We start from the raw sequence: 57,671 nt of genomic DNA on the forward strand, positions 1-57,671 counted from the left end.
TCAATCAAACGAAAATTGCCAGCGTCGAGGATCTGATCACGGCGTACACGAAGGCGGGCAATGCGCCACTGCGAGTGCGTGTGGTCCGTGATCAACAGACGATCGATCTGCAGATTGATAACCATCCCTATGTCGTGATCGAATCGGCATCGACGGCCGCGGGGTTCTCGGCACTGCGGTTGCCTAATGCAGCGACGGGAAAAGTAACGGCAAACCAAGCCACGCAAAACGAACCGCTGAAAGTCTTGACCGATGGCCAATTGAACCGCGACTACGGTCCTGTGTTTCAAAACGGGGTCCAAAACGGAGCTTACAAATTGGATCTGGGGGCGGTGCAGTCGGTCTCGGCAATCACCAGTTGGTCGTTCAACCAGAATCAGAAACGCGGCGTCCAGAAGCTAACGTTGTTCGTCAGCAATGCAAACACCGATCCTGGATGGAAGCTCAGCGACCGCTCTCGATTCACCCCACTTGGCAGTATCGACACCCGCAGTGCGGCGACCGAGGAATTTACCGCAGCTTCGCTACGGGCGCAGGATGGCAAGTCGCTCGGCAATTTCCGCTGGATTGTTTGGGAGGTTTCTCCGGTAAGCAAGTCGCGGGAAAACACCGCTTTTCAAGAATTGAATGTCGAAGTGCAACAATAACGTTCCGTTCCTATTTTTCGATACATCGAAGTATTGAAAAAAGCATGAGACGTGGTGGATCGGTGGCTGCCTGTCGACCGATTCCACCGCGGTCATCCAGTAAAAACACGATAGCCTGCGATACACCGCAGGTATAAAATTTGCCACCAGAACTTTCTGGTGGCACCAACGCTTCCTTTCCCTGTCTTCTGGGCTGACGTCTTTCGCCAGCCACCCTTCTTTTCTTTTCAAAGGTAGTGATCATGAATGGTTCGAGAGTAAACCGCGGTTTCACTTTGGTGGAATTGCTAGTCGTCATCGCAATTATCGGAGTGCTTGTCGGCTTACTGTTGCCGGCGGTACAGGCGGCTCGCGAAGCTGCCCGGCGGATGAGCTGCAGCAACAATTTCAAGCAGCTAGGTCTTGGAATGCATAACTATCATTCCGCGTACGACCAACTGCCCACCCATGGCACCGGGACGGTTCTTCCTGCCCCGGGTAAATCGTGGTGGGAACCGACCCCGCTAGCCAACAACATGCAACTGAGCATGCTGGTCGGTGTGCTTCCGTTTGTCGAACAGCAAGCATTATGGGAACAGATTTCCAATCCCAGCCAGGTCGGCGGAACCTGGAACGCGATGGGCCCCACCCCTGAAGAAATCACCTATGTGCCATGGACGATCGACATCCCATCGTACCGCTGTCCAAGCGATCCTGGGGTAGGTCTTCCCGCGTTGGGGCGAACCAACTACGCCGCCTGTATTGGTGACTCGTGCGACGAAACCGCCTATGGCCCTTGGCCCAACACACGCACGATCGGCATGACCCGAACACGGGCGGATACGGCTCAGAAAGCTCACCGCGGCTTCTTCAAACCGTTTGATGTCACGAAGTTCCGTGACTGTTTGGATGGACTGGCCAACACGATCGCAATGGGTGAGATTGCCACTTCGCTCGGTGACAAAGACAACCGGACCGTGCTACCTAACTTCGCCGCAGGTAGCAATAACGCAACGATGACCGTAATTCGTGATAACCCGAAAGCTTGTGTGGGTGTGATCGATCCGGCACGGCCCCGCTTTTGGACCAGCGACAGTCGTTCCACGCGTGCTCGCGGTTACCGCTGGGCCGATGCCAAGACCATCTTCTCGGGCATGACCACAATTTTGCCGCCCAATAGCGAGATCTGCTCGCGTACCAATGGCGACGACTTGAACCTCGTTGGATCGGTATCGAGCTATCATCAAGGCGGCGGCCACGTGTTGATGGGCGACGGCGCAGTGAAATTCATCACCGACTCGATCGAAGCGGGCAACTCGCGTGCAGGCATGGTGTGGGCCTCGGGCACGGGTGCCCAGGCTCCTGGTTCCCAAAGTCCTTACGGGCTGTGGGGTGCACTCGGAACGCGCGGTAGCAAAGAAGTCATCGGCGAATTCTAACTCGCAAAATAGTTTGCTTTTAATCCGTTGTATCGAAGACGTCCGTCAGCTCACTTGACCGGCGGACGTCTTCTCCATCCCCATCAACGAACCTCCTCATTAACCAAACGGTGTTCCAGTGAAACGTTATGCATTGATCCCTTTATTGCTATTCAGTTTTTTCCCCCTGCTGTCGGGCTGCAGTGATCCTAAACCCACCTCGGTAACCGAAGGTTTGCCCCCCTCGGCCATTGAGGAATACAAGGCGAACGAGAAGAAACTGATGGAAGAAACCCAACAGTCGATGAAATAATCATCAACGATTAAATCCACTGCGGATGATTGAAAACTCCGAAGGCACTCGCTGCAAATCCGTTATTTGCCGACGTGCCTTCGGTTTTTCATTTGAGCCGAGACGAATTAAGATCAAGACGAGCACCACAACACGCGCGCCCCCAAAACAGGGAAAGGCCCCCATGATCAGCCGATTGAAGATGATCCATCCTACTGCATTAGTCATCCTATTATTGACGTTCGTTTCAGGCGTCGTTGACCGCGCTGCGGCGAATGAGCCCGCGAGCAAACCGAACATTCTGTTTATTTTCGCCGACGATTGGGGATGGGGCGATCTTGGATGCCATGGTCACCCCTATGTAAAAACGCCCAACATCGATCGGCTCGCTCGCGAGGGCACGGACTTTCATCGTTTTACGGTTGCCAGCGGCGTCTGTTCCCCAAGTCGCACCGCAGTCATGACGGGGCACTTTCCTGCGAGATACAACATCGACGGGCACTTTGCTTGGGTGCCGAGCAATGCCAAACGCAACATGCCCGATTGGTTGGATGTCAACGCGGTCACGATGCCACGACTGCTGAAGTCAGCTGGATATGCGACGGCCCACTTTGGCAAATGGCACCTGTCCAACGACATGATCCCCGACTCGCCGTCGCCGGGCGAATATGGATACGACACCTACGGTGCGTTCAATTGCTCAGGCGAACAAATGCCTGTGCACGAGGACGCCGACAACGCGATCGAATTTATTGAAAACAGCAATCAAGCTGGCAAGCCGTTCTTCATCAATTTGTGGGTACACGAACCGCATACTCCGTTCCACGTGATACCGAAATATCGCTGGCGATTTCGCGACAGCGGACTCGAAGAAACGGACGAGATCTATGCATCCGTGCTGTCGCATGCAGACGATCGAATTGGCGAGGTTCTCGATACGCTGGATCGTCTCGGTTTGACTGAAAACACCCTGGTGATCTTCAGCTCGGACAATGGTCCAGCTCGGGGGAAACCGTCTGCCGCGCTCGACTTGACCTACGACACGGCGACCGGTGCTGGGTTTGGGATCGCCGCATCCAAAGGCATCACCGCGGGCCGCAAAGGCTACAAAGCGTCCTTGTTCGAAGGGGGCATCAACGTCCCGTTCATCGCACGATGGCCCGGCAAGATCGCTGCGGGCAAAGTGGACGATCGGCTGATGATTTCAGCTGTCGATTTGCTGCCAACGTTTTGCGACTTGGCTGGCGCGGAATTGCCACCGTCGTACAAGCCCGATGGAATTAGCCAATTGAGTCAGCTACAGGGCCAATCAAGCGATGTCCGCAGCAAGCCACTGTTTTGGAAGATGGACGGACATGGCAAACCAGGAACTTCGAACTCACATCACTGGGTGTCGTACTGCATCGTCGATCAAAACTGGAAATTGCTCGCCAACGAAGACGCTTCCTACGTCGAACTCTATGACATCGTCGAAGACGCTTACGAAAAAGTGGACTTGAAAGACAGTCATCCGGAGGTGGCGTCGGAATTGGTTGACAAAATCGAGCAATGGAAAACGAGTCTACCCGCCAAACCGAACGCTAAAAACTTCTCTTCGCTGCGTCCCTAACCCGACTCACACGCGAACCCGCCACTTCACTTTCCCACCCACGCTTTGCCCTGCAGTCCTCCCCGCCGAGATTCCTACCTAATGACAACGCAACTGCGCTGGACCGTCCCCTTGCTGACTCTGCTGATTCATTCACTTGCGTCGGCGCAGTCATTTTTGGATGTGTTTCCCAAGCCCACAGTCACGGTCGCCAATCAGCAACGTGGCGACACGACGTTCACGTCCAAGTTCACCCCGAGCGAAAGTTTGTGGGATGAACGATTGGATGAACGACCGGTATTCCTTGCGGAAATGACGCACCAGCAAGACGAAGACAACTCGTTCACGTTGCGTCTCGGCCAAGGTGGCCAAATCTATTCACTGCGTGGCCCGTTCGGTGAAAGCGTGCCACCGTCTTGGCGTGCTGCGGGCGGTAAGGTCTCGCCGTGGAACGACGAGGTCTGGCAATTTGTTGCCGTGTGCAGCAAATATAATGGCATCGAAGGCAGAACCGCCCGCGGTGTCCCGACCGAAACGCTCGAACGCATCCGACAATCACCCTACGCAACTTCGTTTTTCATCCATAACTCGGGTGCGTACATACCCGGTGATTCAGCGGTGAAATCGCTGTACTGTCCGCTGCTGGCGTCCGCAATGGACGAGCAAAACCGCACCATCAGAATGCTCAACTGGGGCTTGGTTCCACAGATCAGAACCGTTCATCGTTCACCGCTGTTGTACTACACTCAAATTCGCGATGTTGGCAACGGCGTGATCGAATTGACGTGGGTCGTTCACAACTTCAGCACTCGCGATGACATCGTATTTGATCACCTCAACGCTCCTTGGGGCGGAACCCGGATCAGTAGCCTGCCGCTGCGTTATGTCAGCTCTCCGGAGGGCAAATTGCTGCAGCGTGAAGGTTTCTTGAGCGAGCATGGAACCGTCGATGTCCGTGAGACCGGCGGCTGGAACATTTCGTGTGCCTCTGATGATGACGATAGCCCCAGCTTGGCGTTGGTTTACGGACGCGACAAGCATCTCGAAGCCGAATTGGCACGCCAGGCTGCTGGCCAACCGTATTGCCAGTTCAAACATTCGCTGTATCGAGATTGGCGTGCAAGCGAACCGCTATACAAAAACGTATGGAAAGACTGGGCGACACGTCCCGAGAACAGTTTCCGCAACTACGATGTATGCGAAATCATCCCCAAGATCCAAATCGTTCCTGGCAGCACGATTTGGTTTCGCAGCTATCTGGTCGTCGGAAAACGATCCAAAGTCATCGAACAGGCAACGGAATTGGTAGATAACGTCGACTATGGACTCTTGACGTTTGATCCCACCCATTCGCCGATGACAACCATGGAAGATGCAGGAATCAAAAATGCATTCCAAGTCTTTACGCAGCCGGTGAGCGGAACGATGCCGCTGATGCGTATACGCAATACAAAAACGAATCAAGAAATCATCACCACCGACCCTTATTACTTCGTCGACAAAGAGAAACTCGATTTCACACTGCCAGCAAATCACCCGCATCACGATTACTATCGTGATACCACTGGATATTCGATGGACAAGAACAACAGTGAATGGTTGTCGTTGGTCGGCTATGCGTATGTAGATAAACCCGCGACCGGAAATTGGCAACAGCTATCCACGTTGCTCGATGCAAGCGAGTTCCCCAAACCCGATCCGCATCACCTTGATCTATGGGTAAGGACCTTGAATCGCTAGTGGGCTTGGCGTGGCTCACACAGATTGCACGGGGACCGGAGACTCATGGCTCGGTGCAAGTGAAACTAAAAAAAAAAGAGACCGTCGACGGCGAAAGCGTCCAGCAAAAAATTGACAAGCCATACAAAGTCATTCCACCCGAATTCAGTCTTCTTCACTTGATGCAATAGCGTAAACGCGCCCGTAATCCATAGACTCCTCAAATCGAGATCGAAACATGAACTATCACTTCATTTTAATACTGCTTGTCTCGTTCGCATTCCTGGGGGAACAAGTCAATGCAGAGCGACCGAAGCCGAACGTCATCATGATCCTAACGGACGATTTGGGTTGGCAAGACTTGAAGTGCTACGACATTGACGAGCCATCGCCGATGGAAACGCCGAACCTTGATGCGTTCGCAAAAAGGGGGGTGATGTTTTGGCAGGCTTATTCACCCGCGCCGACGTGTGCGCCGAGTCGATGTGCGATCATGAGTGGAAATCATCCGGCGCGTGCTCAGAAAACGCATGTGGTCGGCGGTGCCCCGCCGACCCCGCACAACAAAAAGGGGTCGCGAATGATGGACCCGTGGTACAGCGGCCGCATGCCAGCAGACGAATTCACATTGGCGCGAGCGATGAAACAAAATGGATATGTCACCGGCCATTCGGGAAAATGGCATATCGCGATCGATCATCATGCGTTTCCGCAACCTACCGACGTCGGATTCGATCACTCTCGTTCGCATCGAGGGGTGCAAACAGGAATGAAGGATCGCTTGTCGGGCTTTGCCACCGATGCAGTGGACGATCCCTTTCGTCTGGATGCAAACGGATACCCGGTGGATCAGACGAACCAAGATGCGCTGACGTTCTTACAGGAAAACAAGGACAAGCCGTTCTTCCTCTACTACGCGACTTGGTTGGTGCATTCCCCCATCCAGACGCGTTGCAAAGCGTTGCTTGACAAATACGTCGACAAACTGGGCGTCGACCCTCGCCATACCGTCACCCGAGAAACCGCCGGGCAATTGAACCCGTACTATTGCGCGATGGTCGAGATGCTGGATTATTACACGGGCCAACTCATTGATTACTTAGATGAAACCGACGACCCTCGTTGGCCTGGACACAAGTTAAGCGAAAACACTTATGTCATCTTTACATCTGACAATGGCGGAATGGAGGGCAGCCCGAAGGAACGCTACACCGACAACAATCCGCTGGACCGCGGCAAAATTTCGGCCAAGGAAGGCGGTACTCGTGTGCCGCTGTTCATTGTCGGTCCGGGTATCCAGCCAGGCGTTCAGTCCGATGTGATGGTCAACGGACTCGATTTCTATCCCACGATTCTAGCACTAACGGGATCCAGCAAACCGGCAGACAAACAGCTTGACGGATGCGATCTTTCGCAACTGCTGCTAAATGACCCGACCAATCCGGCACTGGTAAAACAAGCCGATGGAACAACTCGCGATACAATGGTCTGGCACTTCCCTCATGGCGTTGCGCTGGAAAGCACGATTCGAATCGGCGATTACAAACTGATCCGCAATTACGATCATGTGAACAACGACGGAACTGACGAATTGGAACTGTTCCAGCTCTATCAAACCAAGGGCAACCAACAACAGCGAGTCGATATCGAAGAAGCCAAAAACCTTGCCGCAGCCATGCCAGAAAAAGCGGAGGCGATGAATCAGAGGCTGACCGAAATGCTGACGGAGATGAATGCCAGCTATCCAAGCTACAATCCTGATTATCCGGGCGACCTGCCCGGAAAACAGAACGCCATTACGGTCCTCTCTCACCAAAAGCAAGGAAACAAAGTTGAGTTTCGGTATCAAGAAAACGGAGCAAAGCTAGCGCGAGCAGATTTGATTTATACGCTCAATGGCGGCGACCGTGACGAAGAATGGTTCCGCAAACCAGCAACCATCATGCGTGACGAACACCTTGTCACTGTCAAACTACCCCCAGAGACCACGCATTACGTCATCAACCTGATTGACGAAAACCATTTCCTTCGCAGCTATCCCGAAATCAACAAAACCAATCAATCGTATTCGCCGCAAGCACTCTCGGTGACGGGTGAACCAAAAACAGGTTCGCGTCCATCGGCATCAATTGCAGAAAAGGACGCAGACAACGACGGCCGAGTCTCGGAAGAGGAGTACATCAATCACTTTGCCGGAGGCTTTGACCGCAAAGACAAGAACCAAGACGGCGTGTTAACGCCCAGCGAACACGCCCACCCCTCGTTCACGATCGCCGATACAGACGAAGACAAACAGTTGACTCGCGCCGAGTTCGCCTCCATTTTCAAGCGTCAATTCGACAGGATGGATCGAGACAAAAATGGTTTTATCACGGCGGATGAGATCAATCGGTAACTGGCGTGAACCGGGCTTACCGAAAAAAAACTCTCAGCAGAGCGTCGCAAATGATTAACGCGATGTCGCATTTCACAATCGATCGAGGTGCGAGCGCAACCATGATGGGTCGAGATAAAATCGTTTTGGACGCAAACCGAAGGGGACCATTTGCATCCCCCTTCTTCGCTGAATGCCCTCCTGCCCGGCTTCCCCGCCCTAAACGCCCACCTCGCTGACGATTGATGGAACTATGATGGTTCTGCATCGGTTAGAATTTGCGAGATTGCCTGCCGACGCGAAATGCACCTCGACGCAAAAATACGAGTAGAACATGAAAAATATAGATATGAATTTACGTTTTGTATGGCTCCTTTGCGTACCGACGCTTATGAGTCTCGTGGGCGTGTCGACCGTCCGTGGCGCGGAGACGAACTCGCAGCGAACGCCAAACTTCGTTGTTTTTTTGGTGGACGATCTTGGCTATATGGATGTGGGGGCAAACAACCCCGACTGTTTCTATGAAACGCCGCACATCAATCGGTTGGCCGAATCGGGAATGCGATTTACCGACGGCTACGCAGCCAATCCGGTTTGTTCACCAACTCGCTACAGCTTGATGACAGGCAAGTACCCGACCCGCGCCGATGCAACCAATTTCTTCTCGGGTAAACGAGGCGGAAAATTCAATCCGGCGCCGCTGAACGACAACATGCCGCTGGACGAAATCACGATTGCCCAAGCACTCAAGGGGCAAGGCTATGCAACCTTCTTCGCCGGAAAATGGCACTTGGGTGAGAGCGAAGAGTACTATCCTCAGAACCGTGGCTTTGACGTCAACATCGGAGGGTACAGCCGCGGCGGTCCTTATTCAGGCAAGCGATATTTCGCGCCGTTTGAAAACCCGCAGATGAAGGAAGAAAGTCCTGCTGGCGATCACTTGCCCGATCGTTTGGCCCGCGACACGGCTTCGTTCATTAAAGCCAATGAAGACAAACCGTTCCTCGCGTACTTGTCATTCTATTCGGTGCATACGCCGCTGATGGGGCGGCCCGATCTGGTCGAGAAATACAAGAAGAAAGCGTCCGCAATCAGCGGTCAAGAGTTTGCTGACGAAGAACAGGTGTTTGGCAACAAGCCACGCAAGGTACGGACGCTGCAAAAACATGCAGTCTATGCGGCAATGGTCGAAGCCATGGACCAAGCGGTTGGGAAAGTATTGCAGCAGCTCGAAGACTCGGGAGTCGCGGATAACACCGTGGTGATTTTCACTTCGGACAATGGCGGGTTGTCTACATCCGAAGGCTCGCCGACCAGCAACTTGCCCCTTCGCGGCGGCAAGGGATGGGTTTACGAGGGCGGCATCCGGGTACCATGGATCGTCCGGTTCCCAGGGATCACAAAGGCAGGCACGGAATCAGCCGAACCGATCTGCTCGATCGACTTGTTCCCGACGCTTGCCGCTTCGGCCGGAGTCAACGTTCAGCACGAAATCGATGGAATCGACATCCGCCCGGCACTCAGAGGCAACTCGCTTGACCGCGAAACTCTGTATTGGCATTACCCGCACTACAGCAACCAGGGCGGTATTCCCGGCGGTGCGATTCGCGAAGGCGATTTCAAATTGATCGAGCGTTACGAAGACGGGCGTGTCCATCTTTACAACCTTGCGACGGATATCAGCGAAACAAACGACCTCGCGTCATCGATGCCCGAGCGAGTGGATCAAATGCGAAGTCGATTGCACCGATGGTATCAAACTGTTGACGCCAAATTCTTGCAAGAGAAGAACGGCCAGCGTCCTTGGACACCGAAAAACTAGTCAATCGAACTGTGATCAACGATCCCATGCGTCGCCAGAACGACGCAAAAGAACAGAAAGTAGTATTCACGATGACAGCTTTTGCACGCACCAAATTTGCACGATGCCACTTCATTGCGGCGGTACTATTTGGGTTCGCCATGGGACCGCAGTTGGACGCCGCACGAGGCGAGCAGTCCGGTTCCGAGCCTGGTCCACCGAACATCGTTTTGGTGATGACCGACGACCAAGGTTATGGCGACTTGGGATGCCATGGACATCCGTTTCTACAAACTCCCAACCTCGACAAACTGCATGCTCAAAGCACGCGGTTTACCGATTTTCACGCCAGCCCGACGTGTGCGCCGACACGGGCCGCACTGATGTCCGGCCGAGCCCCGTTTAAAAATGGGATCACGCATACGATTCTCGAGCGAGACCGTATGACTCTCAGCGCCACCACGATTGCCCAAGTGCTGAAGTCGGCCGGTTACACGACCGGAATCTTTGGCAAGTGGCACCTTGGCGATGACGATCCCTACCAACCCGAAAACCGCGGATTCGACGAAACGTTTATCCACGGCGCAGGCGGTATCGGTCAAAACTTTGCGGGGACGCAAAGCGACGCTCCTGGCACCAGCTACTTTGACCCCATCATCAAACACAACGGCCGGTTTGTGCAGACCAAGGGTTATTGCACCGACGTCTTCTTTCGCAAGGCACTCGGTTGGATCAAGAACACTACTGGCGAGGACGCAGGAACCGGCACGAAACCGAAGCAGCCGTTTTTCGCTTACATTCCGACCAACGCACCGCACGGTCCTTACCACGTCGAAAAACGCTACTCGGATCTGTACAAAGACAAGTGCTCGTCGCCCACCGACGCGTTCCTCGGCATGATCGTCAATATCGACGAGAACATGGGATTGCTGATGCAGAAGCTGGACGAGTGGAACCTCGCGGACAATACGCTGCTGATCTTTATGACCGATAACGGAAGTGCCAAAGGAGCAACGGTCTATAACGCAGGCATGAAAGGGGCAAAAGGATCGCCACACCAGGGCGGTTCACGAGTACCGCTGTTCATGCGTTTGCCGGGGTTAACCAAGCCGGGTGTCGACATTGATCGTTTGACGCGTCACTACGACCTGTTTCCGACGCTTGCTGAAATCGCGGGTGCCACAGTGCCAACGGGCTTGGATCTGGATGGACGCAGCCTCGTGCCCTTGATCAAAGATCCAAACGCCACGTGGCCCGACCGTAAAACGTTCTTTCACGTCGGCCGCTGGGCCAAGACCGGAGCTCCGGGGAATTTCGGCAAAGGGGATCCCGATCCAGATCACGCAAAGTACAAAAACTATGCGGTGCGGAGCGAGAAGTGGCGACTGGTTAACGACGAACTGTACAACATCGAGCAAGATCCAGGCGAAGAGAACAACGTCGCTGCGGAATACCCCGAAGTGACCCACGAGATGCGATCGGCCTTTGATGCGTGGTGGGATGAAGTCCGTCCGCTGATGGTCAACGAAGATGCGTCGCTGGATGTCGCTAAACCGTTCCGCGATCAATTCAATAAGCAAAAAGAAGAAAGCGGCATTCCGGATTGGGACGCCCCCAAGATCGACTGACACACGAAGTTAAGCTCTCGAGCTATGGCCATCGACATCCGGCCATCGACATCGCTCGAGTGCGGCCATCTAGTTCCAACCGGCCGCACGCAGGCCCCTTTGCCCCCTCCTCCCTTTTCAACAACATTTCTCAGTACCATGATTCGCATTACCATCCCTTCTGTTGCGGCGTTACTAGTCTCAGCCGCAGTGACCTGCCCGTCGGTTGCAAACGAAGCTTGGGTCATCGACACTCAAGAACAATGGCAACAGGAAACGTCCGAGAAAAGCCAAGTCGAGATCAAGGAAGGTGTCGCCAGCCCAACGGGCGAAACGGGCACGCTACGAAGTACGCTAAAACGCTTCGAGCAAAAGCGCTCGGCAAAGTCGATTGTGTTTCAGCAATCGCCGATTTGGCAAAACTGGAATCCCGTCGACAACATCGGCCCCGCTAACCTTGCGGACGCTCCGGTCATGCTCAGCCTCGGCCCCAAAAACTACTGGATCTTCGGTCGCTACGGGGGCGCCAAAAAATCGGCCAAGAAGGGGGCTTCAAAATCGGCGTTTCATCCGGAACCGGCGACGCTGGACGGATTTGACATCCCGCTGATGACGACCCCGTTTGCCAATCAGTTCGATGCGCCCGGAGGGCTGAACAAGGGACTAGGGGGCTACCATGCATGGCAAAGCCGCGACATGGTCAACTGGGTCCATCATGGCCCGGTCACCGAAGGATTCTCGAGGTGGGTGACGTCGGCGGAACATGTCGATGGCAAAACGTACATCTACTACGATTTTCCAAATGACCAAGACCCTCATGTCTATGTCGATGATGACCTGACCGATGGCAAGCCCGGTAAAAACATGGGCAAGGCTCTGAACGATCCCTCGCACGGATCGGACAGCGGTTTCATCCGTGATCTGGACGGAAAATTCCACGTCATTTTCGAAGACTGGAGCCCCATCAACGCCAGCAAGCGTTCTTGGGACTCGCCGCTGGCCGGACATGCAGTCAGCGACGATGGCGTCTCGAATTTCAAAATCCTGGGGGCGGCGGTCGATCATCGCACGAAACCAACCGGCAAGATCGGAACCTACAAACACCCCCACTGGGCTAAGGAAGATCCCGAAAACTACAAAACTAATATTGCCGAATACGAAATCCACGAACCCGAGCAAGAAGCATTTGGCGATTGGGCTGCGATTAGCATCGGAGGACAATACTATCTGTTTGGCGATTACGATCCCGAACATGGCAAACCGATGAGCGTGGCTTGGTTCACGTCACCAAGCCTCGACCAACCGTTTACTTTCTGCGGCAATATTGGCAACGGGCACCCGGATCCCGATATCGCATTTGCCGAAGGCCAGTTCTATTTGGTCACCCAACAAAAGAAAGATTTCACCAGTCCAGGACCGTGGGTCGAACAAGTCGAAACACGCGTCGGTGTGGACACGACGGGCGATGGAAACGTTGATCACTGGAGCGATTGGCAGGTGGTCAAGGAAACGTACGACTCGATGCCAGGCTTTGCCAAACAGATCGCCAAAACACCCGCCTCGCTTGACCTATCCGATTTGCCCGCCGGCTTTGGATTCCAATTCGAGGTGAAATTGACTGACACGACTTCTAACGAATCGAAGCCGATGCTTGACAAGATCCAAGTCTCTTTCGAACAGTAGTTTCGTTCGAACAGTAGATCGCAACGCTGTGAAACATTTTCCCTGTAGAATTTGTGCTAATTCAGTGTAGCGAAAGTCGTAAAGACTTTCGTTTCGATTGACGTATGCCCCCCGAAACTCTTGACGAGTTCCGCTGCGGTCGCTTACTTGCCACATCCCCCCCTCACCGAGATTCACCTATGAAATTTGCAGCTCTATTTGTTGTCGCAATTGCAAGCCTGATTGGCACCGCTCAGGCGGAAACGCTTGTCTTCCAAGGAGAAGAGGGGGTGGGCAAAGGCAAGCATATTGTGTTCATGGCTGGCGATCACGAATATCGCTCCGAAGAATCGCTACCGGCTCTTGCCCGACTGTTGGCGAAGCATCACGGTTTCAAATGCACCGTGCTGTTCAACATTGATCCGGAGACGGGGGAAATCGTAGCGGGCAAGCCTTCGAACATGCCGGGACTGGAAGCACTCGACACAGCGGATTTGGCCGTCGTATTTTTGCGTTTCCAAAACTTTCCGGCCGAACAAATGAAGCACTTTGACGATTACCTCCGTCGCGGTGGCCCCATCGTGGGAATGCGAACGGCAACACACGGGTTCCAAATTCCCGCCGACCAACCGTATGCAAAATACTCATTCAATTCCAAAGTCGAGGGCTACGAACTTGGCTTTGGTCATCAAGTGCTCGGACAAACCTGGGTGGGTCACTACGGCCGAAATCATGTGCAAAGCACTCGCATTACCATTGTGGACGCCATGAAAGATCATCCGATCCTGCAAGGCGTGAAAGACGTTTGGGTCCAAGCCGGTGGCTATGTCGGTAAGCCTACCGATGGCGATATCTTGACGATGGCTCAGCCGCTCGATGGCATGACTGCCGACTCACCGGCCTCGGAAACTCAGCCGCCAATGCCTTCGGAATGGACACGGACGTACCGCAGCGAATCAGGCGAAACGGGACGTGTGTTCACGTCGCTCTACGGGACGCCCGAGGATCTGACGAATGACGGATACCGCCGATTGATCGTCAATGGAATCTTTTGGGCAATTGGGCTAGAAGACGCGATCACCCCCGACCTGAACATTGATATCGTCGGCCCGTTCCATCCGAATACCTTCGGCAATCAAACCAACGCACGAGGGATCAAACCGGAAGCCTACGCAGGATTCGAAAGCCCAATCCCTGCCCACAACAAAGTGAATCAGCCGAAAAAAAAGACCCCCGCTAAAAAGAAGTCTGCGGTAAAATAATTCGCTGTCGGTAAATCATCCGAGAACAGTTGCACCAGCCCGCTCTCGCGCAGAGGGCGGCAAACGGATGCTGCGCAGAAACGTCTTTCTACAGGAGCAACAAGAACGGCTTTTGATCGGTTTCGATTTTCGCGTCACCGACGATGCCCTCGTCGGACGCGGCCCCTCTCTTCAAGTCAAAATCTAGTCACGATCTCTTCCTCAATAAAACGAATCTCAGTTCCATGAAAACGATCCATCTTCACCTGCTGGGCCTCGGACTGCTTACCATTTTGACAGGCGGCGCGTTGGTCGCGCAAGACACAGCTCCGCCGATTAAATCGCGTGATGAGCGACTCGAGTGGTGGCGTCAAGCGAAGTTCGGCATGTTTGTTCATTGGGGCATCTACTCGACCGTCGGTGGCGAATACAACGGCCAAAAGCTGCCCAACAGCGCCGAATGGATGATGGCTCGTGGGAAGATCCCGATCGCGGAATATGAAAAGTACGCTGCCCAGTTTAACCCGACTCAATTTGATGCGTCGGAATTTGTCGGTCTGGCAAAGCAAGCGGGAATGAAATACTTGGTCATCACGGCCAAGCATCATGATGGTTTCGCGATGTTCGATTCCAAAGCGAATCCCTTCAACGTCGTCGATGCAACACCGTTTGGGCGTGACATCATGAAAGAGCTGGCCGAGGCATGCCAAGAACAAGGCATTCGATTCGGCTTCTACTATTCTCAAGCACAAGATTGGCATCACCCCGGCGGCTTCGGTAACAGTTGGGACAAGTCGATCCAACGCGTCAGCTCGGATGAATACGTGATGAACAAGGCTGTTCCCGAGGTCAAGCAATTGCTTACCGAGTATGGCCCGATCGGCATTTTTTGGTGGGACACGCCACGAAAGATGAGCCGCGAATCGTTTGACGCATTGCATTCGCTGACCAAACTGCAGCCCAACGTCATCACCAACGATCGGTTGGGCGAAGGTTACCGAGGTGATTACAAAACGTTTGAACGCCAAATTCCGCCTCACGCTCCGGGCGAGGAGGATTGGGAAGTCTGCATGCCGATCAGCGGCAGCTGGGGCTACAAGAAAGGGGATAACGACTTCAAATCCACCACCACCCTGGTCCGCAATTTGATCGATATCGCCAGCAAGGGAGGCAACTACCTGTTGAACGTCAGCCCCACCGGCGAAGGAACGCTGCTGCCCGAGGCGGTCGAGCGACTAAAGGGCGTTGGCAAATGGATGGATGTGAACGGCGAATCCATCTACGGAACGACGGCTAGTCCGCTGCCCAAATTGGACTGGGGACGCTGCACCGCAAAATCGGTGGACGGCAAAACAATCTTGTACTTGCACGTTTTTGATTGGCCTGCGGATGGAAAGCTTTTGGTTCCCGGCATCACGAACCAGGTCCACCATGCCAAATTGCTGGCTGATGGCCGTGCTGTCGAAGCAAAATCCACCGACAGCGGAGTGGAATTAACGTTGCCAAGCGACGCACCCGATGAGTTCGCAAGTGTGATTGAAATGAAAATCGACGGCTCACCCCAAGTTGTCGTCCAACTGCCAACCCCCGATGCGGAGGGCACTTTGGTGCTTTCGGCTGACACCAGCTATATCCACAACAATGAAGGCAGCCGACAAGCCGACATTCGGTTCCATTCTGACATTCCGCATATCGGGTATTGGGTGGATGACCAGGCATGGGTGGAATGGAACATCAACATCGATCGCCCGGGACGCTACGCAGTCACCGCGACGCTGTCGATGGAAAAGGAGAAGAGTCGACTTGGCTTTGGACACGCCGGCGAATTGCAAACGGCGGAAATCAAGTCGACGGGCGGCTACGGAAACTATGACAATCGCACGCTCGGAAAGATCACATTCGATCAACCTGGCCAATACAGTTTTCGGATCAAACCGGACGCGGGTCATTGGCAGCCCATCAATCTTCGCTCGGTGACGCTCACGCGAACAAATGAGCCGAAGTAGATTCGCCCGGCGAAAAAACTTTGCGAACATCTGACGAGGTAGCGTGACATCCCTTGCGTGAATTCGTCCTCCAACGGTAGGCCATCTTGGATTGTCACCTACCGTCGAGGCGAACAATGAATCGAAACCTTCCGTCCATCGAATTCCGTGCGAAATCCTCACTCACCCGAGTGGGATGTGTCGACTTGACCGTCACCGACTGTGGGGACGGGGATGTTGAAATCGAGGGCACCGTCGATTCTTACAATGACCGAGTCATGGCGATCACGGTCACTCGTGCCCTGCCTGGGGTGAGACGGATCACCGATTTGATGCGGCATTAGCCGCCGCCGCCGGACTCGACAACGACCCTGGACTCTAAAACGAGCGGCCTCTAAATCGCGAGCGGGCCCGCCATCACGACACCTGTCTGCACCTCGTTGCCGCAGCTTACAAAGACATCGGGGCACATTAAGACGCCGCTACAGATGGGTCAAAAAAGAGAGCCGCCAAACAGGTAATGCGTCATCGGCAACGGCAGGGTGACACGGATTCTAAAGATTTTCTGACAATTCGCTGCGAGGGTTTATTCGGCTCAAAACATCGCAAATCCCGGTGATTTTAACGCAAGACGATCGGTTCGAAACCACGAAGATGATCACAGTGATCGCATCAAGCATAGGGTTGCCTGATGCCGAACGGAGCAATCTAAACCGAGAAAGCGACATGAACATTTCCGCATCGGCTTCGTCCTTCAGCGGCCAAGCCTCCGCCACTAGCCGACCGGCCCAAGGCCCACCTCCAAAGAAACAAGAAGCACTCGCCGCCGCGTTGACCGCAGTGGGAGTGGATGATTCGACCGCCTCGAGTGTCCTGAGTCAGGTGGAAGAAGCGGTCGAGGAGGTCAAGTCAAGTTCGGCGTCGGGGTCGACCAGTGAAACCGCCATCCGATCAGCGATCGATAGCGTGCTAGAAGCCAACGGTATCGATTCCGAGAAAGTCGGTGAGGCGATCCGGGGCAATCGGCCACCCGGTCCACGTCCGGGCGGCGGACGCAAAGCGGCAGAGGAGGATTCGTCGACGGTGGAATCGGCGCTGTTGGCGGCGGATGTGGATGAAACCGATCTCGACGAACTGTTGAACCAGCTGATTGAAACACTCACCGACCAGCAACAGAGCCAATCGGGAAATGTCTCATCCGACTCCGTCCGCGCGGCATGGACTCAGGTCCTCGAAGACAACGGAGTGAACGTCGAGAAGTTTGAACAAGCACTTGGCGAGCAACTCGGATCGGGCGGCAATTTCTTTAACCGTGTTGCCTAATCACTTGCGATTGTCCACTTGGTTTTTCGTGCGATAATCACCGGGCGTCTGACCGGTTTCGCGTTTAAAAACGGCACACAAGCTCTCTTTATGGCTGTAGCCGGCCTTGGGTGCGAGTTGCTCGAGCGTCATGTCGGTTTCGCGAAGCAATTGCTTGGTCCGCTCGATCTGAGTTGTCATGATTTGTTCGTGAGGTGTACGGCCCAGCACCTCGCGAAAACGACGTTCCAATTGCCGCCGCGACAGCGATGTTGATTGGGTGACATCATTGACATTGATCCCGTCACAGGCGTGCAGACGAATGAATCGGCAAACTTTCGCAAGCTCGATATCATCGACGGCGACCACTTCGGTCGACAAACGCTCGGAAACCGTCGTCGGCGGAATAAACTCGATCTCTGATTCGGGTTGCAAACCGTTGAGCATTTCGTGCAGCAGTTCTGCGGCGCGATAACCGACTCGCGATGCATCCGGCCGGACGCTGGTCAGGGGTGGATCGCACATCAAACAAATCGCGTCATCATCATCGACACCGATGACACCAATGTCATCCGGAACGGCGATATCGGCTTTTCGGCACGCGTTGAGCACCTGTTGTCCGCGAATGTCGTTACAAACGAACAAACCAGTGGGACGCTGCAGCGTCCGCAGCCACTCTGACATCCGCTCGATGTCTTTGACATCGGCGCGTTCGAGCCCCATCAACGGAGTGCCTGGTTTTCCTTCGGATTGATAGAACTCGAACGGACAGCCCGCCTGGGTGACGAGTTCGCGAAAATAGTTCAGCCGAGTTTCGGAATACGATGCAAACCGAAACCCACAAAATGCAAAGCGACGAAATCCGCGATTCCAAAGATGTTCGAGCGCCAATTCAGCAACACGTCGGTTGTCGGTTTCGACTTGGGGAACACCTGCGAATTTTCGATTGCAGCGAACGTCGACCATCGGCACATTTAATTTTCGCAGCGGCTCGATCGTGTGCGTATCGACTCGAGCAATCACGCCATCGATCCGCGTGTTGGTCATCCAATCCGGCATCGCCGAATCAAGCAACATTTCTTCGTGCAGCAGCGACCAATTCACTTGCGTTCGAGCGAAATGGGAAACTCCGCGAAGTAATTCCCGTCCGTAGGCACGAGATGCCTCGACAAGAAGAGCGATTTGAGGGCGTAATTTCTGCTTCATCAGGGTAAGTTTGTACTCCAGGATTGACGCAAAACATTAACGATCTGTCGCGTATCGTTATTGTAGCAAGATTGATCGCCGGTATTATTAGCTTTAGAATCATGGACACACGGTCGGAACCAGTCGTGTAATCGTGCCCCGACTCGCTCGCGACGAACGGCGACCCGCGTTGTCACACAGCATGTCCCTTGGCCAGTGCCGCCGCGAATCTCGCAGAGACGTTTGGTGACTTGAATGCCGATAGCGGAACACTTCGCGATTTTCGCCGCCCGAAACGAGATTCATGCGGCATCACATGAGTCAATCAAATCATAGTCAAGACAAACTCCGTTCGCTGGCATCACAGACGAATCACGACCAAATTCATCTCCGGAAACTTCGCCGGGCCAGCTTCACACCCCCTTTAAAACCTTACACATCCAAGTTTCTACACAAAGGATTTTTCGATGGCGGACATCACTAACGTATGGCAAGGCGAGCTACCTAAAATTGGTATCCGCCCCACGATCGATGGACGATTGGGGGGAGTGCGTGAGTCGCTTGAAGAGCAAACGCAAGCCTTGGCTCAGCGCGTCAAAACGCTGTTGACCGAAAACATCCGCTATCCCAATGGCGAGCCGGTTCAGTGCGTGGTCGCGAACCCATGTATCGGCGGTGTCGCCGAGGCGGCCGCGACTGAAGAGTTGTTTCGCCGCGAAAACGTGGGCGTGTCGCTGACCGTGACCCCGTGTTGGTGTTACGGTTCGGAGACGATGGACATGGACCCGCTGCGTCCCAAAGCGGTGTGGGGATTCAATGGAACCGAACGGCCTGGTGCGGTGTATTTGGCTGCGGTATTGGCCGGTCACTCGCAAAAAGGATTGCCCGCCTTTGGAATCTACGGGCGTGACGTCCAGGACGCTGGCGATTCGGTAATCCCCGATGATGTCCAGCACAAATTGCTGAGCTTTGCTCGTTGCGGCTTAGCTGTCGCGCTGATGCGAGGCAAAGCGTACCTTTCGATGGGCGGCACCTCGATGGGCATCGCGGGATCGGTCGTCGACCAAAGTTTCTGGGAAAAATGGTTGGGCATGCGGGTCGAAGACATCGACATGAGCGAGTTTATCGGCCGCATGCAAAAGGACCAATTTGATCCCGAGGAATATGAACGAGCGTTGGCGTGGGTCAAGGAAAATTGCCCTGAGGGCAAGGATTACAACGCCGAAGATCAAGTTCGCAGCCGCGAACAACTCGACAGCGAATGGTCCGATAGCGTGAAGATGGCGTTGATCGCTCGCGACTTGATGGTCGGCAACCCACGATTAACGGAAATGGGACTTGGCGAACAAGCTCAGGGGCATCAAGCGATCGCTTCCGGTTTTCAGGGCCAACGTCAATGGACCGATCACTTTCCCAATGGTGACTTTCTCGAAGCCATTTTGAACTCGTCCTTCGATTGGAACGGCAAACGGGCTCCCTACATCGTCGCCACTGAAAACGACGCCTTAAACGGCGCGACGATGCTGTTTGGTCATCTGTTGACCAACACGGCCCAGATCTTTGCCGACTTGCGGACGTACTGGAGCCCCGATGCGATCGCCGGTGCGTGTGACGGTTACCGTCCCGATGGCCACGCCAAAGACGGACTGCTGCACTTGATCAATTCGGGGCCTGCGACTCTCGATGGTACCGGGCAACAGGAACAGGACGGCCAACCGACGATGAAGCCGTTTTGGGAGATCACCGACGACGAAGTGCAAAAGTGTTTGCAGGCCACGACTTGGCATCCGTCGATCACGGAATACTTTCCCGGCGGCGGCATGAGCACCCGCTACCGCACTCGCGGTGGGATGCCGTCGACGATGACCCGCATCAACTTGATTGCAGGACTCGGCCCCGCACTTCAAATCGCCGAAGGCTACACCGTCGATCTTCCCGATGACGTGCACGATGCTTTGGACCAACGCACCAACCCGACGTGGCCGACGACTTGGTTCGCACCGACCATCACCGGCCGCGGTGCGTTCACATCGACGTACGAAGTGATGAACCACTGGGGCGCGAATCACTGCGTCTTGACTGCCGGTCACGTCGGTCACTTGTTCATCACGATGGCATCGATACTACGGATCCCTGTTTACATGCACAACGTTGCCGAGGACCGGATTTTCCGTCCCAGCACTTGGAACGCCTTCGGCACCGAAAATCGTGAATCTGCCGATTTCCGTGCCTGTGAAACGTTCGGCCCGTTGTACGGGCGACGATAGACAAGACGCCGAACTTAGGCATAAATCACCGAGCGAACATCATCACCGGTAAATGGAGATCACCGGTAAATGGAGATCGCCGGTGAATGAATATCAGCGGCGAATCGATTAAACGGCTCCGCGGATTCCGCGGGGCCGCCCCGAGCAAAGCTTCTTTACAAAGCAAACAAAATGAACTCAAACGCAACCTTACAAGAACTGATTTCGTTGTCGCAGTTCCTCGGCGACGAGCGTCGACAGTTGGCGATCCTTGGCGAAGGCAACACGTCGGCCAAGATTGATGACGAGACTTTTTTCGTCAAAGCCAGCGGCAGTTGCTTGGAAACGCTCAGCGAAGACGACCTGGTTGCTTGTCATTTTGCTCCTCTGCTTGAGATGCTCGGTAACGACGAGTTGAGCGATCAACAGATCGAAGACCAACTGTTTGCTTGCCGTGTCGATCCCAAGTCCAAAAAGCCGTCGGTGGAAACGCTGTTTCATGCCTACCTGCTGTCGTTGCCGGGGATCGAATACGTCGGGCATACTCACAGTGTCACGGTGAACCAGATTTTGTGTTCTCCGTTGGCAGAGCAATTCGCCACGCGAAAGTTGTTCCCCGACGAGATCGTTTGTTGCGGCCCGCAATCGGTGTTGGTGCCTTACACGGATCCTGGACTAAAGCTGTCGCAAGTCATTCGTGAGAAGTGTCAAAAATTCATCGACGAATTCGGAGCCCCACCACGCGTGATCCTGCTGCAGAATCACGGGCTAATCACGCTTGGTAAAACGCCGGGCGCGGTCAAAGCGGCCATGTTGATGGCTCACAAATCGGCCGAAATTTTTGTTGGGGCCGCAGCGCTTGGGGGACCCATTTTCCTGGAATCTGACGACGTGGATCGGATTGCCAACCGGATCGACGAACATTATCGCCAACGTGCGCTGAAACTATAATGGAAAAACATTACATCGCCTGTGACTTGGGCGCCGAGAGTGGACGTGTCATCCTAGGGACGCTCCGCGACGGACGTTTGACACTCGAAGAGATTCATCGTTTCGCCAACGGCGCGACGAAGATCCAAAATTCGCTGCGTTGGAACATCATTCGGATCTTTGACGAACTCAAGCAAGGTCTACGGATGGTGGCCGCTCGAGGCGTAGCGGCATCCGGCATGAGTGTCGATTCATGGGGCGTCGATTATGTGTTGTTCAATGACCGCCAACCGATGTTGGGGCTGTCCTATCAATACCGCGACGCACGGACCGAACGAACCTATGCGGCTGCGTTAGAGAACCCTGGTCGTGATGTGATCTTTGCCGAAACCGGCATCCAGTTTATGGCGATCAACACGCTGTATCACCTGATCGCCGACGTGAACGAAAACTCCGATTTGTTGCAGATCGCGGACCAGTTTCTGAACATCGCCGACTACATGAACTATTTGTTTTGTGGTGTCGGGCGTGCCGAGGTGAGTCTGTCCAGCACCACGCAGCTGTACAATCCCACCACAGGCCAATGGTCCGCCGAACTGATTCAGCGATTTGAATTACCTGAGGAAATTTTTCCTCCAATCGTCGCCTCCGGTACTCGGCTTGGTCCCTTGCTTACCGAGTTATGTGACGAGACCGGGTTGTCGCCTGTCGAAGTGATTGCGACGTGTTCACACGATACTGGGGCTGCGGTCGCGGCGGTGCCGGCGGAGGGTGACGACTGGGCCTATCTGAGTTCGGGGACATGGTCGTTGATCGGTGTCGAGCTGCCGGAGCCTCGGATCAACAATGACGTTCTCGCGGAAAACTTCACCAACGAAGCCGGACTCAATGGAACCACGCGGTTTCTAAAGAATATCGTCGGGCTGTGGTTACTGCAGGAATCACGGCGAAGTTGGTCGCGGCAAGGGCAAACGCTCGACTACACTGAAATCAACCAGCTTGCCGAACAAGCCGAGCCGTTTCGTTCGCTGATCAATCCGGATGACCCACGGTTCATGAGTCCCGCAGACATGCCGACGGCGATCGATTCGTATTGCCAAGAAACCAACCAACCGGTTCCCGAGACTCCCGGACAATACGCTCGCTGTATCCTAGAGAGCTTGGCACTATTGTACGGACGAACACTCGATACCGTGCAGAGACTCACAGGCCGCCAGATTTTGAAACTGCACATTGTCGGCGGGGGGAGCCAAAGCACGCTGCTAAACCAATTGGCGGCCAACGCCACCGGACGTACAGTGTATGCTGGCCCCGTCGAGGCGACGGCGATCGGTAATGTATTAATCCAGGCAATGGCGATGGGCGATTTGGAATCGCTGAGCGAACTTCGCGGCGTGGTCCGCGATTCGTTTTCGATTGCCACCTATGAACCCGAGTCCTCGGAGTTGTGGGAGCAGACACGGCAGCGTTTTGCCGAAATGGTACGCGGTGGAAAATAAAGGTACGATGGTGTGTCGCCACCATTGCGATGGCGAACGCCGCCCCTCGCACAAGTCGCCCCCTGAACGAAACTATTTCTTGCACTCAACCAAAGGTATGTCATGAGCGTTTCAACCACCAATCTGCTTCCCGAAGTCGCTGAGTTTCTCAGCCGCGGAGATCTACCTAGTTTTGTTGGTGGCAAAGATTTCCCCGCCGCATCAGGTAAGGTTGTAGCGACTTTGGACCCCGGTTCCGGCGAACATCTCGCTAACATTCATGATCTGGACGCATCGGAAATTGATCGTGCCGTTGAGATCGCCGGTGAAGCGTTTCCGGCTTGGTCCGCATTGTCGTACGACGACCGTAGCGCGATCCTGTTGCGTTTGGCCGACGCCGTTGAAGAACACAAACCGATCATTGCGCAAATCGAAGCACTCGATGCAGGAAAGATCGAAGCCCAGGCTCAAGGGGACGTACAGAACTTTGTCGACACGTTGCGATACTTTGTCAAACTAGCCGGCCAAGTCGAAACCCGAACAAAATTGGATGTCGAAGGCTACGACGCTTGGACCTACAAACAACCTTGGGGTGCATGTGCGTTCATTTTTCCGTGGAACTTTCCATTCTTGCTGATCGGTTGGGGAATTTCACCAGCACTGGCCGCTGGCAATACCGTCATCATCAAACCGGCCGAAGACACTTCGTTGTCGGCACTATATCTCGCCCAATTGGCCAAGAAAGTTGGCGTGCCTGACGGCGTGATCAATGTCGTCACGGGACGAGGTGCCACCGCCGGTGCTGCGTTAACCGCCAACCCGAACATCAAGCGAATGTCGTTCACAGGGTCCCCCGAAGTCGGCCAATTGGTGGGCGAAACGTGCGGACGCAACTTGGTACCGGTTAAATTGGAACTCGGTGGCAAGGGAGCGGCAGTGGTATTCGAGGACGTCGATGTCGCTGAAACCGCTGAAAAATTGGTTGGCGCGATCACCTTTCACTCAGGACAAGTCTGCTGTGATGCGACTCGTTGGTTGGTCCATCGTGATATCTATGACGAGTTCGCCGAGCGTTGTGTTGAATTGATGAAGAACGTTCGTGTCGGCCATCCGCTGGATCCGTCAAGCGAGATGGGCCCCGTCGTCAATCCAAAGCAGCGTGAACGTGTCCTCGGCTATTTGGAGAAAGGCCAAGCTCAAGGAGCGAAGTGTCTTTGCGGAGGCGGCGAAGCCACCGTCGATGGCAATGACGGCAACTATATCGAGCCCTCCTTGTTGGCCGGTTCGATGGACAACGTCGCCGCTCGCGAAGAAATCTTCGGCCCGGTAGCCTACCTGGGCGTCTTCGAAAGCGAAGAAGAGGCGATCGCATTGGTCAACGACACCCAGTACGGATTGGCCAATAGCGTGTGGACCAAAGACATGGACCGCGCCGCACGCGTCGCCGAATCGATGGTCGCTGGCAACAGTTGGATCAACGCACACAACGTGTTCGCCCAAGGCGTTCCTTATGGTGGGGTAAACAAGAGCGGGCTAGGTGGCGGCGTGCTGTCGGTCGAAACGTTGATGGATTACTATCGCAGCACTTCGGTTGTCCGCCCGCTGTAAGGACCAACGGGGGGAGCGTGAGCCGCGACGCGTAAGCGGCCGGGTCGGATGCACGCCTCAGTGGTTTGCGGCCAATGCCGTCTACTTTGGTAGCGGCGCGGGGCCTCGCCCAGTTGCAGCGAGTGAAACGTTGGAAATTTACCGGGCGGGTCGCGCCGCTCGGCGTTAGGGCAGGCTGGCAGCCTGCACTACTATTTCACATACAGGCTGGCAGCCTGCACTACAACTTTGAAAACAGGCTGGCAGCCTGTACTACATTTCATTCTCAAAAGACAGTTCCTATGACTGCGAAACGCCATTTGATTCACCCTCGCGATGAGATCATGCAAACGATGGATCGCATCTATCGTTATCGCATGACAACCACATCAGGCGGCAATCTTTCGATCCGCGATGAAGCGGGTGACATCTGGATCTCACCCGCTCGCGTCGACAAGGGCAATCTGACTCGAAAAGACATCGTTTGCGTCAAAGCCGACGGGACCGTCGATGGACTGCATCCGCCGTCCTCGGAGTTTCCGTTTCACAAAGCGATTTACGAAGCACGCCCCGACATTCGTGCGATCGTGCACGCGCATCCGGTGGCATTAGTCGCGTTCAGTATTTGTCGTCAAACGCCGAACACGCGATTGTTCCACCAAGCCCATTCGGTTTGTGGGCAACTTGGTTTTGCGCCCTATGCCTGTCCCGGAAGCAAGCAGCTCGGAACGAACATCGCTGCCACGTTCGCCGAAGGATGCGACAGTGTGATCTTGGAAAATCACGGCGTTGTGGTGGGTGGCGAATCGCTGGCCCGCGCGTTCGAGCGATTTGAAGCGTTCGAATTTGCCGGTAAAACGCTGGTCAAAGCTCAACAGCTCGGCAAAGTCCGCTTCCTCGACGACGCCCACCTGCAACAAGCTGCCGAGCGCGGAGTCGATTTCGACTCGTACGATCCCGTCACTGCAACGCCGAATGAACAAGAACTGCGACGCCAGTTGTGTGAATTTGTCCGTCGCGGTTGCCGCCAACGGTTGCTGATTAGCACCGAGGGAAGTTTCTCGGCGCGACTTGATCAAGACTCGTTCTTGATTACTCCGACACAGAAAGACCGAGAACTTCTCGGTGTCGAAGACCTGGTTTTGGTCAGCGGAGATCGACGCGAAGCAGGCAAGCTCGCCAGCCGTGCTGCCCGTGCTCATCAAGCGATTTACGAAATGCATCCAGGCGTCCAGGCGATCGTGTTCGCACACCCCGTCAACGCGACCGCGTTCAGTGTGACCGATTCTCAATTTGATGTGCGGACGATTCCGGAAAGCTACGTGTTTCTTCGCGATGTTCGCCGTGTACCGTACGGCATTCAATATCGCGATGAAAAGCAGCTCGCCGGCTATATCTCGGAATCGATGCCAGCAGCGATCTTGGAAAACGACGGAGTCATTGTCACCGGACGCAGCGTGTTGGATACCTTCGATCGGCTTGAGGTACTCGAATCGACAGCCGAAGCGGTCATCAACGCCAAGGCGATCGGCGAAGTGGCCTCGATGCCCGACAGCGTCATTGATGAACTAAAAGCCGCATTCAATCTGAAATAGTGCTGTCTTAACGCGCCCCCGGTGCCTACAACTTGCCGCATTGGCTCGAGACATCGCAGGCCGTCAGCACGATGAATCAGTGGATTTCATCGCACGACAGATCACACGACAGATCGCGTGATCTGCGAGCGAGAACGTGGGATGTCAAAATCACTTTCGTCCCCTTAGAACTCTAGATCGTGTTGAGGAAAAATCCCCAAGCGATGAGCTCGATTAACGGCCGATGGTGCATTGGTCACTTGCAGTTTCTCGTAGATATGAGCGACGTGGGTATCGACGGTGCTGTAACCAATTTTCAGTCGCGCGGCGATCTCTTTTTTGACCAACCCGTCGGCCATCAGCGTCAGAATCTCGAATTCGCGATCGGTCAACAAATGGTTTGCGTCACTCTTCGGTCGCTTCTGTTGCAACGATTCCAATAGATACATTGCGACCCCTTTATCCAGCGACGCACCGCCGTGGAACACGGTGCGAATCCCCTCAGTAATTTCGCTCAGCCGTGCGGACTTCAACAGATAGCCCGACGCCCCCGATGCGATCGCCCGCAGCACATCTTTCTCTTGATCGGATTGGGTCAAAATGATGACTTTTGACTTCGGTGCCGACTCGCGGAACCGGACAAGCGAGTCGAGACCGTCCATTCCCGGCAGTCGCAAATCAAGCAGAATCAGATCGGGGACATCGGCACTCGCGGCGTCTCGTAGCGTCCGCAGTGCGATCTCGGAGGTACCAAACTGGCTGATCAACTCGATGTCGGATTCCTGTTCCAAAGCCAACCGAATCACCTCGCGGTACTCTACGTTGTCTTCGACCAACATGACACGAATTAGATTTCCCATCGATACTTCCCTCATGCCCCACTCCAAAACTTTCTTGTACGCAATCGTAACGTAATACGCGTTCCATGGTTTTCCAGATCACGGGCATCCACTTGAGCCCCCAGCAACCGTGATCGGCGACTGAGTGAACGAGGCACTCGAGCGCCCGACGAGTTCTCCAAGCCACTTCCGTTGTCAGTAATCGTTAAACACAACTCACGTCGATCCGCCTTCAGATGCGTTGTCACCCGCGTTGCTCCAGAGTGCCGCAGGATGTTAACGAGACACTCTTTGTAGAACAGAAACAGATCAATCCGGGTGGCAGGTTTCAGTTCACGCAATAACGATTCACCTTCAAATGAAATCTGATGTTCCAAATCCGCCATCATTCTTGTCGAAGTTCGCCGCATGTCATCCATCAGATCCCCGAACAAGCCCTTGGCTTCCAACATATTGGAACAGTACCGGGTCGCAGCACCACTGCGTTCGGTCAAATCGCGAATCCGTCGCAACAACGACTTTAGTTTATCAGGTGACTCCGCGCTCGCCTGGGCGAGATCGCCGAGCAGTCCAATCGCATGCAGATTCGCCCCCAATTCGTCGTGCAGGTCCGCTGCAATCCGCTGGCGAGTTTGATACACCGCACGTTGACGAACGATCCGTTCCACCAACACAGTGCAAACGGCGACAAACCCAAGCAGTCCAGCCAACCAAGCCAAACGATTCAAATTGGTCTTTTGAAGTTGATACCGACCATACAATTCCGCTCGCAGCAACGGACGCTCTGACTCCAGATCGTGTCGCTTCGCCAACTCGTCCATCCACCGCCGAATTGGCAAGATTTCGCCAAACAGATTGTTCCCATCGGTCAACGCGGATAGCGATCGCAACGGGCTGTCCGCTTTAAAATTGACGCGGACCGGTTTGCCCACCGAGACGTTTTGTCCATTGGCAAACAGTTCAATCTCTGCGAAACCGATTCGGGATCCTGTTCGGTCACCATTGGAATAGATATACGGCTTGTCCACGACCAACCGAACGTAGCGGCATGGGGTTTCGGGAAATCGCCGCATGATGATCGGCCCAGCTTCATAGATCGATTCCATCTGATATTCGCAGAGCGGAACCGCGTCGGAAAAACCAGGCTCGTTCGCGCCCTGGACCACCATCGATCGCGGTATCCCAAAATCCTCGGGAACCGTCTGGGGCACCGTATCGCTCAAATCGGTTGCATGCAAGTGAATGCGGCTGAGTGGCAAAGTTTGCTCGAGGTCCATCACAATTTCGGGTGAGTCGCCCACTCCAATCTCGCTTACAAAGGCCAAACTTTGGTTCCCTTCGTAAGCGTCCATCAGATACGGAACAAAACCATCCACCAAATGCTGCTTGTGCCGAGCGGAACGCAACTCGAACTGATCTTCCGAGGACACATCGACGGATTGTTTCAGCGCAACATTCTCTTGACCGCTAAAAACCAAAATTTCAGATAGCTGCAGGATGTACATCCCGTCCCAACCGCGCGGTGAAAGCCGAGTCGCCTCAAGTCGCATCCAACTTGCATCGGTCGCCGGGAACGAGATAACCAGCGGAGCCACACGGGGCAAGAGATGATCTGCGGCCGAATAACTCGCAACCACGTCCCCTTCGGTCTGACCTGCGGTGCCCACCAGGATACGAAATTCGATTGGGAATCCATCCGCGCGAAATCCGTTGACGGTGTCTCGCCAAATCGTTGGCACGAGCACGATTTGATCAATGGGGACGTCTTGCTCCCAATCAATCTGAATCCACTCTCCCTCGCTGTGGTCGCTTTTCGCGATTGAACGGTACCCGACCGCTCCCACTCCCGTTCGCATACTCGGCTGGGCGAGCGACAAAAGTTGCTCGTCAATCGTTGCCAAACGGTGTTCCAGTGCCGAAATCGAGAGTCGATTGAGACGCAATTCCTCCGCATCCGCTTCACCACGCGAGTTCCTCGAAGCGAGCCACCACCCCATGATCAACGCAATCACGCCAAACGCAGCGAATGTCAATAAATACCCTCGAGCCAGATACATCAGCACCACGATCCCTAACAAACAAAACGTGTCTCACGTAAACTCAGCATAGTAGGGAGCACCAGCAAGAGCTATCACGGGGTGCGGGGCCCTCAATTGAAAACATATTCCATTTCGCCAAACGGCGGAGGATGGGACCGATCCGGCGGCTATCTGGGCGACGAGTCCAGAACGGGTGACCCAAACCAGGCATGTCGCAATTCATCACCGCGCAGTCGCAATTAGCTAATGACAACGTCCCCATTGCAGCTAGCGTTGAGGATTGACGATCCTTCAATTCTCATGCGAATCAAGACGTTCAAGACATTGAAACCGCGGCTCCGATGCAGTCCATAAACTTCTAATTGAGGCCTCAAAACATGATTTCCCCACTCCGCTCGCTCGCTGCCGTGACAACCTTTCTGCTTGCGTGCAATGCAATGACACAAGCTCAATCAACCACCAATGCGCCGGAGCCTACATTAGCTAACGTGCGTTACGGCGAGCATCCCAAACAAAAACTCTATTTTTGGAAAGCAGAATCGGATTCGCCCACTCCGTTGGTCTTTTATATCCATGGGGGTGGATGGAAAGGAGGTGATCCGCAAGACAAGAATTTGATGAGCATGTTATCGATCTTGCTCGAACACAAAATCTCGGTGGTGTCGATCCAGTATCGCTATATTCAAGACGCTGTGGCGGCAGGCATCGAGCCGCCCGTCAAAGCGCCGCTTGAAGACGCGGCACGCGCGTTGCAATATGTTCGTACTGAAGCAAGCCAATGGAATTTCGATCCGCAGCGGATCGCGGCCAGCGGCGGATCTGCAGGCGGTTGCACCAGTCTGTGGCTTGCCTTTCACGACGACATGGCGGCCCCCAATAGCCAAGATCCGGTGGCCCGACAATCGACACGCTTGTTCTGTACCGCGACGATTCGCCCGCAAACGACATTGGATCCGGTGCAGATGAAACAGTGGACGCCCAATAGTAACTACGGCAGCCACGCCTTTGGAATTTTCAAACCGGGACCAAAGGAGTTCCAATTGGATTTCGATGCATTTCTCGCTCAACGCGATCGAATTGCGGATTGGATCGCCGAGTATTCGCCCTACGCATTGGTGTCCAGCGACGATCCACCGGCTTACTTGTTTTACAGCAACACGCCGGCGATCGGGAAGAAACAAGGAGACCCAACGCACACATCCAACTTTGGATTAAAATTGCATGAACATCTGCAATCCCAAAACGTCGAAAGCGAGTTGTATTACCCTGGGGTCCCCGATGCCAAACACCGGACGGTCCAAGACTATTTGATCGATCGTCTGACGCGAAGTAAGAACTAGGAACGACTGCGAAAAGCATCTCGCACTCAAGCCGGAACGGGCCGCAGCCGGAACACGGTGGCGACGCGAAAAAGCGGCGAAACGCGTCTTCCGCAGATTTCCAATCGACCTAGTCGTCGAATTTACTAGGAATCAGTGCGGAACCGCCTGTCCCGCCACGGGTTTGATCGGTGTAGGATACAAAGTCTCACGCCCCCCGCACTTGAACGCAGGTCGAGAAAATACCATGAGCCAACAAAACCCTTTCATCGGTCGACGAACGCTTCTTCGAGGCGGAATCGCACTGGGAGCGACCGCTTTCTCAGCTCCAGGCGTTTTCGCCGAATTGATCGAGACTCCGCGACAGACCGAGGGGCCGTTCTATCCTAACCAGATGCCGCTCGATACCGACAACGACCTGCTGGTGATCAATGATTCGATCACTCCGGCGGTAGGTGAGATCACGCATCTGACCGGGCGTGTTCTGGACGCCATGGGCAACCCGGTACGCAACGCCTTTGTCGAAATTTGGCAAGTCGATAACAACGCGGTTTACATCAACACAAACGACACAACAAACCGTGTGAATCAAGATAAGAACTTTCAAGGCTATGGTCGCTTCTTGACCGATTCCAAAGGCCAGTACTACTTCCGCACGATTAAACCGGTTCCGTATCCAGGGCGAACGCCCCACATTCACTTTGGAATCAGCAAGAGCGGCCAACGAATCTTGACGACGCAGCTATACGTCCAGGGACACCCCGGGAACGAACGCGACGGCATCCTTCGCCGCATCGATCCGAAATCTCGTGAAACGGTTTTAGGCGACTTCAAGCCGCTTGCGGATTCTACGATCGGTGAATTGGCCGTGAATTTTGATATCGTCCTCGGCGTCACCGCCCAAGAAGACGAGCAAGGTCGGATGCACGGCCTTGGCAAACCCGAGTGGCAGAGTCGTGATCGCCGAAATCGAAGCTGATCCTTTCGGTACGTATTACCTTACATCCCGAGGGTGGTGACATAGTGGTCCGATCGACTCGTTAAGTTTTCGTAGGCCAATAGGATAACAAGTTCCTCACTCGTTCTTCGTTTCCACTGTAACCACCCCGCCCAAACGAATTAATAATCATCTTAAAAACGTAGCAGTAATCATGATAAAATCGCCCACACCGAGATGGTCCACGACAACGATTGTTGGCATCGCCCTGTTCTCCGTCTGTCTGGGTATTCCAGAGCTTCGGGCATCGGATAAGCCAAATATCGTCGTGGTCTTATGCGACGATCTCGGCTACGGCGATCTCGAGTGCTACGGTCATCCTCATATCAAGACGCCTCACTTGAACCGCATGGCAGAAGAAGGCGTCCGGTTCACCAACTTCTATTCCGCGGCACCGGTCTGTTCGCCCTCGCGAGTCGGATTGTTGACCGGTCGCAGTCCCAATCGTGCCGGCGTCTACGACTTCATCCCGGGGGGGCGTGATGTTTACATGCGGTCCAGTGAAGTCACGATCCCGCAACTACTGAAACAGGTTGGATATGCAACTTGCATGTCCGGTAAATGGCACTGCAACGGAAAGTTCAACTCGCCACAGCAACCTCAACCCGACAGTGCTGGTTTTGATCATTGGTTTGGCACGCAGAACAATGCCAGCCCGTCGCATGAGAATCCACAAAACTTTGTTCGCAACGGCGAGCCGGTCGGTCCGCTGGAGGGATACAGCTGCCAAATCGTGGTCGACGAAGCCGTCAATTGGCTGAAGGACCAGCAGGCCGAGGCACCCGAGCAACCTTTCTTTATGTATGTCGCCTTTCACGAGCCTCACGAACCAGTTGCTTCGCCCAAAAAACTCGTCGAGCAATATAGCGAAGCAGCTCAAAATGAAGACGAGGCCCAATACTTTGCCAACGTGGCCAATGTGGATGTGGCGGTCGGCCGCTTGATGACCGCGCTAAAGGACTTGGACGTCGACTCGAACACCCTGGTCGTCTTCACAGCCGACAATGGTCCCGAAACACTCAATCGCTATCGCCGCGCGAGTCGCTCCTATGGCCGAGCGACGCCACTTCGCGGCATGAAGCTGTGGACCACCGATGCAGGCTTTCGAGTCGCGGGAATCATGCGCTGGCCGGATCGGATCAAGGAAGACCAAATCGTCCATCATCCGGTTTCTTCGCTGGACTTTTTTCCGACGTTTTGCCAGCTCGCCGGAACAACGCCTCCGGCGAACCTGATGCTAGATGGGACCAATTTCCTGCCCGCACTGAAAAACGAAGCTCCTGACCGCCCGAAACCACTGCTGTGGATTTATTACAACGCGCTAAATGAACGGCGAGTCGCGATGCGCGATGGCGAATGGAAAGTTTTGGCCAAGCTGAATATCAGCAAGTACACCAATGTGACCACCGAGAATGAGGCGGAAGTCAAAGCGGCAGAGTTATCCGATTTCCAGATTTTCCGGATCACCAACGATGTCGACGAGAGCAACGATCTGTCCGCATCGATGCCCGAAAAACTTGACGAGCTAAGCAAACGGCTCAAAGCAAACTACCACGATTTGCTGAACGACTCGCACATCTGGGATGCGAAAAAACCCTAGCAACGCGGGCTGGAAAGCGGCTGCCCCCGCGGCACAAGAAGCAATGTGACATCGACGGTGGAGAGGTAACTGCAGTATCGACCGGAAGAAAAACTCCCGCCTAATATCCGACGTCAATACTAAAGTTTTAGCGGCCCCGGCTTACGCCGCACCGCTAGAATAATCAATTGCCACTGGTCACAGACCGCAAGCCACCGTGCAATAAAAAAGCCAGTGCTGCTACGGTTCTCCTCCTGTTTCACTCAAGATGCGGCCACTGTTGGTCGTGTCTCCTTCGTCGGTCAACTGAATCACGGCTCCCTTTTTCGGCGTGGTAAACAATCGCACGGTGTGACCGGATCGATTTAGCGAGGCGGCACCAAACCGATCCGGTATCGCAATCACGGCGCCATCAAGCATCCCCCCGGCAAGCGAGTCCAGACCGATGTCGTGCATCCGGCAACCAAACAAGTAGACATCGCGTGTGTTCGCGGTCCCCACGATTCGGCCCGTTTGGTGCCTTGGTGAATCACCACGTCCCTTCCACGTCGGCAATTCGAATACGACGCCGTGAAACGACAGATTCGAAGCGTGGTCCAGAACCACGGCATCGTCGTTGTAGGTGCGAATGCAGCCGCCAAAGAACGAATGTCCGTTCAAATCCGCTCGCTTCCCGGCGGTTCGGCCATCGATATAGAGCGCCGCGGTACCAAAGTGCTGCGAGCCCCGATCGTGATGATCGCTTGCGAATAGCCGGCACCCATGGAACTGGGTTCCCGATAAACCCGGCCCATCTTCGTGGTCCGAACCGAGCAATGCCACGCCGATATCGCCCATAAACGACGAATTCCAAAACGCGTTGTAGTCCGGATTATCGCCCAGCCCGCGTGAAAGGATGCTCATCCCTGCTTTGGCCCAGTGTCCAAAGACTTGGACATCACGAACCGTGCCCGCGTAGGAATCGTCGATCAGCAGCCCTACGTCACAATCCGAACGTTGATCGGTGGCGGGCGTCGTTCGTCGGCCCATCGCATCGATCACGGTCATATCCAGTGCAATCGCCAACTGCTGGATTGAAAAGCTCGACTGCGGCTGCGTTTTCAGTGCATAACGCAGCATTCTGAAGCGATCGCGTCGGAGGGTTTGGATCGATCGGTTGGCGGTACCGCGAAACAACAGCGTCGTGCCCGGCAGCAGGTGTCGTTTTCCGTCGACAAAATACTCTTTGTCATCACGCAGCGGAAACGTGCCGAGTGCCGGCGAACCATCGCCGGTCAATCGAGCGCTGCGAGGCAGATCGATTCCGTCACTGATCACATAAACGCCCGCGGGAAAATGGACATGCGGCGAAGCAGCCAAGGCGGCCCGAATCGCTTCGGTGTCGTCCGCCACCGCATCCCCTTTAGCGCCAAAGTCACGCACGTTCACAGCAGCATTCGCCGAGCTGGGACATAGCAAACACAGCACCGAAAAAGCAACGACCTTCAGCGGCCAGCTAAGACAGGAAATCAAATTGGACGTCATCAAAACAGAGCTCAGCAACATAAAGGAATTTTGAAACGCCAAGTATAGTCCAATGGATTCGCCGCTTTGGTAGGCCGGATCAAGTCGCCCTAAGCGACGCAGATCCGGCTGAAGCGAATATGATGGTGAATTCGTTGCTGCCGCGATCCCCGGATCTCCGCTCCGCTGCGATCCGGGCTACGATCTGGCCTACGGGAAACGGTTACAATGGCGAGGAAATTCAAACCTTCTGGAGATTACTGCGAGATATGACACGTTATCGAATGATTTGCTTGGTCCTGTGCCTTTCGGTTCTCTATACAGTTCCTTGCTTTGCGACCGATTCGCCCGCCAAAATTCCGCTTTGGGCCGACGGAGCTCCTGGATCGGTCGAGCGGATGCATGAACCCGAAATGCTGGAGGGAAGTAACGTCAGCAACGTGCATCACCCTTCGATCACGCCCTACTTGCCCGCCGCGGGGCAGGCAACCGGCACGGCGATTTTGATTGCCCCCGGCGGTGGCCACCAAAAGCTTTGTTTGGGGCACGAGGGCGATGCACTGGCGGAATGGTTTGCGAAGCATGGCATTGCGGCGTTTGTGCTGCGATACCGACTCTGCCGCGAACCCGATTCGCATTACACCTTAGAAGGGCATGCGATGGATGACACACGCCGGGCCATTCGCACAGTGCGGGCCAACGCGGAAGCGTGGAAGATCAATCCGGATCGCATTGGCATCGTCGGCTTTTCGGCCGGAGGTGAATTGGCGGCGTATTCGGCGATGAACCCCGAAGACGGCAATCCAAAAAGCGACGACCCGGTCGAACGAGTCAGCAGTCGCCCCGATTTCCAGGGGCTGATCTACCCCGGCAAATCAAGCACGTTCACGGTCAAGCCCGGTATGCCGCCCGCTTTCATCGCGTTTGGCTTTCATGATCGCGATGACATCTCGATCGGGATGGCCAAGGTGTACTTGCAATACAAGGCAGCCGATGTGCCTTGTGAAATGCACGTCTACAGTAGCGCCGGTCACGGCTTCGGATTCCGTCCCGGATCCACCACCGCCGCCGGCGATTGGCCAGAGCGGATGTGTGAGTGGTTGGTTGATACCAAGTTATTGAACCCATGAATTTCTCAAGAATGAATGACGCTATCCTACGGGCAACATCCTGCGGATCCGCTACTCTCGCACTGTTAATGTGTCTGTCCAGCAGCGTGGCTACTGCGGACAATCGATTTTCAGTCGCGGACTATGAAACGATTCAGGCAGCCCTGGACGCCAATCGGGGCCGGTTAGTTTTCGTGCCACCAGGCGATTATCACATTTCAGAAAAACTGCGTGTTCGTGGTGCTGGCTCCGGCTTGTTTGGCCCGGGACGAATTATTCAGACGCAAGCGAATCAACCGGTGATTGAAATCGAAAACGCCGAGGGGGCGGCAATTCGCGACCTGACTGTGACGCGAAGCGAAGGAAACCGGGAGACCAACAACGAGGGGATTCTAGCGATTGATTGTCGTGACCTCGTCATCGAGAACGTAAGCGTGATCGACAATCGCACACGTTCCGCAGCGATCACGCTTCGGGATTGCATCGACAGCCGCATCACTCATTGTCTGATCAAGAATTACATGCGTATCACGGTCGATGACCGTACTGCGTCAGCCGACTGGGGTTACGCCTTCAACTGCACCGATGGCACAGGCATCAGCGTTTCACAGAGTGTTGGCACCCTGATCGAATCCAACCGGGTCATCGAAGAAAACCTCGTGCCGACTCGAGAGATCCAAGCGAAACATCACCTAGGCGACTTCGTTCGCAAGAACAAACAGAAAGGAATAATCGTCAACCAGACAATGTGGGATGCTGGTTACACCGACAACTGGCAACAAGGATCGGGAATCATTGTGACCTCGCCCGAAACGAGCGATCTAACTCGCATCATTAACAACCATATTGAAAACGCAGCTCAGGGAATCGACTTACACTGTGACCATGTGACGGTGGCCAATAATGTCATCGTCAACTCGTTCGTAGGTATGAAGGCGATGCATGGGTCGCGTAACGTGATCATCATCGGAAATCAATTCACACGAAACAGTTTGTGGGCTATTGGCTTGATGCCAGGTGCGGCAGCTAACGCGTCAAACACGGACGGCGGATCGATCATCGCCAACAACATCATCTCCGACTTTGGTCACGGCGACGCCCATTGGATCTGGGGCAACGAACGATCTCCGTTGAAGTTTGACAGCGGCCAACAAGCCGACGATCCGCCACTCACGAATGTGATTATTCAGGGCAACATAGTCGACTGCATCGGGCCTGCTCGCTTTGAGTACGCAGTCATCATTGCGCAAGGAGAAAACATGCCCAAAGGGCTCCGCTTCTCTAACAACCTGTTCCATCCGGGCACGGCTGGAGTTGCCAACACAGAGCTTGCACCATGATTTTCGGTTCAGCGACAGGCGATGAAGGATTGGCGTCGCGGTTAGCGGAAGATCGTCAGCCGCAATCCAAGCGTGGTACTGAGCAATTCATCGCTGTCGATGGACAGCGTTGATCCGTCGGGGACTGTATCAACGCGAGTTCCGTAATCCATCTGCCCGGCGTAATCCAGGTGCTGGACGTTGGACGTCAAACTGACGAAGACGGAATCGTTCATTTGACGCGTCAGTTCAAGCCTTGCTTGCGTCGAAACAGCGTTATCGTGCCGCGTCAGCCCAATGCGATCGTCGTGAGGGGGAGTTGACCTGGCATGAACAAATCGACCGTCATAGCGAGTTCGGGCATGATAGATTCCCGTGTTGCCATCCAGGAACAGACTCCACCGCGAATTGAGTTTCCGTCGTCCGCTAATGCCTACCTTTCCACCGACATAGTCCGTGTCCAACGATTCATTGAGCGTCGCCCCCGAGTGGCTGGCGTCCATTGGGTAGGAGATCGTGGTCATAAAACCTTGATACAGATGTTGCAGCGAAGGTCCTCCGTACAGAGTCCACATATGGTTTTCATCCAAACGAAAATCTTGATGCAACAACAGATCGTAGCCACCGAAGTCGATTTCGCGCGACGTGGTGGTGTGCATGACACTGTAGTCTGATGCAGGATCAACCGTTCCAAACCCCGACGTGTTATCGAGTGCGACGAACCCATAACGTACACCGGGGCCGGGGTCGGAAAAGGTGACAGCGGTGTCATCATCGAACCCAGCATAAAAGCCCGAGAATTCGAGCCGCATATTCCCGGTGCCTAGCAGCGATCCATCAAAGATCCAGCCCGCCTTGCCCCCCACAAATGCAGCGAAGTCTTCACCATCGTCGGTGGTGATACTTTCAATTCGCTCATAGGGAGATGTTTCACCTCGTCTGGCAAAGAACCGGAAGTCAGGTGCATTAATAAACATCGCTCCGCTATCGACATCCGCATACCACTGAGCATGGGCACGATGACTCAATGTTGTAGCAACCAGGCAAACGAAGGCGAACACAAACGATGGGGTTCTAGACATTTCAATCCGTGAAATATTGCAAGTAGGCTTTCCCTGCCTTACATTTTCGGCGGTTGCGATTTCACCAGTGACATAAATGACGACAGACCACGTCACTTCGCTGTCCATATCTGCTGACGCGAACTACGCAAAAAGAACCCCCTAAAGTGACTGACGCGGCGGAATTGGGGGAGGATCAACCCTGGTAGCCATCCACTCTGACGCATCCGTCGATGCCGCATCCGTCGTTCAGTTCGCTTCATTCCCATCGACCGGGTTCCTCGATCGACCGCTCGCCTATCGGGACTGCTGTTTGGATTCCCCCGCCTTTCAGTGCCGATGCAACGCCACCGAATCGGATACAATCCGTTGCAGAATCTTCAAAAACATCCGACAAGAATTGCCATACCATGATCCCTTCTAAACGCATTGATCGACTTGGTTACTCAAATCCTTTAGGCAGTCGTGCCGCGAATGGAATGTGGCTAATCCTGGCAGCGGTTTTGACGATGGGCCTTAGAACAGGTTCTGCTGAGCAGCCACAGGTCACGTCGGAGTTTGAACCGACAGTGACAATTTCGGATAATGGGAGCGTTCGAAAAGATCGTAAAGCTCGCCGGATTGCCCACAGTGCTTCCGAACATGGGGTGTCAACTGAACGGCGACGCAAACGGTCGTCACGAAACGGACCAGACCGACTCGCCAGGCAAGTCAAAAAAGGGAATGACGAGCCTATCCAACTGCACTTGAGTGGCTCTTATGAGTTGCATCTCGGTAACGACCGCTTCGTGCGTGGCGAAGGAAGCACCACCATCAAAATTGACCGAGCCACCGCAGAAAAACTGCGAATCGGCATTGTCCAAAGTCTCCATGAGGCGACGCCAGCCAGTAACGATTTGCTCAAGGCGGTCGCATCGCTGCCGGCATCACTTAATTCGACGAGCGAGATCTTGAAGAGCCTCTCCGACCCCGAAACGCAAAAAACCTTGCGTCAAGTCGAGCAATTGCTGCGGATGATACCGCAATCGTCTCCCCAATCTAACTCTCAGAAGTAGCTGACGCGGCGATCGGGGCTCTTTGTCTTGTACCGTAATCCCACCCTTTTTGCGGAGCAGAGTAAGGATGAAGTCTATATTTAATGATCCGCGATGGAAAAAGCCAACGATCGTTGGCATCGGACTATGGCTTGCGATGGCATCTGATTGCTTCGCTCAACAGTCGACGCCGTCATCGTCAACCATAAACGTGGTTACGAATGAACGTGATGGCGCGGTCTTAACACGGTTGCAAACCGCTTATCGGAAACAGTCGCGTGAATTGCGATTCGTACTCGCAGAAGACAATTCCACTGTGCTAAAGGTCGAGCCGAAGCCGGTTTTCACCTGGACCAGTCTTGGCGGTTGGTCGGGCGATGTATTTGTGTGGACCGGGAAAGGTCGAATTCAGATGGTCGGCTGTATTGGCTCTCACCACGTCAATGAATCAACTTTCGAGTTTTTCCAAGAATTCCATTCCCTTGCCGACGCATCGCTCAATGAGGTTCAACTCAACGACGCAGTCACTTGGAAGATCTCTGACGACACAGGGGTTGCCCATTTGATTCCTGGTGCCCCGCAGCCCGCTGCCAACGCGACGCTAAGAATGGTTCAAATGCGAAGTCTGGCGCGTTCGTTCAAACTGGGAATGCAGGTTACGACCGAAGCGGTGGAACAGGAATTGAGGATGCTGTCCCAACCGCTCGCACGTGTTAGCGACGCTGCGGAGTCGGGTGACGTCATCGACGGCACGCTATTCACATTCGTCTCCTCCGCCGGAACGGATCCTGAGGCGTTTCTATTGATCGAAGCTCGTAAATCGGCTGGCCGTCTGGCTTGGACCTACATGGTCGCGAGATTCACGACGCGAGAAATATGGATGTCCCGTGGCGGACATGAAGTCTGGCGAGCCCCCGCGATTGAATTCACCAACCCAGGATCGCAAATCAAAGACGCCTATTTTTATCGTCCCACTTTCACCGCCACGCTCGACGAGATCGGTGCACCCGTCAAATAGTGTGATGGTTGGCTCGGCATCAATCGCGGCTCGCGACTTTTTTACTGTTGGCTGGGAACCGTCCAATCGTCGGTTCGGAAGGACGATGCCGGAAGTCCTTCCTGATTGCTCAGATTGGGCGCGTCCGCGTTGCCCCAACCGAATCGCACTGCCACCGGAGCAGCGACCTGTTCACTGTGAACGACGATCGTGTCCCCATCGATCGTCGCTTTGGCGGGAACAAAGTTTTGGTCCTCACCGGCGATGGCAAAATGGCTCAGCTCTTCGCCGTCGCGGCTGACCAGCCCCGAGCCGACATGATCAAAGGACAACCGAATTTTGTCGCCTTCGATTTTCATCGATTGATACTCGGGCCCTGAATCAACGAGGTCCGATTTTCCGTAGGTTCGGCGGAGTGCTAATCGCGCTAATCGCTCGCCCACCGGCTTTTTCGGTTTCGGGTGAATATTGCTCTCGTTACCAATATCCATCGTTACCGCCATTCCCGTATTGGGGACCGACAACGCCATCGATTGAGCTTCACGCAATAGCGCCGCCGGGTACGGACTGGTTTTATAGCTGAACGGAGCAATTTGAACAAAGTAAAAGGGAAAGTCACCGGTGCCCCATTGGTCCCGCCAATCACGAATCATCGCGGGAAACAGTTTTCGGTATTGATAGGGCCGTTCGACATTCGATTCGCCCTGATACCAAATCACGCCGCGGATCGCGTAGCGTGTCAGTGGTTTGATCATGCTGTTGTATAGCACCGAGGGAAGCCGGTGATTGATCCCCTTGGGCTTTTTTTGGCTCCGTGATTGCAGTTCGCCGATCTCTTCGATCAATCCCGGGTAACTTGCCAGCGTTTCAGCAAACTCTGGGAATTCCGCTTGCAACGTTTCTTCACTTGTCCATGCTTCGGCGGAGGATCCACCCCAGTTAGTTGAAACCAAACCGATCGGAATATCGAGTTCTTGATGCAATCGTGAACCGAAGAAATAGGCGACAGCGCTAAAGTTGTATGCCGTCGTGGGATTGCAAACGGACCACTTGGTTTGGACACCCTGCTGTTCTTTGAAGGCAAGATTCTGCGGTACATCACAGAAGCGAATGTTGGGATAGTTGGCTTTGGCGACATCCTCTTTGAATTCATCCGGCCCAAACCCGCGCAGCTTCCACTGCATGTTGGATTGCCCCGAACAAATCCACACCTCGCCGACCAAGACGTTGGAAAGCGTCAACGTTTGGTCACCGCTTTGCACCTGGATTGAATACGGGCCGCCTGCTGCGGGCGTAGCCAGCGAAGTCCGCCAATGGCCTTGGGAATCCGCGGTCACGCGAGCCGTACGATTGTTCCAAGAGGGTGTCACGGAGATCTCGGTGTCGGCAGTTGCTTTGCCCCAAATCGCCGCGTCGGCCTCTCGCTGCAGCACCATGTTGTCGCCAAAGACACCCGCCAACTGTAACGTTTGAACCTGTGGTTTTTCGGCGAACAGTGGATGACTGGTCGCGGCGAGGACAAGACCGAGCAAAACAGCGAGCAACGGGAGCAGCCTTCGCGAGATGACGGGAGAGATCCATGACGCGGAGACGCCAACTTTGCGATGGGGGTTCGATGGGAGTCTGGTCATGTTCTCTGCGTCCTAAGTGCTCTTTCGTAATCGGATCGGAACTCGTTTTGAGTTTCACCAAGATCGAATTGTAGTCATCGATCCGTAGAAAAGGATAAGTGCCATTCAGAGAGAAGAAAAGGAGAAATGCCGACCACGTTGCTGGACTCGACTTGGCGGGCTCAATATTGACGGTAGCAACGTCCCAATGCGTTTAAGGTCTCCTTCTGCTTGCCTTGATACAGCGTTGCAATGTCACCTGAAAACCAAGCGTACCGTTCGATGTAGGGTAGTTGTTCCAGTTTGGGTAGCACCCATTGCATGAACATCAAATTGTCAACGGCAGTCATGTGGCGGTCTTTGCTTCCGAAGTTTAATCCTGCAAACTCGGTGATCCAAATCGGCAGTCGGTACTTCTGGAACAGCTGCTCGAGCGATCGCAGGAACTGAATTGCAGCGTTTCGCTCGCGCAGATTCGGATAGCGATGGACACAAAGGAAATCGACCCGCAATCGTTTTGCGACAACCTGGGCCGCAAATGCATCAAACCAAGCACGTCCTTTGGCGTTGTCGGTGACTGCGGGGCTGCCAAGTCGCAACTCAGTGTCCATCAATTTTGGCCACAGCTTGACCGCTTTCTCAACCGACAAGTTCCCTTGCTTGGGGCTGTCGGGTTCGTTCAGCCCCAACAGATGCGTCACGCCGTGGGATTGCTTAAGTTTCTCGAGTTTCTCGAACGTCTTTTGGGTTGCGTTGATACCCCCCTTCACCATGGGAACAAATTCGGCATCAAACTCTCCAGGCGTCGGTCCAGGCGTCCAGTTGTAATACCATCCCGCGTCCACCAACTCGCATTTGCTGCCGCGCCCGCAGATCCCCTTCTTCGTGATTTTTTTTCGCGAACCGGTTTCATCCGCTTTGCCTGACGCAGACAACGCGGCGCAAGAAACACCGCTGACCATCGCTGCATGAAGAAACTGACGACGATTGCGACTCGCTGGCTCGTGCTCGGAATTCATCACAGACTCTTCGGTAGAGGAAATCTTCCTTCGTTTCTTCGATGCCGCCAGTGAAAGCTTCAGCGACGCCCGCCAGGACAAGACGACCTTGGCCCCCAAATTAGAAAAGGGGAAAATTAGAAAAGGGGAAGGGGGTCAAATTAGAAAAAAAATTAAATTAGAAAAGGGGAAGGGGGTTAAATGTGCGTCTTGTCAGTGCGGTGGCGGTTGGATTGCTTCTGTTTTTGGCTTCTTCCTTGGCCGGCCTCGTGGTCGGATTGTGAACCAAATGCCATTTCGTTCGCAGGTTTCTTCGATCCACTCTTGAGAACCAAAGGGGCGTCCGCGCGTGGTGCAGAGTCGGACGGCGTCCAGCTCGTCCTTCGTGAGCGCTGTGTTGACTCGGCTTTTCCATCCAGGCGGACGACGCAGTGGCCAGGTGGACAGAAGTTTCGGATCACAATCGCATTTGTGGTGCCATCGGTGGAGTGACCCGTATTCCCAGTCTTCGGCGTGGTTGACCATCTTTGCACGCAACGCGTTGCGTTCGACATAGCGACACAGCGTGAAAAAGTGCGCGTCATCTTCAACTTCGAAGCTCTTGAACGGCCCTTGGTAAAGATGCCCGTGGCCGCGGGTGTGATTGTGCGCATGGTATCGAAGTGTGTGCGTGGAGGAGAGCCATCCGCACAGCCTGCCCATCGCGCCGTCTTTTCGCGGCCGTAGAACCAAGTGCCAATGGTTTGGCATTAAGCAAAACGAAAAGAGATCCACGGGGTATTTCCCAAGGCCTTCACTGAGCGTTCTCAGAAACGCTTCGTAGTCTTCAGGTTTGTGGAAGATCTCTTGCCGGTTGTTACCACGGTTGATGGCGTGATAAATCTTCCCCGCTTCATCCGGCCGCTTCGTCCTGGGCATCAAAAGCTCCCGCCGTGCGTCTCGGTCAGTCTTAAGCCAACCTACCCACTATCTGCTGCCATTAAAACCCTTTTCCCCTTTTCTCTTTCTGGTTGGGCTCGTGACGACCATTTTTCTCGTTGATACCGCGCCCCGTGTTTGCGAGTTTGATGGCTGGAAAAATGGCAGTCGACATTTTGAATTGTTTCCGTGGATACCAATGCTCTTACCCAACAAGACTGACGCTCCTACCTACCACGATCTGGTGGATACGATCAGTACCAATGCTTCACATGCTGCATCTGCTGGAAATGTCGACCAGGCCCCCACATTCGGTTACAATGCCTTGCGTCTACCCCGGCTCTCGATGCGATGCTGTCCGCGTATACCAACTCACTTTCCAAAACCGCTCGGCATGTTGACCGAAGCGCTGCCTCTATCCCTATTCGGAGAAACATCATGCCCAACGAGGCTCAAACGACATGCCCGTGTTGCCTAAAGCAGATGACAACGAGCGATGAAAGCTGTCCGACCTGCGGGTACAGCGATCGTGACGTTCATTTGCGACGATTACAGTTGGAAGGCGAAGCAGAGCGTCGCATCGAACGAGCCAGACTGCTGGGCAAACTGTTTCGATTCCTACGATGGACGCACCTATTTCGTTAGACGATCTTCGGTCGATGCCGCGTGGGGGACTCACCGAAAATCTCGTTCGGCGGTCGCCCGGACGATAGGTAGACAGAAAGATTGGTGCGACAGAAAAATGGGCCTGCCATGGCATTTCGCAGTTGGACCTAAACGCTCACGTCGTTTTCATCTTTTATCCGTTCATTTTTTAACCTTTCGCTTCATCTCAGCCACAAGATGTCATCGCCGATTTAAATAACATCGCATTCTGCCTCTCCCATTTTCCTGCCCTCACCATCTTCCTACCCAACCTTTGGTTGCCTGGAGTGCACCTTCCATCGCATAGCGAGCTTGATACTGCGGGAGCAACAAAGGGGACGGGGGGCTAAAAACACGCGTGAACTCAACAATGCCCCTGTCCCCTTTGATTTGCCTGCCGACATCTTTGTGGCGTCCATGCAACCTTTCATAGTTCGCGTTCCATCTTTTCGTCAACCTCATCGCACCAATCTTGCATGTTGTCTGCGAGTTCAATTTCCCATGCGGCCCACTCTCTGACACGTCTGAGTTCGTGGTCAAGAAAGGGTTCCATTCTTTCTCGAACTCCTTTGGTTTTTTCGTCTCCCCACCACACCTCGACTCTGCTTCTTCCGCGTAAAAATCCATTGAACACTTCTTGATTCATCTCGTGTTCAGTGAATACCCACTGCAATACGCTTGAAATCTGCACATTTCCCGCGTCATCGACTGAGGGACTCGTCAAGTGACTTGCGATATCCGGGAGATGATTTAGTCCATGGTCGTCAAGCCACTGTATCAATCTATCTATTCCTACTGACTCGAACAAACCTTCGTGGCGATGAAGAGAGAAGAACGCTGCTTGTTCGCGGGATAAAAGCATCTTGCCTAGTTGCTGCATCACTTCGCTTGGAACGTGGGCTGCACACTTAGCTAATATCGCGTCGAGCTGCTCGGTTTCCGTTGTCGCCCGACCTCCTCGATCGACAATTAGTCGCAATACAAATTCTGCAATGGTTTCGGGATGCGTCTCGACGAGCGACTCGGCTACGTCCATCCATTTATGGGCATCGTATCCCACGTGGCCACCGGCAAGCTTATTCAGGAAGTGCAAAGCGAACTCATGCAGCGTCGCTGGCAGCTGCTTTTCGTCTACGAGCTTCCACATATACAATAAGTCAAGTGCGGTACTCGCTGCATACGAGTCATCAGATGCAGTCTCGATCTGCAACCGCTTGCAAATTTCAATTTGCATTTCGGGAGTTGTAGAATGCAACCATCCCCCGTAACCAAGCTGCGCAAAGATGCGACTGGGTTCCTCATATCCAGAGTCAACTATCCGCATCAATCGACGAAAACCAATCTCAGATACGTCAACATAGATGGTCACGTTCGCGGTGTACTCTGGGTGATGCGTCGCAGATTCATCGAGATGTGACCGCCATTCACTACCAAGTCCGCTTTGACCTTGAAGTCCGATCAGATACCCCGCTACGAAAATTGAGCTCTCGCCCTTCGAAATCCAATTGCGAACTCTATCGCTAAGTTCTTTGGACTCGTCGCGTTTACCACACTCTTTGGCAAGAGCCAAAGTCCCCTCAATGAATCTTGGTTCAGAGAACTGCGGAACGAATACGTTTAGTAAGGAGGCTTCAGCAAGCAAATCCACAGCAAGCTTTGCATACGGATTCTCTTCCGATTCAATTCCAACATCCCAGGGATTCTGAGAGATCCAATATCGCACTCGTTCATTCAATTCTTTTGGAGCTATCTCCTCCTCCCAGTTACGCAGCTCTTGCGCAGTCGCTTGCCCTTTCTCGCCATACCGCTCGTGTGAGATAGCTCCAGCGCACCATCGAATTCCTGAAACCAGGTTAGCGGACACTGTCTCGTTTGTTGGATTACCGACTGCTGCCCGCACGTCAGATAATAGGTCGAGCCAAACAAAAGGCATAAGGCGCTGACTGAGTTGGATGTCGAAGAACTCTTGTTCATCTTTACTAAAACTACATCGCAACTGCAGGAATTTCTTAGCGAAGCTTACCCGCAAGTCTCGCAATTCTTCAGCTGTGCGGGCACGCCATGGAGCGGGTGCTAGTCGCCCACTTACGATGGCCGGAGGAATGATCATTCCGACAGATTTGGCCTCCAATACTTCGAAGCCACATTCAATGCTTAGCTCGCGTTCCTTACCGCTGCTTGTTGCCACTCTCTGAAGAATGACACGAGAACGATCCTCGAGTGAAACGGCAGACTGGGAAAGCGTTGACCAAAACTGATTCTTCCAGATCTTAGTCGCGTTATTGCCGATTCTCGGTTCGTTTTCTGCCAGAGCAAGCCTAAACAGAATTCGCTCGCATTGATAAAAATATTCGGGAAAACGAGCCAAGCTTTCGCAAAGCCATACAACATACCGCCTTCCCTTGTAATCGCCTGTCGCTGAATCTCCCGAAAAATTAATTAGTTCGTCGATTGAAGTTTTTTCGCAGAGACCTGCAAGCCAAGCAAGCCCTTTGACAGGATCTAGTTCAACCCATGACTTAACGACTTTCGCTGCAGCAGTCTTCTCAAGTTCCTCTATTGAGAAGTCTCGCAAAAGCCCTAGAAAGTAATGGCTCAATTGAGCCACCACCCTTTCACGTATTTCCCCTGTGCAGTCGTTACATCGATCAACAAATCTCTTTCGAAGTCTATCTGGCAATGCAGAATAAAACTCGTCAAGATCATCAGCGATCCGATCCCAGCAATGTTCCGCAAACACCATTGTTGCTAGCGCATGGGGAGTCGCCTCAAAATACCGTTCACTCTTACTTGGTGCCGAGAGACCGTAGCGATACGCTAACGGAGCTGATCTGCGAACGTTTTCCGATGTAAGCGCGAAATACTCTTTAATTGATTCGATTTCATTCTTTACGGAACCACCGATGCCGATATCGACGAAACAACTCGCGGCTTCATACAGCCTTCGCAAGTGTGCGCGATCATCGTCGTTAAGGCGCGCGAGGTTTAGAATTCGGTCTAAGATCGCACCGACACCACCGACAATTTCTTGCGGACCAGCGGGATCATCCTTTACGGCTTTAAGTAACAGGAGAGCGAGGCGAAGATCATGCGCACTTCTTGCCGCAACCGACCGAAGCAGTTCCTCACGTAGACCAAGTCCATTTTGTTTTATAACTTCGTATACCTCTCCTGCATCCGCAGGTTCAGACATCACACAGATGTTTTGCCGGTTGCCGGTGTAAGGCTGTCGCCGAGAAGGACAAATCGTGACTGCCCGAACACTCTTGTGTAGAGAAGCGAGCTGTCCATCTAGATCGCTACACTTTTCCAGGGCAACTTCGTCAAAGACAAGCAACGCATTGCGTGGGTCGGCATGAAATAGCCGAAACAGATTGTGGCGTCGTGATTCAAGCTCTGTGTAACTTTCGCAATAGAGAACATCAACCGCATATTGGTCGGAGTAGCGTTGGCACGCCTCTCGGACAGCCCTTGTCTTGCCGATGCCTGAAAGTCCGGCGATATGCAGAACATTTGCCTCACCCGTCGAATTGAAATGGTCAATGATCTGCGAGACGATTACTTCGCGATCAGCAAAATTGACCCAATCGGTCTGCCTAGGGTCGTTTCGGGACCACTCGTCAAGAGAAACCAAGTGTTCGAATCTTGCTGCAAAATCGGGCATGTGGCGGAAGATAACACCTGGATTGAGGTTGATTGCTTCTGCGATTTCTTCAATCCATCTGAACTCAAATTGCTCTGCATCAAAACTGCCACTGAATTCATCCACAAGCGTTGCAACGTCGTCTTTGATCGCCTGTCGCTCATCGCTTGTCGAGTCGTGAAGACTGCACCAAACAAACGTATTCCCGTCAACCAGCCACTTTTGAATCTGCTCGTGATCTCGGATTTCGGCGCGGAAAGTCGGCTTGCTCAGTCCATCCTTTCCTGATTTGACAGACCAGTAGCTCTTCTTCTGCGGCAGAAAAGCTTCGCCATCATGTGAAAGATCTGCATGCACAATCAGATCGCGCCCGCCATCGCCCACTGAAATGCGTCTGTCCCAATCGACGTCGGAAGCGCCAAGGCCAACCTTGCGGCCAATTGAACGCAGTAGTGAGTTGACCAATTGCTCAGCTTTGGCAGACTCCCCGCTAAAGGTCTGGGCCACCTCTTTTTCAGTAACTTTCATAAGCTGTTCGTGCTCTGTTCCAATTTAAGCGTAGACTTAGAGTCATAACTGGGTCAAACAGTGCCACCCATTATGTGTTGACGCGTGATTTCGATCGTGCTGGTCAACCTGACACTCACGTCGAGACTGCCGCCGGGGCCGGGTGCCTCCGTTTGCGTGGCGTTGATTTTGCGTTCGGCTGCGTAACGCGTCGCACTGCCACGAAAGCGGATGCGGACGGTCACGGGTTCGCTGCCGGCGATCACGGCGAAGGCGCCGGAGAAGTGTTTCGACAGGTTGAAGTCGGCAGGGCGGTCGAAGGAAATCTCGGTGACCTCGGCGGACTCCATGCGATCGATCTTCCAGGTTCGGATCTCGCCGTGGTAACAGGAATGACCGACCACGTACAACGCGCCGTTGTGCTCGGCCAAGCCATACGGATGAATGTCGTAGCTGACGGGCTCGGTTGATCGAGCCGAGAGGTAGACGATGGAGTTCGCTTTATTGTCTTCGATCCCGAGCGTGATCGCGTCAATCACGTCAGCTTGGTCGCGGTAGTCGCCGTATCCAGGCGAACGATGCAGCCAGGGAGAGATTCGCCGGAAATAGTCGTCGTGATTGCCGCCAAGGGCGACTTGGATTTTCTCGAACGCGGACCTCGAGGCGTCGCCGATCACGGTGCCGTCGAAATCGCTTGTTCCGGCCCGGCAAACCATCAATGAGAAGGCTTCGTCGTACGTGAAGCGAACTTGGTCAATCGATTCGCGAGACAAACTGTAGGTCTTGCGGCCGTGTTGGCAGACGTGTTCTTGGATCGCGATTCCTAGTTGACGCAGCCCCACGATGTCGCGGCGGACGGTCTTTTCGCTGACGCCGAGCGATGCCGCGAGCGACTCGATGGTCTCGTCGCCCCGCCCAAGCGTAATCAATCGCAGTAATTGTGGATGACGCTTCCGCTGCGTTCCCATGCTCATCAATTCAAAACCTCGCCTTCCGCCGTCAAAACTCCTCGATGTAACCTCGCGCTGCAATGCGTTTCAAAATTCGCACTGGAGTGAATATAGCAAGTGTTTTGCTGGCGGGGGGCGGGATGGACAGCATGTGTCCAGAGTGCCGGCAAATAAACGGAAAACTCGCCGCAATCGCGTTCAATTTGCCGCAATCGCGTTCAATTTGCCGCAATCGCGTTCAATTTGCCGCGAACGACGGAGAGATTGGCAAGTGCGGCGTTTGTTTGCTCGGTATTTTGAGAGAGGCCTGCCCGTCGGCAGGTTGACGGCGTCGGCCTCTCAGGGGCTCTGGTGCGGTGGAGATTGGGGACCGCGAGCAGGCCTGCACCGGGGTTAGGTCTTGTGTGGGGTTTGGCCTTGTGTTCGGTGTTTCAGAGCAGGAGCAGAAAGAGCTGCTCCTTTTGTGTCGGAGGCTTGCCCACGCTGTTTATGACCACATACTCCAGTCGCTATCGCGGCTGCGGGCCGAAGCCGAGCCGTTTGCCCTGTCCAGGCGAAACGTAGCGAGCGGATCGAGCGGATTGCGATCCCCCTTTCCTCGCCTGCAGGTCGTGCCGTTTTTTCTTCCTGTGTCAGCCGTGACATGCTTCACCGGCCCAGCCTTGCGTTGGGAGAATCGGCCATCGAGTCTTCGGCGAGATCTTCGCACAAGTGCCGGTGACCTTAAACTTGCATGTTGTCATTACCAGCTATGCCGCCTGTCGTTTTGAAGCCATCGTCAGGATGGCGGCGAATAGGGACAGCAACAAAATCAACAATGCGGTCTGCCAAACTGCAAGTCGGTGTTGCAAAGCAAACTCGAGTTCGAGTTCCAACGGTTCGTTTTCGGCGACTTGCACACTGCGACTAAACGTATAGACCACGCCTTCTTCGGGCAGGCTGATGAGGATCGCTTGTGGAGCCGGGTCGGTGGTGTGTTGATGCTGGACCAAGCGTCCCGCAATCTGCCCGAGAACCGCGTTGTCTTCCGTGCTGTTTCCGCGAAGCAGTTCGCTGAGCTGTTGCGGATGAAAATTCACTGCGTCTTGGTGCAGGATGGGGTTGTCCGACGCCGCTTCACGGAATTGTGGGTTGTCGGATAACGCCGAGTCACTTGGTTTGTTGTCGAGGTAAATTCGTTGACGCCGGGTATTCAAACCGACGATCGCCTGCTGCGTTTGTAAATTCTCAAGCTGCACACGCGCGTCTTCATTCGATGCGGCGTCCAGTGCGTATTGGTTGGCGACACTGCTAAGTGCCCGCCGAGCCTTGGCTTGTTCACCGGCCTGGATCAATTGATTGGCTTGCTCAAGCAGCTTGGTCGCCTGCTGTGCTTGCACTTGTCGCTTGCCGCTGCTTTTCGACAAATAGGAACTACGGTTGTATTCTTCCTGATTGGCTTGCTGGACCAATTCCAGATTGCCGTCGTTGTCGATCAGCTCGAATCCCTTGGGAGCGACGACATTCCACTGGATATTCTCGAGCGGCACATTCATTTGAGGGCTGGCAAGTTTTAAATCGCGGAGGTCGTTATGGCGACCAGGACGATCATTTGCGACCGAATAGACAAAGCGAACTTTCGCCGTGCGGTCGTCGATGCCCGGCAGGATGTAGAACTGCCACACATTCCCTTTGCCATCCAGGCGAATCGAATTCACACTTTCACCATTCACAAAAATACTGAATAGCTCGCCTCCTTCGGGCAAACCGACGCTCAGGCTGCTGCGCTGGATGACTTCCATATTGGCTTCGACCGCGGTTAGTTGATTACCGGTCGGCGACAACACCGTGGTAAATGTGCCGCTGGCCACACGAAGTTTCAGAGCATCGGCTAACGAATGGCGTTTGACGACAATGTTTAGGGAGTTTTCAGGAGTCACGGCGCGAAGCACGAGAGCCGGCGCGGTCCGGTTTCCCGCATCCCGCAGCGTTTGGGGAACGGTGTTCCAATCAGCCCGCTGCCAGCCCTGAGTCAGCGCAGCGTGCTCTAATTCCAATCGACCGCCGGCGCGGACGCCAAAGTAGTACGACAACTGGCGGGCGCCGGGGAATTCGGCCGGGACGAGGACTTCGTTTGCCTGCTTTGAACTTGACTGCGATGGGGTTTGCCCATTGACGGACAGATTCTCGCGATCGCCGCGCCGTTCATATTCAATTCGGAATTGGATCCTGCCGATCACGTGACGCTTGAACTGAACTTCCCAGATATTTGAATCGGGGGCGGTTCGCACAAAATCGCTGACGGTATCGCCGCTGGCTCGCAGCGTCTTGATCTCGTCTTCGTCGCTAATCGGCAACGCGATCGAAAGCGTGCGAATCGAAGCATTCTGCACATTAAATTCAGCGATCAAAGCGGATCGTGTCTGACCTTCGCGTAAGGTGATTTCATGCAGCACTTGCCCCGTCACCCAGGGTTCAAGTTTTTCGATCCCCAGTACCAGATCCCAGTCACGCTGTAACAGACGAAAAGCCAGCGAGCCCTGAACTTGTCCGCCCATCGTGCGTGGATCAGTCTCCGATACATTTTGGCGTGACACCGTTCTCAGCCGAATGCCCGTCGTAGGACGAACGACCAACTCGCCGGTTTGACGCGTCGCTTCGTTCAATTCAAATCGCGGTATCTGCCAGTCGCCTGGATCGGTTGGCGCTGTCCCGGACAGCGTCAGAGAAAAACTCTGCGAACCGATCGTCTTGCCATTTAAATGCAGAACGATCTGTCGCTGGTCACCTTCGCTGAGTTCGGCCCAATGATGCAGCGCGGCGCCCGTGAGTGACTCGACCTCGAGACCAGCAGGCAACGGGAAACTCAATTGGAACAAGCCGGTTCGAGTAATCTCGGCTGCGAAATTGATGCCCAAGACCACCCGTTCATCACCGAGCGACAACACTTGCTTGCTGATCACGCGAACTTCCGACTCGACCGGCGCCACACGCAGTGCCAACTCTCCGCCCTCGGCACCATATCGATATACCCGGTGCAAAACCGCTTGCTTATTGAGAATCAAAGACGCATCAAAATCTCCCAAATTGACCGCCGACATTCCTTGCGATTCTAATTTTTCAGGTTGGGCATCGGGTCCAAATGCGATCGCCACCAGACCAACTTCACCGCCCGCCTCCGCGACTCGTAGTGGAGCCAGGGTGACTTCCGCAGGCAGCGAATCGAGGCCCCGCTGCGTATCGATGACGACATTGAAAGGCTGTGACTGAGCCGGTTCGATTTCCAGTTTCAAGCGACCACGATCAGCATCGAATTGCCAGGAACCGACCGGGCCCTCCACAGCACTGACGGTCAGCCCTTTGGGAACAAGCACCGCTAATTCACTCAACTGACCTTGTGAGGTTCGGATGTGAAGCCGATGACGGCCATCGACGACACCCGGACCTGGCAAGTAGAGATTCGAGGTTTCCACGAAAAATTGAGTTTCCTCGGTAGTAACGTCTCGAGCCTTTGGTTTCAGGATGACGCTGGCTTTTCCGGTGCCAAGAAGCAGATTCACCTTGGTCGTCTGATCGTCCGAATCGACCGCTTCCACGCGGACTGCCGTGGGGCTAACGACATCCCATCCGGCTTCGTCGTAGCTGAGAGAGATCTCCTGTACCGCAGCAGTGCCAGTCAACACGGGCACCCCCTCGAGCGGTTTGATCGCCTCGAGCTGATACTCAAACGTGGCCTTATACTCGGCCGCCTCGCTTGGCAGCGAATCCTCTTCCACCTCGGACGCTTCTTCGTTAACCGGAATGCTGATGATATAGGTCAGACCTTCGCCAGGCACCTCTTGTTTGGACAAACGCAAACCGTTGCCATCGAAACGAGTCAGTACCGCTGGCGTTCTTAGCAGCAGAAAACGGTCCCCCGGTTGCCCTGACAAAGTGATCGTTCCAACTGCGGTTAAACGCGAATCCAGGTGTGTCATCCGCCACTGCTGCTTGATCGAATCAGCCGCGTTAAAACTTGCTGGGTCCGCTGCCGAAACCGAAGAGCTTGCGAATGAAAGAACCATGGCCAACAGAATCATGATCGGCGTGAACGTGATGCCGGGTTCTGCGTCGGGATCATCCGTTCCATCGGCTTCCGTTTTGGTCTTCGGTTTTTTGGCGATATTGCGAAGCCAATGGCCCAAGCCGCGAGTCGAGTCGAGTGCGGGCCGAAGGATTAGCAGGATCAGAATCCCGAGGGCAAGCAGAGCATAAAACCACGGTGCACCGCCGCCTTGCAGCAATAACCCCAACGCGATCAGAAACATGCCAATCCAGCGGCTTATCATTCGAACTCTGGCATCGCTGAGGATGAATGACCAAGCTAATGCGACGACGCCGCCCAACAGTGCACCGAGGCCGGTCCATGAGAGATCAACCCGCCAAAGCGGCGTGTTTTGCACCTCTAGCTGAATGGTTTCCCCCGCCGACAGAATCGGCAGACTCAGTTGTAGTGGAACCGCTGATCCTATCTGCGAAAACGCGGAGCTAGCCGTTGCGACGGATACGACAATGGCGATAGCCAGGCTGAGCAGCCCTAATGCAGGCCAAGCTGCCGACTTTCCGCACGCCCAGATTCCCATGACAGTGAACAAACCGATCACGATCAAAGGGACCATTCCGTGCTTGGCCACCCAATTGAAACCGGACGCTCGGGTCACAGGTTCCGCAGCAGTAACGGTTCCGCCACTGGGTACGAGCACATGCTTCTCATCACCAACGATATTCCATTGTGTTTTCAGTACCGGTGCAAACACGATCGGCAACATCAGCACGGGATTGGATTCGTCGACGGTCGGTTTGCCCAAGCTAAGTCGGACTTCGATCGGAAGGTTGGGATTGATTCCACCGGGCAGTGGAATCAAGGTGGCGTCATCCGCTTGCCGCGCGGTCGCAACCTGGCCATTGACGGACACTTTCCAAAGACGGACCGGATCGCCGGGCAGCTTGACCCTCAGCGTGCGTTGTCCACGTGATTTGACATAGCACAACACGTCGGTCACCAGTTCGCCGTCCTGTGAAACCCGACTGTTGACCTCCGAAAACTCCACCACCTGAGTCAAGGTGGTGCCAGGTTGGAACCAGTCGACTTGCAGTTTCAAATCGAACGGACGTTCGGTGTATTGCCAAGTTCCCAGTGGCGGCGCGGTGCTAAGCAGACGGAACTCGGCAGGTAGCTCCAACGGATCAAGTTTCAGCATGTCGTCGGAAAGCGAGACCGTATTGATTTCGACCTGCATCGGGCTGACGACTTGGATGTAACCACGTTCGCCTTGAACGCCCATTGGAGCAATCTGTCCGGCCTGGAACGAGCCATTGTTTTCGTCCGGCTTTTCTTCAAACGTCACCAACAAGGTGTAAGCGCCCATCACCGGCTGGTGAAGAGAAACGATCAAAGTGTCGTCCTCCCTGCGCCACGTTCGGACGTCTTGGCCGTCGACCATCACATTGCCCATCGCCGCGGGCACTGCAATTTTCCATTCGGATACCGGAGCACCGGTGACGAAGTAATTGACTAGCGCACTGCCATACACCGTCTCTTGACTGAGCGAGTAAAGATGAAACACATCGGACTGGACACTCTGTTCAAGCAACTCGATTCGCATGCTGGCGGACCATCCAGGCTCACGGATGCGAAAGGCTTGCTGGAGTCCTGCGGTAGGTTTGGGAAAATAGGACAACGGCTTTTCCACCAGCAGATCTGCCTGATCCACGGCGATCCTAAAGCCAGGCCCGCCAATGATTCCGATGTCGCCTCGAACCGCTTTCGCGCCAGGGTATTCGATCCGTGGCAAAACCCAATTCCCAGCGGTTGCGGCTTCACTTTTTTCAAGGTGTAACGTCACGAGCTGGCGTCCCGCGATATCTTGATCAAACATCACTTTCAAGTTGCGACGACCGTCCGCGATTTCCGTTGCTGCGATGTAGTCCGCAACGCTAGCGCCGGTCACCGAGACGATGGAATAGTCGGCCGGAATTCCAAAATCCCACTCACGAATCGATGCTTCACGAACGTCCAATTCGATATCCGCCTTGATCACACGGTCGGCTTCCGCCAGTTGATACAACACCAGTTGCGAGATACTGACCTCGGGTTGGATCCGATCCGCAGCAATGGTGAAGTCATGGTCCGCCGATGGAAAACGGTAAACAAAAACCTGTCGTGCCTCGATTGGCTCACCGGGAAATTGCTCCGGTGCCAACTGAGTCAATCCACTCAACCCCGTCGGCTCGACACGCACCGAGCCCAAATTGGAAAGCCGCAGAAAGCCGGAATGCCGGATCGCCCCGGTCGGATTCAGTCGCAGCCCTTCGACACGCACGGGAAACGCACCAAGCGGCGTCTGGCTACGCACCTTGATCTGGCTCGCCCCCGTCATCGCTTGGCTCAGAGTGATGTCCAGCTGACGATTTTCGGCTTTGCCGCTCACTTTCCAAGCGACGACTTCATCGCCTTGGACGTCGAGTATTTCTCCTGGGCCATGCATTAGAATGCTCAAGGCTTTCAGCTCTCCCTGAAGCACTTGATAGTCGATTTGATGATCTTGACGCAGTAGTCCCACGCCAACTTGTGCTTCGACATGCCCGGTGGTGGTGAAAAACAGCTTTCCATCACCCGCTTTGCGAGCCGTCTTCCATTGCAAACGCGCGTGACCGTTTGCAGGCAGAAATCCCAACCAATCCTCTTTGTCTCGCAGTGGCACAACGGATTGTTGATCACGATTAAATTCGAGATCCGAATCGAGTCCGCTGAGTGTTAAAGGAACGACGGCGCTGGCAGCGATCGTAAAATCGATACGGTGTCCATTGCTCTCGGGCGAAACCAACGTGGCGACAAAGTTGAGTGTCACTGGATACGTACCAGCTTTGTCAAACACAAGCTTGTAGACGGGTTGTTCATTGTCATTGGAAAGACGCAGTCGATAGTTCGAATCAGCGGGCACTTCGCTAACGGCCGCATCGCCCGATAGGATTGTAATTTCCGCATTGTCCTCGGACACCACGGCGGTGCTGCGAAGCTGGAAGTCCACCGACTCGCCGTTGGGGTGTACCGTCCCTTTCAAAGTGGTGTCGATCAGTTCCACCGGTGCAGGTGAGACACCGCTACGATTGAGCGAAAGTATCAGTTGACCACCGGTCGTGGTCTGAAAACGGTTTGCGCCGCCATCGCTATCGAGTGGTGCAAATCCAGTGGCCTCCGTGACGGTTCCCTCCACGGCGGGGTCGTACTCGATACGGACCGTCGAGTTAAATCCAACGGATTCACCGGGGGTGAGGTGTGTCAGTTTGATCTCGCGGGGAAGTTTTAACTTGGCGTGGGGCGAGTGAATGGAGATCACCGCTTTCGCGTCCGTAACATCTTCTTTTAGATGCAGATCAAGAAATCGCTCGGAACCAACTTGGCGTACGGACCACGACTCAATGTTATCGCCAGCGACTGCGGTCACTTGTCCCTCGCCGCTGAGTCCAAGGCTCAATCGCTTCGCAGCACCCTGGATCACTTTGATCGTTAATTGAATCTCTTGCTCAATGTGGTCCGTTCGCACCTGCACGGCAGCATCGGCCGTAGCGGTATAGAAGAGAGTCGGCACTGGCAAATGTCCGCGAGCTTCGACAACGATTGTGCCGGTACCATCACGACCAATGGAACTGTTGATGCTGGCTTGGCCCTTGTCATCCTGAGCAACACAGGGAAGATTCAACATGCTCGCAACGCAAGCAAGTCCTAGCAGAACCATGGGGCTGGCGTGCAGCAAGGTTGTCGTATTCATGAGTGGATGCTTCTTGAGGTGAATTTGTTTCAAATTGTCCGCCCACTACGCAAGACGGTCAGACGCGGTAACAGCCAGGAACGTAGACTTAGACCCTTTTCAAAAACCGGTAGCGGAAGTCACGCGTGACTTTCGACCAAGCTCTATCGGAGCCGAAATTCTTGAAGGCTTGTTGATTTAATCCAAACGCAAATCGAAA

At 54.2% G+C, this 57,671-nt stretch carries 37 protein-coding genes (1 of these 37 only partly in view); 25 read left to right on the forward strand and 12 right to left on the reverse strand.

Annotated elements, in window-relative coordinates:
* Window positions 1–647, forward strand: the 3' portion of a protein-coding gene (locus ABD971_RS18490) for a right-handed parallel beta-helix repeat-containing protein (RefSeq protein WP_345324447.1). The gene continues 2,305 nt to the left of window position 1, outside the view; 647 of the gene's 2,952 nt are visible here — the last part of the coding sequence; its start codon lies beyond the left edge, outside the window; its stop codon occupies window positions 645–647.
* A 10-nt stretch (window positions 648–657) separates the two neighbouring features.
* Here the strand turns inward: ABD971_RS18490 and ABD971_RS18495 are convergent, their stop codons facing one another.
* Window positions 658–891 (reverse strand): hypothetical protein, encoded by a 234-nt coding sequence (locus tag ABD971_RS18495; protein WP_339940812.1) that lies wholly within the window; start codon window positions 889–891, stop codon window positions 658–660.
* Here ABD971_RS18495 and ABD971_RS18500 point away from each other — a divergent pair.
* The 12 genes from ABD971_RS18500 to ABD971_RS18555 all read left to right on the forward strand — a co-directional run bounded on the left by ABD971_RS18500 (window position 890) and on the right by ABD971_RS18555 (window position 17,636).
* Window positions 890–2,065: a DUF1559 family PulG-like putative transporter gene (locus ABD971_RS18500; RefSeq protein WP_339940814.1), complete on the forward strand. Its 1,176-nt coding sequence runs from the start codon at window positions 890–892 to the stop codon at window positions 2,063–2,065. The two genes, ABD971_RS18495 and ABD971_RS18500, sit on opposite strands and share 2 nt — an antisense overlap.
* A 118-nt stretch (window positions 2,066–2,183) precedes the next feature.
* A complete protein-coding gene (locus tag ABD971_RS18505; protein ID WP_339940816.1) occupies window positions 2,184–2,357 on the forward strand; it encodes a hypothetical protein in 174 nt (57 codons plus the stop codon).
* A gap of 163 nt (window positions 2,358–2,520) precedes the next feature.
* A complete protein-coding gene (locus tag ABD971_RS18510) occupies window positions 2,521–3,945 on the forward strand; it encodes a sulfatase family protein (RefSeq protein WP_345324451.1) in 1,425 nt (474 codons plus the stop codon).
* 81 nt (window positions 3,946–4,026) lie between these two features.
* A complete protein-coding gene (locus tag ABD971_RS18515) occupies window positions 4,027–5,664 on the forward strand; it encodes a hypothetical protein (RefSeq protein WP_345324453.1) in 1,638 nt (545 codons plus the stop codon).
* Between the two features lie 217 nt (window positions 5,665–5,881).
* On the forward strand, window positions 5,882–8,038 hold the full coding sequence (locus ABD971_RS18520; protein WP_345324455.1) for a sulfatase-like hydrolase/transferase: 2,157 nt from the start codon (window positions 5,882–5,884) through the stop codon (window positions 8,036–8,038).
* Between the two features lie 313 nt (window positions 8,039–8,351).
* Complete coding sequence (locus ABD971_RS18525) at window positions 8,352–9,839, forward strand: sulfatase (RefSeq protein ID WP_345324457.1); 1,488 nt, start codon at window positions 8,352–8,354, stop codon at window positions 9,837–9,839.
* Window positions 9,840–9,979: 140 nt separating this feature from the next.
* A complete protein-coding gene (locus tag ABD971_RS18530) occupies window positions 9,980–11,446 on the forward strand; it encodes an arylsulfatase (RefSeq protein ID WP_345324523.1) in 1,467 nt (488 codons plus the stop codon).
* A gap of 138 nt (window positions 11,447–11,584) precedes the next feature.
* Window positions 11,585–13,108 carry a hypothetical protein gene (locus ABD971_RS18535; RefSeq protein ID WP_345324459.1) on the forward strand — a complete coding sequence of 508 codons (1,524 nt, stop codon included), beginning with the start codon at window positions 11,585–11,587 and terminating at the stop codon, window positions 13,106–13,108.
* Between the two features lie 179 nt (window positions 13,109–13,287).
* Entirely contained in the window at window positions 13,288–14,349 is a 1,062-nt protein-coding gene (locus tag ABD971_RS18540; protein ID WP_345324461.1) for a ThuA domain-containing protein, read from the forward strand.
* A gap of 224 nt (window positions 14,350–14,573) precedes the next feature.
* Window positions 14,574–16,334, forward strand: coding sequence for an alpha-L-fucosidase (locus tag ABD971_RS18545; protein ID WP_345324463.1), 1,761 nt, complete (start codon window positions 14,574–14,576; stop codon window positions 16,332–16,334).
* 116 nt (window positions 16,335–16,450) lie between these two features.
* Window positions 16,451–16,657, forward strand: coding sequence for a BON domain-containing protein (locus tag ABD971_RS18550; protein ID WP_345324465.1), 207 nt, complete (start codon window positions 16,451–16,453; stop codon window positions 16,655–16,657).
* A gap of 382 nt (window positions 16,658–17,039) precedes the next feature.
* The gene (locus ABD971_RS18555) at window positions 17,040–17,636 is read left to right on the forward strand and encodes a hypothetical protein (protein WP_345324467.1); all 597 of its coding nucleotides are present in this window, start codon (window positions 17,040–17,042) and stop codon (window positions 17,634–17,636) included.
* On the opposite strand, the gene ABD971_RS18560 is transcribed toward ABD971_RS18555, so the two are convergent.
* Window positions 17,637–18,821: a XylR family transcriptional regulator gene (locus tag ABD971_RS18560; RefSeq protein WP_339940839.1), complete on the reverse strand. Its 1,185-nt coding sequence runs from the start codon at window positions 18,819–18,821 to the stop codon at window positions 17,637–17,639.
* Window positions 18,822–19,267: 446 nt separating this feature from the next.
* Between ABD971_RS18560 and ABD971_RS18565 the strand changes: the two genes are divergently transcribed.
* The 5 genes from ABD971_RS18565 to ABD971_RS18585 all read left to right on the forward strand — a co-directional run bounded on the left by ABD971_RS18565 (window position 19,268) and on the right by ABD971_RS18585 (window position 26,636).
* Window positions 19,268–21,067, forward strand: coding sequence for an L-fucose isomerase (locus tag ABD971_RS18565; RefSeq protein ID WP_345324470.1), 1,800 nt, complete (start codon window positions 19,268–19,270; stop codon window positions 21,065–21,067).
* Window positions 21,068–21,238: 171 nt separating this feature from the next.
* Window positions 21,239–21,997: a class II aldolase/adducin family protein gene (locus tag ABD971_RS18570; protein ID WP_339940844.1), complete on the forward strand. Its 759-nt coding sequence runs from the start codon at window positions 21,239–21,241 to the stop codon at window positions 21,995–21,997.
* Window positions 21,997–23,475, forward strand: coding sequence for a rhamnulokinase (locus ABD971_RS18575; protein WP_345324472.1), 1,479 nt, complete (start codon window positions 21,997–21,999; stop codon window positions 23,473–23,475). Before ABD971_RS18570 ends, ABD971_RS18575 begins: the two co-directional genes overlap by 1 nt.
* A gap of 102 nt (window positions 23,476–23,577) precedes the next feature.
* The gene (locus ABD971_RS18580) at window positions 23,578–25,062 is read left to right on the forward strand and encodes an aldehyde dehydrogenase family protein (protein ID WP_345324474.1); all 1,485 of its coding nucleotides are present in this window, start codon (window positions 23,578–23,580) and stop codon (window positions 25,060–25,062) included.
* Window positions 25,063–25,343: 281 nt separating this feature from the next.
* Window positions 25,344–26,636, forward strand: a complete 1,293-nt coding sequence (locus ABD971_RS18585) for a class II aldolase/adducin family protein (protein WP_345324476.1) — start codon at window positions 25,344–25,346, stop codon at window positions 26,634–26,636.
* Between the two features lie 164 nt (window positions 26,637–26,800).
* Here ABD971_RS18585 and ABD971_RS18590 read toward each other — a convergent pair whose 3' ends face one another.
* Entirely contained in the window at window positions 26,801–27,475 is a 675-nt protein-coding gene (locus ABD971_RS18590; protein ID WP_339940852.1) for a response regulator, read from the reverse strand.
* A gap of 11 nt (window positions 27,476–27,486) precedes the next feature.
* On the reverse strand, window positions 27,487–29,511 hold the full coding sequence (locus tag ABD971_RS18595; RefSeq protein WP_345324478.1) for a sensor histidine kinase: 2,025 nt from the start codon (window positions 29,509–29,511) through the stop codon (window positions 27,487–27,489).
* A gap of 359 nt (window positions 29,512–29,870) precedes the next feature.
* On the opposite strand from ABD971_RS18595, the gene ABD971_RS18600 reads away from it, so the two are divergent.
* The 3 genes from ABD971_RS18600 to ABD971_RS18610 all read left to right on the forward strand — a co-directional run bounded on the left by ABD971_RS18600 (window position 29,871) and on the right by ABD971_RS18610 (window position 33,409).
* Entirely contained in the window at window positions 29,871–30,833 is a 963-nt protein-coding gene (locus ABD971_RS18600) for an alpha/beta hydrolase (RefSeq protein ID WP_345324480.1), read from the forward strand.
* 226 nt (window positions 30,834–31,059) lie between these two features.
* Complete coding sequence (locus tag ABD971_RS18605) at window positions 31,060–31,791, forward strand: dioxygenase family protein (protein WP_345324482.1); 732 nt, start codon at window positions 31,060–31,062, stop codon at window positions 31,789–31,791.
* 172 nt (window positions 31,792–31,963) lie between these two features.
* Window positions 31,964–33,409, forward strand: coding sequence for a sulfatase family protein (locus ABD971_RS18610; protein ID WP_345324484.1), 1,446 nt, complete (start codon window positions 31,964–31,966; stop codon window positions 33,407–33,409).
* 219 nt (window positions 33,410–33,628) lie between these two features.
* Here ABD971_RS18610 and ABD971_RS18615 read toward each other — a convergent pair whose 3' ends face one another.
* A complete protein-coding gene (locus ABD971_RS18615; RefSeq protein ID WP_345324486.1) occupies window positions 33,629–34,933 on the reverse strand; it encodes a glycosyl hydrolase family 28-related protein in 1,305 nt (434 codons plus the stop codon).
* 242 nt (window positions 34,934–35,175) lie between these two features.
* On the opposite strand from ABD971_RS18615, the gene ABD971_RS18620 reads away from it, so the two are divergent.
* Both ABD971_RS18620 and ABD971_RS18625 read left to right on the forward strand, forming a co-directional pair.
* Complete coding sequence (locus ABD971_RS18620) at window positions 35,176–36,021, forward strand: alpha/beta hydrolase (RefSeq protein ID WP_345324525.1); 846 nt, start codon at window positions 35,176–35,178, stop codon at window positions 36,019–36,021.
* Window positions 36,018–37,340: a right-handed parallel beta-helix repeat-containing protein gene (locus tag ABD971_RS18625; RefSeq protein WP_345324488.1), complete on the forward strand. Its 1,323-nt coding sequence runs from the start codon at window positions 36,018–36,020 to the stop codon at window positions 37,338–37,340. Before ABD971_RS18620 ends, ABD971_RS18625 begins: the two co-directional genes overlap by 4 nt.
* Before the next feature lie 41 nt (window positions 37,341–37,381).
* On the opposite strand, the gene ABD971_RS18630 is transcribed toward ABD971_RS18625, so the two are convergent.
* The gene (locus tag ABD971_RS18630; protein WP_345324490.1) at window positions 37,382–38,401 is read right to left on the reverse strand and encodes a hypothetical protein; all 1,020 of its coding nucleotides are present in this window, start codon (window positions 38,399–38,401) and stop codon (window positions 37,382–37,384) included.
* A 725-nt stretch (window positions 38,402–39,126) separates the two neighbouring features.
* Between ABD971_RS18630 and ABD971_RS18635 the strand changes: the two genes are divergently transcribed.
* Together ABD971_RS18635 and ABD971_RS18640 are read left to right on the forward strand one after the other, a co-directional pair.
* Window positions 39,127–39,435: a hypothetical protein gene (locus ABD971_RS18635; protein WP_345324492.1), complete on the forward strand. Its 309-nt coding sequence runs from the start codon at window positions 39,127–39,129 to the stop codon at window positions 39,433–39,435.
* 67 nt (window positions 39,436–39,502) lie between these two features.
* Window positions 39,503–40,432, forward strand: coding sequence for a hypothetical protein (locus ABD971_RS18640; protein WP_345324494.1), 930 nt, complete (start codon window positions 39,503–39,505; stop codon window positions 40,430–40,432).
* 41 nt (window positions 40,433–40,473) lie between these two features.
* Here the strand turns inward: ABD971_RS18640 and ABD971_RS18645 are convergent, their stop codons facing one another.
* The 6 genes from ABD971_RS18645 to ABD971_RS18670 form a co-directional block, all read right to left on the reverse strand.
* Complete coding sequence (locus tag ABD971_RS18645) at window positions 40,474–42,042, reverse strand: sialate O-acetylesterase (protein WP_345324496.1); 1,569 nt, start codon at window positions 42,040–42,042, stop codon at window positions 40,474–40,476.
* A gap of 161 nt (window positions 42,043–42,203) precedes the next feature.
* Window positions 42,204–43,040, reverse strand: a complete 837-nt coding sequence (locus ABD971_RS18650; protein ID WP_345324498.1) for a glycosyl hydrolase — start codon at window positions 43,038–43,040, stop codon at window positions 42,204–42,206.
* 192 nt (window positions 43,041–43,232) lie between these two features.
* Window positions 43,233–43,937 carry a transposase gene (locus ABD971_RS18655; RefSeq protein ID WP_345324500.1) on the reverse strand — a complete coding sequence of 235 codons (705 nt, stop codon included), beginning with the start codon at window positions 43,935–43,937 and terminating at the stop codon, window positions 43,233–43,235.
* A 1,072-nt stretch (window positions 43,938–45,009) separates the two neighbouring features.
* Window positions 45,010–48,753, reverse strand: a complete 3,744-nt coding sequence (locus tag ABD971_RS18660; protein ID WP_345324503.1) for an ATP-binding protein — start codon at window positions 48,751–48,753, stop codon at window positions 45,010–45,012.
* Window positions 48,754–48,806: 53 nt separating this feature from the next.
* A complete protein-coding gene (locus ABD971_RS18665) occupies window positions 48,807–49,706 on the reverse strand; it encodes a helix-turn-helix transcriptional regulator (protein ID WP_345324505.1) in 900 nt (299 codons plus the stop codon).
* A 725-nt stretch (window positions 49,707–50,431) separates the two neighbouring features.
* Window positions 50,432–57,472 carry a hypothetical protein gene (locus ABD971_RS18670; protein WP_345324507.1) on the reverse strand — a complete coding sequence of 2,347 codons (7,041 nt, stop codon included), beginning with the start codon at window positions 57,470–57,472 and terminating at the stop codon, window positions 50,432–50,434.
* Window positions 57,473–57,671: the final 199 nt, after the last annotated feature.

The organism is Novipirellula rosea (genome assembly GCF_039541335.1).
GTDB classification, from domain to species: Bacteria; Planctomycetota; Planctomycetia; order Pirellulales; family Pirellulaceae; genus Novipirellula; species Novipirellula rosea.

Excerpts from the sequence above, each read along its gene's own strand:
- ABD971_RS18655 (WP_345324500.1), bottom strand. The coding sequence starts at position 43,937 with ATGCCCAGGACGAAGCGGCCGGATGAAGCGGGGAAGATTTATCACGCC.
- ABD971_RS18580 (WP_345324474.1), top strand. The coding sequence starts at position 23,578 with ATGAGCGTTTCAACCACCAATCTGCTTCCCGAAGTCGCTGAGTTTCTC.
- ABD971_RS18565 (WP_345324470.1), top strand. The coding sequence starts at position 19,268 with ATGGCGGACATCACTAACGTATGGCAAGGCGAGCTACCTAAAATTGGT.
- ABD971_RS18585 (WP_345324476.1), top strand. The coding sequence starts at position 25,344 with ATGACTGCGAAACGCCATTTGATTCACCCTCGCGATGAGATCATGCAA.
- ABD971_RS18545 (WP_345324463.1), top strand. The coding sequence starts at position 14,574 with ATGAAAACGATCCATCTTCACCTGCTGGGCCTCGGACTGCTTACCATT.
- ABD971_RS18525 (WP_345324457.1), top strand. The coding sequence starts at position 8,352 with ATGAAAAATATAGATATGAATTTACGTTTTGTATGGCTCCTTTGCGTA.
- ABD971_RS18550 (WP_345324465.1), top strand. The coding sequence starts at position 16,451 with ATGAATCGAAACCTTCCGTCCATCGAATTCCGTGCGAAATCCTCACTC.
- ABD971_RS18515 (WP_345324453.1), top strand. The coding sequence starts at position 4,027 with ATGACAACGCAACTGCGCTGGACCGTCCCCTTGCTGACTCTGCTGATT.
- ABD971_RS18610 (WP_345324484.1), top strand. The coding sequence starts at position 31,964 with ATGATAAAATCGCCCACACCGAGATGGTCCACGACAACGATTGTTGGC.
- ABD971_RS18595 (WP_345324478.1), bottom strand. The coding sequence starts at position 29,511 with ATGTATCTGGCTCGAGGGTATTTATTGACATTCGCTGCGTTTGGCGTG.
- ABD971_RS18520 (WP_345324455.1), top strand. The coding sequence starts at position 5,882 with ATGAACTATCACTTCATTTTAATACTGCTTGTCTCGTTCGCATTCCTG.
- ABD971_RS18570 (WP_339940844.1), top strand. The coding sequence starts at position 21,239 with ATGAACTCAAACGCAACCTTACAAGAACTGATTTCGTTGTCGCAGTTC.
- ABD971_RS18630 (WP_345324490.1), bottom strand. The coding sequence starts at position 38,401 with ATGTCTAGAACCCCATCGTTTGTGTTCGCCTTCGTTTGCCTGGTTGCT.
- ABD971_RS18575 (WP_345324472.1), top strand. The coding sequence starts at position 21,997 with ATGGAAAAACATTACATCGCCTGTGACTTGGGCGCCGAGAGTGGACGT.
- ABD971_RS18495 (WP_339940812.1), bottom strand. The coding sequence starts at position 891 with ATGATCACTACCTTTGAAAAGAAAAGAAGGGTGGCTGGCGAAAGACGT.
- ABD971_RS18555 (WP_345324467.1), top strand. The coding sequence starts at position 17,040 with ATGAACATTTCCGCATCGGCTTCGTCCTTCAGCGGCCAAGCCTCCGCC.
- ABD971_RS18510 (WP_345324451.1), top strand. The coding sequence starts at position 2,521 with ATGATCAGCCGATTGAAGATGATCCATCCTACTGCATTAGTCATCCTA.
- ABD971_RS18530 (WP_345324523.1), top strand. The coding sequence starts at position 9,980 with ATGGGACCGCAGTTGGACGCCGCACGAGGCGAGCAGTCCGGTTCCGAG.
- ABD971_RS18615 (WP_345324486.1), bottom strand. The coding sequence starts at position 34,933 with ATGTTGCTGAGCTCTGTTTTGATGACGTCCAATTTGATTTCCTGTCTT.
- ABD971_RS18660 (WP_345324503.1), bottom strand. The coding sequence starts at position 48,753 with ATGAAAGTTACTGAAAAAGAGGTGGCCCAGACCTTTAGCGGGGAGTCT.
- ABD971_RS18560 (WP_339940839.1), bottom strand. The coding sequence starts at position 18,821 with ATGAAGCAGAAATTACGCCCTCAAATCGCTCTTCTTGTCGAGGCATCT.
- ABD971_RS18500 (WP_339940814.1), top strand. The coding sequence starts at position 890 with ATGAATGGTTCGAGAGTAAACCGCGGTTTCACTTTGGTGGAATTGCTA.
- ABD971_RS18600 (WP_345324480.1), top strand. The coding sequence starts at position 29,871 with ATGATTTCCCCACTCCGCTCGCTCGCTGCCGTGACAACCTTTCTGCTT.
- ABD971_RS18645 (WP_345324496.1), bottom strand. The coding sequence starts at position 42,042 with ATGACCAGACTCCCATCGAACCCCCATCGCAAAGTTGGCGTCTCCGCG.
- ABD971_RS18535 (WP_345324459.1), top strand. The coding sequence starts at position 11,585 with ATGATTCGCATTACCATCCCTTCTGTTGCGGCGTTACTAGTCTCAGCC.
- ABD971_RS18670 (WP_345324507.1), bottom strand. The coding sequence starts at position 57,472 with ATGAATACGACAACCTTGCTGCACGCCAGCCCCATGGTTCTGCTAGGA.
- ABD971_RS18665 (WP_345324505.1), bottom strand. The coding sequence starts at position 49,706 with ATGAGCATGGGAACGCAGCGGAAGCGTCATCCACAATTACTGCGATTG.
- ABD971_RS18590 (WP_339940852.1), bottom strand. The coding sequence starts at position 27,475 with ATGGGAAATCTAATTCGTGTCATGTTGGTCGAAGACAACGTAGAGTAC.
- ABD971_RS18540 (WP_345324461.1), top strand. The coding sequence starts at position 13,288 with ATGAAATTTGCAGCTCTATTTGTTGTCGCAATTGCAAGCCTGATTGGC.
- ABD971_RS18650 (WP_345324498.1), bottom strand. The coding sequence starts at position 43,040 with ATGAATTCCGAGCACGAGCCAGCGAGTCGCAATCGTCGTCAGTTTCTT.
- ABD971_RS18605 (WP_345324482.1), top strand. The coding sequence starts at position 31,060 with ATGAGCCAACAAAACCCTTTCATCGGTCGACGAACGCTTCTTCGAGGC.
- ABD971_RS18625 (WP_345324488.1), top strand. The coding sequence starts at position 36,018 with ATGAATTTCTCAAGAATGAATGACGCTATCCTACGGGCAACATCCTGC.
- ABD971_RS18640 (WP_345324494.1), top strand. The coding sequence starts at position 39,503 with ATGAAGTCTATATTTAATGATCCGCGATGGAAAAAGCCAACGATCGTT.
- ABD971_RS18620 (WP_345324525.1), top strand. The coding sequence starts at position 35,176 with ATGATTTGCTTGGTCCTGTGCCTTTCGGTTCTCTATACAGTTCCTTGC.